49 protein-coding genes, 3 tRNA genes and 1 other RNA gene (2 of these 53 running past the window's edge) are annotated in these 57671 nt (G+C 56.9%); 22 read left to right on the plus strand and 31 right to left on the minus strand.

The genetic code is table 11. The annotated features are described in order from the left end of the window. The 4 genes from I6L48_RS15990 to hypA form a co-directional block, all read left to right on the plus strand. A protein-coding gene (locus I6L48_RS15990) for a HypC/HybG/HupF family hydrogenase formation chaperone (protein ID WP_042648489.1) crosses the window boundary here: on the plus strand, positions 1–19 show its 3' portion. Its footprint begins 233 nt before the window's first position; only the last 19 of its 252 coding nucleotides appear in the window; its start codon lies beyond the left edge, outside the window; the stop codon is at positions 17–19. Continuing rightward, entirely contained in the window at positions 13–1125 is a 1113-nt protein-coding gene (gene hypD, locus I6L48_RS15995) for a hydrogenase formation protein HypD (RefSeq protein ID WP_042882442.1), read from the plus strand. Before I6L48_RS15990 ends, hypD begins: the two co-directional genes overlap by 7 nt. An 85-nt stretch (positions 1126–1210) precedes the next feature. After that, positions 1211–2215: a hydrogenase expression/formation protein HypE gene (hypE, locus tag I6L48_RS16000; protein WP_042882443.1), complete on the plus strand. Its 1005-nt coding sequence runs from the start codon at positions 1211–1213 to the stop codon at positions 2213–2215. A gap of 69 nt (positions 2216–2284) precedes the next feature. Further along, the gene (hypA, locus tag I6L48_RS16005; RefSeq protein ID WP_042882444.1) at positions 2285–2626 is read left to right on the plus strand and encodes a hydrogenase maturation nickel metallochaperone HypA; all 342 of its coding nucleotides are present in this window, start codon (positions 2285–2287) and stop codon (positions 2624–2626) included. Here hypA and I6L48_RS20815 read toward each other — a convergent pair. After that, positions 2604–2966 carry a hypothetical protein gene (locus tag I6L48_RS20815; protein ID WP_225160037.1) on the minus strand — a complete coding sequence of 121 codons (363 nt, stop codon included), beginning with the start codon at positions 2964–2966 and terminating at the stop codon, positions 2604–2606. The two genes, hypA and I6L48_RS20815, sit on opposite strands and share 23 nt — an antisense overlap. On the opposite strand from I6L48_RS20815, the gene hypB reads away from it, so the two are divergent. Beyond that, on the plus strand, positions 2853–3695 hold the full coding sequence (gene hypB / locus I6L48_RS16010) for a hydrogenase nickel incorporation protein HypB (protein ID WP_197055495.1): 843 nt from the start codon (positions 2853–2855) through the stop codon (positions 3693–3695). The two genes, I6L48_RS20815 and hypB, sit on opposite strands and share 114 nt — an antisense overlap. Before the next feature lie 353 nt (positions 3696–4048). On the opposite strand, the gene I6L48_RS16015 is transcribed toward hypB, so the two are convergent. From I6L48_RS16015 to hybO, 11 genes are all read right to left on the minus strand, one after another. Next, positions 4049–4690 (minus strand): ATP-binding cassette domain-containing protein, encoded by a 642-nt coding sequence (locus tag I6L48_RS16015; protein ID WP_042882446.1) that lies wholly within the window; start codon positions 4688–4690, stop codon positions 4049–4051. After that, positions 4690–5478: an ATP-binding cassette domain-containing protein gene (locus I6L48_RS16020; RefSeq protein WP_042882447.1), complete on the minus strand. Its 789-nt coding sequence runs from the start codon at positions 5476–5478 to the stop codon at positions 4690–4692. Before I6L48_RS16020 ends, I6L48_RS16015 begins: the two co-directional genes overlap by 1 nt. After that, positions 5472–6287 (minus strand): ABC transporter permease, encoded by an 816-nt coding sequence (locus I6L48_RS16025; protein ID WP_042882448.1) that lies wholly within the window; start codon positions 6285–6287, stop codon positions 5472–5474. The genes I6L48_RS16020 and I6L48_RS16025 overlap by 7 nt, the downstream gene beginning before the upstream one ends. Next, entirely contained in the window at positions 6277–7254 is a 978-nt protein-coding gene (locus I6L48_RS16030; protein ID WP_113070422.1) for an ABC transporter permease, read from the minus strand. Before I6L48_RS16030 ends, I6L48_RS16025 begins: the two co-directional genes overlap by 11 nt. A 10-nt stretch (positions 7255–7264) precedes the next feature. Beyond that, entirely contained in the window at positions 7265–8884 is a 1620-nt protein-coding gene (locus I6L48_RS16035) for an ABC transporter substrate-binding protein (RefSeq protein ID WP_042882449.1), read from the minus strand. Positions 8885–9005: 121 nt separating this feature from the next. Next, the gene (gene hybE / locus I6L48_RS16040) at positions 9006–9530 is read right to left on the minus strand and encodes a hydrogenase-2 assembly chaperone (protein ID WP_042882450.1); all 525 of its coding nucleotides are present in this window, start codon (positions 9528–9530) and stop codon (positions 9006–9008) included. Further along, positions 9512–10042, minus strand: coding sequence for a HyaD/HybD family hydrogenase maturation endopeptidase (locus I6L48_RS16045; protein WP_042882451.1), 531 nt, complete (start codon positions 10040–10042; stop codon positions 9512–9514). The genes hybE and I6L48_RS16045 overlap by 19 nt, the downstream gene beginning before the upstream one ends. Further along, positions 10042–11745 carry a hydrogenase 2 large subunit gene (gene hybC, locus I6L48_RS16050; RefSeq protein ID WP_042882452.1) on the minus strand — a complete coding sequence of 568 codons (1704 nt, stop codon included), beginning with the start codon at positions 11743–11745 and terminating at the stop codon, positions 10042–10044. Before hybC ends, I6L48_RS16045 begins: the two co-directional genes overlap by 1 nt. Further along, a complete protein-coding gene (gene hybB, locus I6L48_RS16055; RefSeq protein ID WP_042882454.1) occupies positions 11742–12929 on the minus strand; it encodes a Ni/Fe-hydrogenase cytochrome b subunit in 1188 nt (395 codons plus the stop codon). The genes hybC and hybB overlap by 4 nt, the downstream gene beginning before the upstream one ends. Beyond that, positions 12922–13959 carry a hydrogenase 2 operon protein HybA gene (hybA, locus tag I6L48_RS16060; RefSeq protein ID WP_113070423.1) on the minus strand — a complete coding sequence of 346 codons (1038 nt, stop codon included), beginning with the start codon at positions 13957–13959 and terminating at the stop codon, positions 12922–12924. The genes hybB and hybA overlap by 8 nt, the downstream gene beginning before the upstream one ends. A 2-nt stretch (positions 13960–13961) precedes the next feature. After that, on the minus strand, positions 13962–15095 hold the full coding sequence (hybO, locus tag I6L48_RS16065; protein ID WP_011706350.1) for a hydrogenase 2 small subunit: 1134 nt from the start codon (positions 15093–15095) through the stop codon (positions 13962–13964). A 1063-nt stretch (positions 15096–16158) separates the two neighbouring features. Here hybO and alr point away from each other — a divergent pair. Continuing rightward, entirely contained in the window at positions 16159–17271 is a 1113-nt protein-coding gene (alr, locus tag I6L48_RS16070) for an alanine racemase (protein ID WP_171865750.1), read from the plus strand. A 91-nt stretch (positions 17272–17362) separates the two neighbouring features. Here the strand turns inward: alr and I6L48_RS16075 are convergent. From I6L48_RS16075 to dauA, 19 genes are all read right to left on the minus strand, one after another. After that, positions 17363–17491: non-coding RNA, RtT sRNA (locus I6L48_RS16075), on the minus strand. A 541-nt stretch (positions 17492–18032) separates the two neighbouring features. Continuing rightward, positions 18033–18944, minus strand: coding sequence for an FRG domain-containing protein (locus I6L48_RS16080; protein WP_216987441.1), 912 nt, complete (start codon positions 18942–18944; stop codon positions 18033–18035). Between the two features lie 936 nt (positions 18945–19880). After that, positions 19881–21236, minus strand: a complete 1356-nt coding sequence (locus I6L48_RS16085) for a virulence-associated E family protein (RefSeq protein ID WP_216987442.1) — start codon at positions 21234–21236, stop codon at positions 19881–19883. A gap of 175 nt (positions 21237–21411) precedes the next feature. Then, entirely contained in the window at positions 21412–21669 is a 258-nt protein-coding gene (locus I6L48_RS16090) for a hypothetical protein (protein WP_017783779.1), read from the minus strand. Between the two features lie 552 nt (positions 21670–22221). Further along, positions 22222–23187: a hypothetical protein gene (locus I6L48_RS16095; RefSeq protein ID WP_063625530.1), complete on the minus strand. Its 966-nt coding sequence runs from the start codon at positions 23185–23187 to the stop codon at positions 22222–22224. Positions 23188–23385: 198 nt separating this feature from the next. Next, positions 23386–24558: a tyrosine-type recombinase/integrase gene (locus tag I6L48_RS16100; RefSeq protein ID WP_199763661.1), complete on the minus strand. Its 1173-nt coding sequence runs from the start codon at positions 24556–24558 to the stop codon at positions 23386–23388. 245 nt (positions 24559–24803) lie between these two features. Beyond that, the gene (locus I6L48_RS16105) at positions 24804–26192 is read right to left on the minus strand and encodes a site-specific integrase (protein ID WP_063625531.1); all 1389 of its coding nucleotides are present in this window, start codon (positions 26190–26192) and stop codon (positions 24804–24806) included. A gap of 316 nt (positions 26193–26508) precedes the next feature. Continuing rightward, positions 26509–27075, minus strand: a complete 567-nt coding sequence (locus tag I6L48_RS16110) for a hypothetical protein (protein WP_201998291.1) — start codon at positions 27073–27075, stop codon at positions 26509–26511. A gap of 77 nt (positions 27076–27152) precedes the next feature. Beyond that, the gene (locus I6L48_RS16115; RefSeq protein ID WP_181497394.1) at positions 27153–28052 is read right to left on the minus strand and encodes a nucleotidyltransferase; all 900 of its coding nucleotides are present in this window, start codon (positions 28050–28052) and stop codon (positions 27153–27155) included. A 51-nt stretch (positions 28053–28103) separates the two neighbouring features. Next, on the minus strand, positions 28104–28553 hold the full coding sequence (locus I6L48_RS16120; RefSeq protein WP_181497393.1) for a hypothetical protein: 450 nt from the start codon (positions 28551–28553) through the stop codon (positions 28104–28106). After that, positions 28550–28951, minus strand: coding sequence for a hypothetical protein (locus tag I6L48_RS16125; RefSeq protein ID WP_181497392.1), 402 nt, complete (start codon positions 28949–28951; stop codon positions 28550–28552). The genes I6L48_RS16120 and I6L48_RS16125 overlap by 4 nt, the downstream gene beginning before the upstream one ends. 166 nt (positions 28952–29117) lie before the next feature. Then, on the minus strand, positions 29118–30026 hold the full coding sequence (locus tag I6L48_RS16130) for a hypothetical protein (RefSeq protein WP_181497391.1): 909 nt from the start codon (positions 30024–30026) through the stop codon (positions 29118–29120). A gap of 43 nt (positions 30027–30069) precedes the next feature. Then, entirely contained in the window at positions 30070–30705 is a 636-nt protein-coding gene (locus I6L48_RS16135; RefSeq protein WP_181497390.1) for a hypothetical protein, read from the minus strand. Between the two features lie 973 nt (positions 30706–31678). Beyond that, complete coding sequence (locus I6L48_RS16140; RefSeq protein WP_216987443.1) at positions 31679–33031, minus strand: virulence-associated E family protein; 1353 nt, start codon at positions 33029–33031, stop codon at positions 31679–31681. A gap of 569 nt (positions 33032–33600) precedes the next feature. Then, a complete protein-coding gene (locus I6L48_RS16145) occupies positions 33601–34569 on the minus strand; it encodes a site-specific integrase (RefSeq protein WP_216987444.1) in 969 nt (322 codons plus the stop codon). Between the two features lie 83 nt (positions 34570–34652). Further along, positions 34653–35804, minus strand: a complete 1152-nt coding sequence (locus I6L48_RS16150; RefSeq protein WP_216987445.1) for a site-specific integrase — start codon at positions 35802–35804, stop codon at positions 34653–34655. Between the two features lie 236 nt (positions 35805–36040). Continuing rightward, the gene (locus I6L48_RS16155; protein WP_234921177.1) at positions 36041–37345 is read right to left on the minus strand and encodes a site-specific integrase; all 1305 of its coding nucleotides are present in this window, start codon (positions 37343–37345) and stop codon (positions 36041–36043) included. An 83-nt stretch (positions 37346–37428) separates the two neighbouring features. Continuing rightward, positions 37429–37516: transfer RNA gene (locus I6L48_RS16160), tRNA-Ser, on the minus strand. A 270-nt stretch (positions 37517–37786) separates the two neighbouring features. Next, the gene (gene dauA / locus I6L48_RS16165; protein ID WP_216987446.1) at positions 37787–39523 is read right to left on the minus strand and encodes a C4-dicarboxylic acid transporter DauA; all 1737 of its coding nucleotides are present in this window, start codon (positions 39521–39523) and stop codon (positions 37787–37789) included. 467 nt (positions 39524–39990) lie between these two features. Here dauA and I6L48_RS16170 point away from each other — a divergent pair. From I6L48_RS16170 to I6L48_RS16245, 16 genes are all read left to right on the plus strand, one after another. Then, positions 39991–40066 (plus strand) — tRNA-Asn (locus tag I6L48_RS16170). Between the two features lie 2 nt (positions 40067–40068). Then, positions 40069–40144: transfer RNA gene (locus I6L48_RS16175), tRNA-Asn, on the plus strand. A 237-nt stretch (positions 40145–40381) separates the two neighbouring features. Further along, on the plus strand, positions 40382–42094 hold the full coding sequence (locus I6L48_RS16180; RefSeq protein ID WP_216987447.1) for a hypothetical protein: 1713 nt from the start codon (positions 40382–40384) through the stop codon (positions 42092–42094). Positions 42095–42452: 358 nt separating this feature from the next. Beyond that, positions 42453–43889, plus strand: a complete 1437-nt coding sequence (locus I6L48_RS16185; RefSeq protein WP_010674397.1) for a circularly permuted type 2 ATP-grasp protein — start codon at positions 42453–42455, stop codon at positions 43887–43889. Next, complete coding sequence (locus I6L48_RS16190; RefSeq protein WP_039038937.1) at positions 43883–44809, plus strand: alpha-E domain-containing protein; 927 nt, start codon at positions 43883–43885, stop codon at positions 44807–44809. The genes I6L48_RS16185 and I6L48_RS16190 overlap by 7 nt, the downstream gene beginning before the upstream one ends. Then, on the plus strand, positions 44806–45606 hold the full coding sequence (locus tag I6L48_RS16195; RefSeq protein WP_010674395.1) for a transglutaminase family protein: 801 nt from the start codon (positions 44806–44808) through the stop codon (positions 45604–45606). Before I6L48_RS16190 ends, I6L48_RS16195 begins: the two co-directional genes overlap by 4 nt. A gap of 31 nt (positions 45607–45637) precedes the next feature. Beyond that, a complete protein-coding gene (locus I6L48_RS16200) occupies positions 45638–46339 on the plus strand; it encodes a peptidase (RefSeq protein WP_010674394.1) in 702 nt (233 codons plus the stop codon). An 82-nt stretch (positions 46340–46421) separates the two neighbouring features. After that, positions 46422–46907 (plus strand): YqhA family protein, encoded by a 486-nt coding sequence (locus tag I6L48_RS16205; RefSeq protein ID WP_010674393.1) that lies wholly within the window; start codon positions 46422–46424, stop codon positions 46905–46907. Between the two features lie 118 nt (positions 46908–47025). Further along, the gene (locus tag I6L48_RS16210; RefSeq protein ID WP_201872401.1) at positions 47026–47475 is read left to right on the plus strand and encodes a hypothetical protein; all 450 of its coding nucleotides are present in this window, start codon (positions 47026–47028) and stop codon (positions 47473–47475) included. Positions 47476–47479: 4 nt separating this feature from the next. Then, a complete protein-coding gene (locus tag I6L48_RS16215) occupies positions 47480–50440 on the plus strand; it encodes a hypothetical protein (RefSeq protein WP_216987448.1) in 2961 nt (986 codons plus the stop codon). Beyond that, the gene (locus tag I6L48_RS16220) at positions 50440–51279 is read left to right on the plus strand and encodes an FTR1 family protein (RefSeq protein ID WP_042863684.1); all 840 of its coding nucleotides are present in this window, start codon (positions 50440–50442) and stop codon (positions 51277–51279) included. Before I6L48_RS16215 ends, I6L48_RS16220 begins: the two co-directional genes overlap by 1 nt. Positions 51280–51354: 75 nt before the next feature. After that, the gene (locus tag I6L48_RS16225) at positions 51355–52779 is read left to right on the plus strand and encodes an FAD-dependent oxidoreductase (protein WP_042881878.1); all 1425 of its coding nucleotides are present in this window, start codon (positions 51355–51357) and stop codon (positions 52777–52779) included. Between the two features lie 47 nt (positions 52780–52826). After that, a complete protein-coding gene (locus I6L48_RS16230; protein ID WP_042881876.1) occupies positions 52827–53387 on the plus strand; it encodes a hypothetical protein in 561 nt (186 codons plus the stop codon). Between the two features lie 200 nt (positions 53388–53587). Then, positions 53588–54850: a hypothetical protein gene (locus I6L48_RS16235; protein ID WP_113070663.1), complete on the plus strand. Its 1263-nt coding sequence runs from the start codon at positions 53588–53590 to the stop codon at positions 54848–54850. A gap of 69 nt (positions 54851–54919) precedes the next feature. Beyond that, positions 54920–56608: a hypothetical protein gene (locus I6L48_RS16240; protein ID WP_216987449.1), complete on the plus strand. Its 1689-nt coding sequence runs from the start codon at positions 54920–54922 to the stop codon at positions 56606–56608. 52 nt (positions 56609–56660) lie between these two features. Beyond that, positions 56661–57671 carry the 5' portion of a Bcr/CflA family multidrug efflux MFS transporter gene (locus I6L48_RS16245; protein ID WP_182976525.1) on the plus strand. The gene runs 186 nt beyond the window's last position, so 1011 of the gene's 1197 nt are visible here — the first part of the coding sequence; its start codon is at positions 56661–56663; the stop codon falls past the right edge of the window.

The raw sequence follows: 57671 nt of genomic DNA on the forward strand, positions 1-57671 counted from the left end.
GGATATCTTGCCATGCTGACCTTGAATGATCTCTTTCAGGGTTTTCGCCAGCCCGAGGTGATCCGCGCCCTCGCCGCCCAGATCACCGAGCTTGCCAAATTACTCCCCGAACCGCTGCGGGTGATGGAGGTATGCGGCGGCCATACCCACACCATCATGAAGTACGGCCTGCACCAGCTGCTGCCAGCCAGCATAGAGTTCGTCCACGGCCCCGGCTGCCCGGTCTGCATCATGCCCAAAGAGCGCATCGATCAGGCCATCGAGCTGGCGAGCCAGCCCAGCGTCATTCTGGTCACCCTGGGGGACATGATCCGGGTACCGGGCTCCAAAGGCACGTTGGCCCAGCAGCGGGCCAAGGGGAGCGATATCCGCCCGGTCTATGACCCCCTCGATGCCCTGCGCATCGCCAAGGAGAATCCGGAGAAAACCGTGGTCTTCTTCGCCATCGGCTTCGAGACCTCTACCCCCATGACGGCCGCCTTGCTGGCTGCTGCGGAAGAGCAAGGGATCGAGAACCTCCTGTTTCATATCAACCATGTGTTGGTGCCGCCCGCCATTCATGCGGTGATGGCCGACGGGGTGGCCAAGGTGAACGCTTTTATCGGCCCCTCTCACGTCAGCGTCATCACCGGCGCCGATATCTACCTGCCCATCGTCGATCGTTATCAGGTGCCTGTGGTGGTGAGCGGTTTCGAGCCGGTGGATGTGATGGAGGCGCTCTTGATGATGGTGCGCCAGAAGGTGGAGGGTCGCTACGCGCTGGAGGTGCAATACAGCCGCGCCGTCACCGCCAGCGGCAATAAAGCCGCCCAGCGGATGGTCGAGCGCTTTTTCGAGACCCGCGAGCACTTTCGCTGGCGAGGTCTGGGGGATATCAACGCCTCCGCCCTGCGCCTGCGCGATGCCTTTGCCAGGCGCGATGCGGAGCGTCGCTTTCAACTCAATGAAACCCCCATCGATGACCACAAGGCGTGCCAGTGCGCCGATATCCTGCGCGGCCTGGCCAAACCGAACCAGTGCAACGTCTTTGGCCGGGGCTGCACCCCGACCCAGCCCATGGGCAGCTGCATGGTCAGCTCCGAAGGGGCCTGCAATGCCTACTACCGATATATGGGGATCCAATGAGAGATATTCAGTCAAGCCACGGCGGTCGGGTGATGAGGAGAGATGAACCAGCCTGTTTCTGCAATCTTGTGGAGAACCAGACCCGATGAGAGAAATCCAGTTAAGCCACGGCGGCGGCGGCGTGGAAATGAACCAGCTGATAAGCCACCTCTTCTTTCGCCACTTTGGCAACGATATCCTGCTGCGCGGTGAAGATGCCGCCCTGCTGCCGGTAAGCGGCCCCGTTGCCTTCACCACCGACAGCTTTACCGTCTCGCCGCTCTTCTTCGAGGGGGGCGATATCGGCAAGCTGGCCATCGCCGGTACGGTCAACGATCTGGCCATGATGGGGGCCAAACCCGAGTATCTGAGCGCCAGCTTTATCATCGAGGAGGGCTTCCCCTACGCCGATCTCGCCCGCATCGTCGAGTCGATGGCAGCAGAGCTTGCCAAGAGCGGCGCCCATATCGTCTGCGGCGACACCAAGGTGGTGCCCAAGGGAGCGGCAGACAAGATCTTTATCAACACCAGCGGGGTCGGTAGCTTCCCGCTGCCTGAGCAGAGCCGGGGCATCTCGGTCCGCAACCTCAAGGCCGGTGACGCCATTCTGGTGTCGCGGGATATCGGCAGCCACGGCGCCTGCATCCTGATGGCCCGCGACGCCCTGCAACTGGGATCTGATCTCAAGAGCGACTGCACCACCCTCTGGCCGCAGGTCGAAGCGCTGCTGCAGGCGGGCATTACCCCTCACGCCCTGCGCGATGCCACTCGCGGTGGCCTTGCCGCTGTGCTCAACGAGTGGAGCTGCGCCTCCGGTGTTGCCATCGAGCTGGAGGAGTCTGCCATTCCGGTGTGCGATCCGGTGCGCGGCCTGTGCGAGCTCTACGGTTTCGAGCCCCATGATCTCGCCAACGAGGGGACCATGGTGCTGGCCCTGCCTGCCGAGCAGGCGCAGGACGCACTGGGCATCTTGCGGCAATTCAACCCCGCCGCCAGCCAGATCGGCGTGGTGCAGGCGAGCGATCGCCACAAGGTGATCCTGAGCAACCCCTGGGGCAGCCGCCGTTATCTGGAGCTGCCGCAGGGGGAGCTGCTGCCGCGGATCTGTTGAGCAACCATGCCGTTACGTCAATTACAGGAAGGAGTCACTGCTCCTCCCCCTATCGGTTAAGGAGCCACCATGCACGAAATGTCTCTGGCCATGGCTGCCATCGATCTGGTGGCCGAGCAGGCCACCCAGCGGGGCTTTAACAAGGTGACCGCCCTCTGGCTCGAGGTCGGCAGCTTCTCCTGCGTCGACCCGGACACCATCGCCTTCTGTTTCGAGGCGGCCGCCAAGGGCACCGTGGCCCAAGGCGCCCAACTGCACTTTCTGCATCAGGCGGCAGAGGCCTGGTGTTACGACTGCAACCAGACGGTCACCCTCACCGAGCGCGGGCAGGCCTGTCCCGAGTGTGGCGGGTACAAATTACGAGTCGCGCAGGGTGATAGCCTGCGCATCACCGACATCGAGGTAAGTTGATATGTGTAGCGTATGCGGATGCGGCCAGGCGCGGATCGCCGGCCATGAGCACGATCACGAGCATGAACATCACCATAAACATGGTCATGAGCACGACCATCATCATGCTTATGACGCCCATCACCACCATGACCACGAGCAGAGTGCGCCGCGCACCCTGATCATTCACCACCACTATCACCATCAGGGGGATGTCCATCACCACTACCACGGGGTACAGGCACCAATAGGAGCAGAGGGTCATGATCACCCTCATGAGCACCACCATGATCACCCCCACGACCATCATCATGATCATGCCCACTCTCATGACCACGGCCATTCCCACGTACATCCCCATGATCACAGCCATGACCATGACCATCAGCAGGGCTCCCTGCACTACGGCAAAGGGGAAGCGGGCTTGTCGGTACCCGGCATCGGGCAGCGCCAGCTGATCGCCATCGAGATGGATGTGCTGGCCAAGAACAACGCGCTGGCGGCCCACAACCGCGAACACTTCGACGAGGCGGCCCAGCTGGTGCTCAACCTGGTATCGAGCCCGGGTTCAGGCAAGACCACCCTGCTGTGTGAAACCCTGCGCCAGCTGGCCGACAAGCGCCCCTGCGCCGTGATCGAAGGGGATCAGCAGACCAGCGCCGATGCGGATCGCATTCGTGCCACCGGCGTCCCTGCCGTGCAGATCAACACCGGCAAGGGCTGCCATCTGGACGCCAAGATGGTCCACGACGCCTGCCACCAGCTGCCCGCCAATGAAGGGGGCATCCTCTTTATCGAAAACGTCGGCAATCTGGTCTGCCCCGCCAGCTTCGATCTCGGCGAGAAGTACAAAGTGGCGATCCTCTCCGTCACCGAGGGGGAAGAGAAGCCCCTCAAGTACCCGGACATGTTCGCCGCCGCCCAGCTGATGGTGATCAACAAGATTGATCTGCTGCCCTACGTCAGCTTTGACGTGGCACGCTGCATCGAGAACGCCAAACGGGTCAACCCCTATATTCAGGTGATCCAGGTCAGCGCCACTACCGGTGAAGGGATGGATGCCTGGCTGAACTGGCTGGCCACGGCCTGAAGCAGAACCGGTTAAATGCCGCTGATAACGGTAGAAAACAAAAGAGGGAGGCTGATGCCTCCCTCTCTTTTATCTGCGCGCTTTGCCAACGGTTCTCTCTGTACAGAATGGCCAGCGACTCATACTCGCGTCCCCTCACCCTGGCCCTCTCCCCAGGGAGAGGGAACCGGTTTGTGGATGCCGCGGCTATACGACGCCCTCAACCCCCTCAGGGAGCTTCGAGCATAACAACCAGCCATATTTTCAAACCCCGAGATTTTCCAAACCCTAAACCCTGAGCGTGGTGAGATGGCACCTTCAACTCCCTTCTCCCCTTGCGGGAGAAGGGCTGGGGATGAGGGGGAAGCCAATCCTCAGGCCACGCTACGGGCCATCGCCTCCTGTTCCGCAGGCACCTCACCAAAGCGCAGCACCCGATGACAGATCTGACGCAGAAGTGCCTGCTGGTGACTGAAGACAAGCATGCCAAGCCCGCGCTGCTCGCACTCACGCATTAACTCCTGCCAAATATGGCGCTGGATTTGCGGATCCAGCTGGGCAGTCACCTCGTCGGCGACAAGCAACCGGGTGCGGGGATCGAGGGCGCGCAGCAGCGCGATGCGGGCCAGCTCACCACCTGAGAGCTGGCCGGGTTTACGACCGAGCCACGCAGGCTTGACCATAAAGCGGGTAAGTATGGCCTCATCGGGGCGCCATACATCCCACAGCGCCTGCCCGGTGGTGCGATAGGGATTGAAGGTGAGTTCCGGGTGCTGGGGCACCAGCTGGATGGGGTTATAACCTTTTACCTGTTCAGGCACCGGCTGCCCATCCAGCAGGATCTGCCCGCCGGCCCCAACCGGTTGCCAACTCGCCAATACCCGCCCCAGCGTAGTCTTGCCATGGCCACTCGGCGCAGAGATGCCGAGCCGTTCGCCCGCTTTCACCGTCAGCGATAACCCCTGCCAGAGGGGACGTTCCCCCTGGGCGATAGTGAGATTTCGTACTTCAAACATCAGGAAACCTCCGACACAGAGAAGAGCGCATTGAATTCCGGCAGTGCCTGCCAGTGGGCGCGGAGCATCTCGCTCCCCTGCCCCTGGCGCAGATGGTGGCAGCTCAAGGTATCGCTCACCTGCCCCTGATGCAGCGCCACAATGCGATCGGCAAACCGGGCCGCCAGCGCCAGATCGTGGGTCACCCAGAGGATACCGCTGCCCTGATTGGCCACTTCACGCAACTGGCCGAGCAGCAGACAGGCCAGCCCCTCGTCGAGCCAGGCGGTGATCTCGTCTGCCAGAATGTAGCGGGCACCACCGAGCGCCGCAGTGCAGGCCAGAATGCGCTTGGCCATGCCGCCGGAGAGCTGGCGCGGGTACCTGTCCAGGGTGGTCGCGGGCAGCTGGTAGCGCAGCAACTGCTCGCCGAGCCGCTCGCGAGAACCGCTCTGACCGCAGAGACGCGCCGCCCGGCCCAGCTGGCGCTCCACCGTCAACAGTGGATTGAGGGCGCTCACCCCTTGCGGCACATAGCAGAGGGTATGGCCGCGCAGACGGGCGCGGCTGGCATCGCACAGAGGTGTGCCATCGAGGGAGATGCGGCCGCGCATCCTCAGGTTGTCCGGTAGCAGGGTCAGGGCGCTTTGCAGCAACAGGCTCTTGCCCTCGCCGCTCCCCCCCACCAGCGCCACTATCTCCCTTGGCGCCAGTTGCAGGCTGATATCGGTCAGCAAAGGCTGCCAGCTGCGCCGCCCCAGCCAGGAGTAGTGGGCCGCCTCTATGGTCACCTGATCAAAACTCAGCATGGTTCACTCCTGTGCCACAACAGCTGTTGCAAGGCGCGGGTAGCCTGATCAAACAGCAGAACCAGCAGCAGCAACATCAGTCCCGGAAAGAGGGCCAGCCACCAGCCACCACCGGCCAGATAACGCAGGGCATCGGCCAGCAGTAGACCCAACGAGGCCTCATGGGCCGCCAGCCCAAAGCCGAGAAAGCTCAAGGCCGCGCTGTGCAGCACCGCATGGGGAAACATCAGCAAGGTGCCGATAAACCACTGGGGCAGCAACCCCGGCAGCAAGTGGGTGCACCAGCGACGCAGCGCCCCCATCCCCTGACAGCGGGCCAGCACCACATAGTCGCTGCAGGCGATCCGCCGCGCTTCTGCGCAGAGAATAAGCGCCAGCTTGGGCCAGTGGGTCAGTGCCACCGCCAGGATCACCCCGCGCATACCGCCCCCCACGGTAAAGCAGATGAGGATCAGCAGCAGCATATGGGGCAGCGCCAGCATGGCGTCGATCACCATTCGCACCGCCGCATCACATCTGGGGTGAATGAGCGACACGCTTGCCGCCACCATGGCCAGCAGGCCACTGCAGAGCGCCGTGCTGATGCCAAGCTCCAGACTGGTGAGGGTGCCCTGAAAGGCCCGCAACCAGAGATCCCGTCCCATCTGATCGGTGCCGAACCAGTGGGTCAGCGAGGGAGGCTGCTGGCGCGCCAGCAGATCCATCGGCACATCCTGATGAGAGAGGTTCCAGCCGTAGGCGGCCAGAAGCGCCAATCCAATCAGGGCTACAGCGAGGCGCACTATGGAGGGAAGCGGATTAAACAGCATGCTCACCCTCCCAGCCTCGATTGATGCGGGCCAGCAGCAGACAGGCCACCGTGTTGCCAATAAAGACCAGCAGGGTGCAGAAGAGCACGATGCCCATCAGCAAGGGGATATCGCCCCGCAGCCCCGCATCCACAGTGGCCTGGCCGAGCCCCGGATAAGAGAAGACCTTCTCAGCCAAGAGCGACCCGCCAATCAGCTCGCCTAGAGAGGCAAACTGCAGGCAGAGCGCCGGGGTCAGGGCGTGGCGCAGCACATGAAAACGCAGCATAGGCCAGCCGCCATCCCCCTGAGCGCGGGCATAGCGGATAAAGTCGCTCTCCAGCACCTCGGCCACCCGCCCCCGGGTATGCAGGGCAATATTGCCCAACCCGAGCAGGGCGAGCGTGGTCACCGGCAGCAACAGATGGCGCGCTCGCAATGCCCAATCTGCTTCCTCGGCAGCGAGCCCCGGCGTCCAGGCGCAGCAGACCGGCAACAGCGGCCAGTGCACCGCAAACAGCGCCAGCAGCAACAGGCCGACCCAGAAGGTGGGCAGGGAGGCGAGCAGATAGGCAAACCGGCAAATCAGGCGATCGGGCCAGCGATTGAGATAGCGACCGGCGCAGAGGCCCAGCAAAATCCCGAAAAAGCCGGAGAGCAGCCAGGCGCCCGCCAGCAGCAGGAAAGAGGCAGCAAAGCGCTGGCCTATGACTTCACCCACAGGCGCGTTGTAGAGCATGGAGTAACCGAGATCCCCATGCAGCACTTGGCTAAACCAGTGCCAATAGCGCAGCCAGAGCGGCTGATCCAGCCCCCAGCGGGCGGCGATGCGGGCGTACTGCTCCGGCGGCACATGGAGCAGATCGTTGCCGATATAGGCCTTGATGGGGTCGATGGGGGAGTAACTCAGCAGCACAAAGGTGGCGACCGAGACCAGACAGAGCAGCCCTGCCAGACGCAGCAGGGCTTTTAGAGTGGCAGTCATCATAGTGGGGAACTTAACGGCACGTCCACCGCCAATCCTGCAGGTTGTTGAGCAGTGACCAGCTACCGTGGATTTCCGGCGCCCCCTTGCCAAGGTCGATGCAGCGATTGGCCAGATAAGTGTGCTGCACGTTGAGCAGCCAGGCCCAGGCCGCATCTCCCTGCACTCCGGCGCCGGTCTTGCCATCCCACTCCACCTGCTGCCAGAACGGCACGGCCGCCTGCCAGTTCGGGGCATCCAGCGCCTGCTTGAGGTGGCTATCCACCACAGGGTTGCTGTAATAACCCGGGTTGTAGAACTCCACGCCGGCGGAACCGCTCTGGTAGTGGTGATAGAGCTCCATGGGATCCAGACTCCCCCACCCCATCAGCACCGGATTGGCGTGCATCTCCCGCTCCACCTGCTCCCAGCTGCCGGACTTGAGGCTCACCTCAAGGCCGATGGGTTTGAGCATGGCGCGCACCGCTTCCGCCAAATCCCGGCGGGTGCTGTCGCCACTGGTGTACCAGAGGGTAAAGGCGGCTCTCAGGTCGCCCTTGTGGCGAATACCGTCACTGCCCATCTTCCAGCCAGCCTCATCGAGCAGGGCGTTGGCATGGGCGGCATCGCCATCCTTAAAGGCGGTGGCTTTATTCAGCCATGGCAAGCCTTCTACCGCGCTGTAAGCGGGGATGGCGTGCCTTTCCAGCAGCTGGTCGGCCAGCAACTTGCGGTCGATGGCGTAGTTGATAGCGCGGCGCACCGCCACGTCCGAGGTCACGTCGTTGCCGATGGGATAACCCTTGGCATCCTTGCCACCCGCAGGCGGAATAGGGAAGACGATGCCACGGTTCTCCACGCTCGGCCGCACCCAGAGTTTGAGGGAAGCAGGCACGGTAGGCGCCAGCGACGGAGCAATGCGCACCACATCAAGCTGGCTGCTCTGGGCGGCAGCGTAGGCGCTCTCTTCGTCGATAAAGACAAACACCAGCCGCTTGAAGTCATTGCTGCCACCGGCGTAATAGGGGTTGGCCTCCACCACCAGCTGTTGACCGGGCAGGAAGCTCACCAGCCGGTAAGGGCCGGCGCCGACCGGATGGCGAGCGTAAGCTTTTGCGTCGTAATCCCGCTTCGACACTATCCCGAGCGATCCCAGCACGTTGACGAAGGTGCTCTGGGGGGCGCTAAGAGTCATGGCAACCTCGGTAGGCGAGAGCACTTTGGCCGAGACAAAGTTGCCCATATCGATCTTGCCGCCACCCTTGGCTGCGCTGTTGTAGGTGAAGGCCACGTCTTCGGCGGTGAGGGGCGCGCCGTTGGAGAATGTCAGGTTCGGCTTGAGGCGGATAAGCCACCCCTTGCCATCCTTGCTCGGGGTCACCGATTGGGTGAGCACGTTTTGCCAGCTGAGATCGGCGTTCTGTTTGAGCAGCGGACTGTGCAGCAACAGGTAGCTGCCGTGACTCCAGCCAAGCAGAGGGTCAAACCCTTCGGTGGGCTCACTGCCAATGGCGAGCTTGAGTTCGGCGGGGACGGGCTGGGCAGCCAGCGCCATGGTAGAGAAACCGCCCGAGAGCAGGGCCAGCAGGGGCAGTGCCCGCACCAGGACTGGCGCACCAAGCAGGCCATCGACGCGGCCATGTTCAATCTTCATCATGATCCTTGTTCCCAGGATTCACTCGCAGAGATGCAACGCCACCTCAATGAGGCGAGTGAGGGGCCCATGCCGGCCCCTGTGTCAAACTGACGCGCCCGGTTGTCGGCACGCCTTGGTCTCAGGACTTTCGTCCCCCGAACAGTCGTCGGCGCCCCAGATCCACGCCGCCCTCCCCCTGCTGCACCGGAAGCGAAAGCAACATCTTGAGGGTGCTGCTCACCAGCGCCCGCCCCTCGTCGGCCCCCAGATGCGGGTCGATGGGGGACATGAGCGAGCAGGCCAGCAACTGCCCCGTCTCGGGCAAGGTCCCCACCATAAAGGTCAGGTTGCCGCAGGGGAGCTGCAGGGCGAGCCGATCGCGGCTGCCACGCACCGGCCAAAGCTGATCCGGCCCCGGCAGCACTACCACGCTCAGCATCCAGGGGGTGAGCACGCAGCCGAGCCACTGACCTTCAAACAGGGTGCACTGCGCCACTATCGGCATGGCCGGGTGGTAGAACGGCAGGGCCTGCATCTCTTCTCTGGCGATCCGTTCGTACTGGGCCACCAAGCGCGGTGCGGGATTGGTGGCAAAACCGGCAAACTCCTGCGCCGACTCTGTCGCGACTTCGTTCACTGCCTCATTCACAATGGATTGCGCCATAGGCCCTCCCGCGCTCGCTCGGCTTTCTCCTGCTCAGAGAGCGGGATGGCCGGTGCTCCCAGACTGGCCAGCAGGGTCAGGATCCGATCCGTCGCCTCCCCCAGCGCAGCCGCCACCACGGGAGTGAGGCCGATGCGGGGCTCGAGGGATGCGGGCTCGACCCCGATCAGGGTGAGCCGCCTGGGGGATTCCCCCGTCATGTGCAGCGCCGAGAGCACGTCCGCCAGCCCCAGCTGGTGCGGGGAGATCTTGCGACCGAACAGGGTCGGGATCGCCTTATCTTTCAGGGTCACCACGGTACCCGGCGGATTGCCGCTGCGCACCGCGTCCGCCAGTATGATGTGGTCGCGACTGGCCATCGCTTCGAGCAACTCCATGCCGGCGGTACCGCCGTCGAGCAGCTCGATGCCGGGGGCGAAGCGGTAGTTGCGCTCCAGCCCCTCGACGATCCGCACGCCGACGGCCTCGTCGCTCAAGAGCAAGTTGCCCACGCCCAGGATCAGGGTGTTCATCACAGCACCTTCACCTGAGTCACGTCGCCGCTCTGGGTATCCACCACGTGCACCGCGCAGGACATGCAGGGATCGAACGAGTGGATGGTGCGCACCACCTCCAGCGGCTTGGCAGGATCCGCCACCGGGGTGCCTACCAGGGATTGCTCGTAGGGGCCGGGCTCGTCGTTGAAGTTGCGCGGACCCGAGTTCCAGGTCGACGGCACCACCGCCTGATAGTTCTCTATCTTGCCGCCCTTGATGACTACCCAGTGGGAGAGCATGCCGCGTGGCGCCTCTTCAAAGCCCACCCCGCGAAACTCCTTGTCCGCCGGGATCTCGGTCTTGATGTAGGCGCTGACATCCCCCTTGCCGATATTGTCCACCAGCGCCTGCCACTGGTGAGACAGGGTGTCTTTGAGCACGCAACAGCGCACCGCCCGGCCGATGATGCGGCCCAGGGTGGAGTGCAGCTGTTCGGTCTTGATGGCCGAGCCGGTGAGCGTCTTGTAGAGACCGTTCAGCTGATCGAAATGCGCCACCGTCTCCGGGTGCTTGGCGGCGAGCTTGACCAAGAGGTCTGCGAGCGGCCCCACCTCCACCACCTTGCCGTAGAAGGTGGGGGATTTGACCCAGGAGTACTTGCCATCATCCTGCCAGCCGGTGTAGTTGGGCTCGGTCTTGCCCTCCCAGGGTTTGAGGGGGGCGTCATCCTTGTACCAGGCGTGCTTGTTGCTCTCGGCGATGCCATCCATCAGCCAGGCATCCTGATGGCTCTCGATGGGGCGATAGCCGGCCAGATCGCCGTTCTCGATGTAGCCCCCCGGCATCAGGAAGCTGCCGCCGTCACCGTCGGTGGGCAGCTCCGGCACGCTCAGGTAGTGCCTGGCCCCCTGCCCCAGGTTCAGCCACTCGGGGTAGTGGGCGGCGATGATGGCGGCATCCACCTTGTAGACCTGCTCGATGAACTCGCCGAGCCGGTCGATAAAGCTCTTCACATAGAGCAACCGCTCGAGGTTCAGCACGCTCGGCGCATCCAGGTTGATGGGGTTGGCCACCCCGCCCACCGCCAGGTTCTGGATGTGGGGGGTCTTGCCACCGAGGATGGCGACGATGCGGTTGGCATCGCGCTGGCACTCCAGCGCCTGCAGGTAGTGGGCCACGGCGATGAGGTTCACCTCCGGGCTCAGCTTCATCGCCTTGTGGCCCCAGTAGCCGTTGGCGAAGATGCCGAGCTGGCCACTCGCCACCAGGGCGCGGATCTTCTCCTGCACCTTGGTCAGCTCATCGGCGCTGTTGAGGGACCAGGTCGATACCCCCTTGAGCAGGTCGGCCGCCTTCTGCGGGTTGGCCTCAAGGGCCGCCGTGATGTCCACCCAGTCCAGCGCGGAGAGCTGATAGAAGTGGACGATGTGATCGTGGATGTTGTGGGCCGCGATGATGAGGTTGCGGATAAACTGGGCATTGACCGGCACCTTGGCGCCGATGGCGTTCTCCACCGCCCGCACCGAGGCGATGGCGTGAATGGAGGTGCACACCCCGCAGATGCGCTGCACTATCATCCAGGCATCGCGCGGGTCGTTGTCCTTGACGATCTCCTCCATCCCGCGCCACATGGTGCCAGACGACCAGGCCTTGGTGACGACGCCGCCTTCGATTTCACAGTCGATACGCAGGTGACCCTCGATGCGGGTGATGGGGTCTATGGTGATACGTTGGCTCATACGTTGGCTTTCCCTCGGGCCTGATAATCTTGGTGAACACGTTCAAGTGATGGCAGTACCGGCAGCAGCCGGATCAGCAGCAAATAGGCACACACCTCGATGGCGACGAAGCCCAGGGAGATCAGCACTTCCGCCGCGGAGGGGAAGTAGTGGTAGCCATTGCCGGGGTTGAAGGCGAGCAGGGAGTAGTCCAGTCGCCAGAGGGCGGCGCCCAGCAGCATGCTGAGGGCCCCCAGGAACAACATGCGCGAATCGCGGCGGCTCTTATCCCAGTGGAACACCAGCAGCGGGAAGATCATCAGCACGATCTCGCTCCAGAACATCAAGGCGTAGCGATTCCACTGGGAGAGGTACTCCGACTTGTCGTTGATGACGATCTCGGCAAAGCGCAGCGCCACGAACAGGATCAGGAAGATGTCGATCACCTGGGTCAGCTTGTAGAAGAGCGACTTCTCGTTGGGGCCGCGCCCCGCCAGCCCCGCCTGCACCAAAGATCCTTCAAACACGACTATGGAGAAGCCCATGATGAAGGCGGTGAGAAGCGAAAAGACCGGCAGCAGCTCGTAGCTTTGCCAGAGCGGATGGATCTTCTCCCCCGCCACTATCATCAAAGAGCCCATCGAGGATTGGTGCATGGTGGGCAGCAGGGCCCCCAGCGCCAGGATGAAGAACATGATCTTGTTGAGCCGCGCCATGGAGGCCTTCCAGCCGAACTTCTCCAGGAGCACGGGCGCAAACTCCAGCGCCATCACCCCGATGTAGATGGTCATGCAGACCGCCGTCTCGAACAGCACCGAGGAGGTGTTGAAGAAACCCGGAATGTAGAAGTAGGGCAGGTTCCAGTAACGCCCCACGTCGATGGTGATGGAGAGGCCCCCCAACGAATAGCCAAACAGACTTGCCAGCAGGGCCGGCCTTACCAGGGGGTGATACTCGCCCCGGTTGAAGACGTAAACCGCCCAGGCCAGTGCCCAGCCACCGCAGGCGAAACCGGTGCCAATCAAAAGGTCAAAGGAGATCCAGAGCCCCCAGGGGTAGCCGCCGTTCAAGTCGGTGACCGAGCCCAGCCCGAAGATGAGGCGCTTGAGAATAAGCATGCCGCACAGGATGACGAACGGCGCCAGCACCATGACCGGCCAACTGACCAGCCGGCCCCCCAGCGGATGTGCCTTGTGATTACTCATGGTCCTTGCCTCCCGTATTCTGGTCATGACCCTTGCTCTGACCATGGCTGGCATCATCCCCCTCTCCCCCGCCATGCTGCTTGGCATTGCGGCGAATAAGCACCGAGAGCCCGGTCAGCACCACCAGCGGCAGCACCATCCCCTTGTAGAGGGTGTGCTGGATGTGCTCGGAGCGGGCACCGGAGGAGAGCTCCGGCAAGTCAGGCATGTCGAGCTTGGTGTAGGGCACCCCGGCCAGCACCAGCACCTGGGTGCCGCCCCCCTCCTTCTCGCCATAGACGTAAGGCTGGTAGTTGGGCACTTCATGCAGGTAGGGATCGTTGGCGCTGAAGGTCTGGCGCGGGTAGGCATATTCGCTACCCGGGGTGGCCAGCAGCCGGCGCTTGGCCTCGGCCATCAGCGCCTCGCGGGTGCCGAAGATGACGGCGCCGGTGGGGCACACCTCGACACAGCCGGGCAATTTGCCCTGATCGATGCGCTCAAGCCCCTTCTGGTTGCAGAGCTCGCACTTGTGGATCGCCCCGAACGGGTTGTCGTAGTCATATTTGGGCACGTCGAACGGGCAGCCCACCATGCAGTAACGGCAACCGGTACAGACGCTCGGGTCGTAGTGAACGATACCGGTCTTGGGATCCTTGGTCAGCGCCTGCACCGGGCAGACGGAGACGCAGTTGGGATCGACACAGTGCATGCACTGCTTCTTGATGTAGGCATAGCCATCCACCAGCTGATCCTTGTGCTCACCCGCGCCGCTCTTCCACACCTGAATGATGTTGTTGGTGTAGGGGCTCAGTTTGTCGTTGTTGGACCAGGTCGCTTCCCCGGCCGGATTGGCCGGGTTGCCGTTGAGGCGCTGGCACTCCGCCACGCAGGCCTGGCAGCCGATGCAGAGGGTGGAGTCGTAGAGCATGCCGAGCGCACCGGGAATGGGCGGCTTGTTCTCGGCCGCCGCCAGCGCGGTGCCGGAAACGGTGGTGCCCGCCGCCAGCGCACCGACGGAGGCGAATTTGAGGAAGTTGCGTCTGTTCACGGTCACTCCTCCCGTGAGGTGTGCTGCCCGGCTTCATGGCGCTTCTGCTGGCGACCGAGCTCGCGCACCGTCATCAGACTCACCCCGACCAGCACCCCGAGCGCCCCACCGATAAGGCCGGTGGCGGTGGGCGACATGTGTCCTCCCTCCTGGATAGCCACGTCGGGCTTGTTCACCCGCGGGGTGGGATTCTCCACCTTGGCGAGCTGGAAGATCCCCTTGCTGAAACCCACTCCCTGCTCGTTGCAGCCGTAGCAGGGGTGGCCTATGCCCACCGGCCAGATGCCACCGCCCACGTCGCAGAACTCCAGGGTCGAGCAGTTGCCGTAGGTCTCCGGCCCCTTGCAGCCCAGGTGATAGAGACACCAGCCCTGACGGTGGCCCTCATCGCCAAACTCCTTGGCGAAACGGCCGGCATCGAAGTGCGGACGGCGCTCGCAGTTTTCGTGGATGAGCCGCTCATAGGCAAACAGCGGCCGCTTCTTGGCATCGAGCGCCGGCAGCTTGCCGTAGGTGATGTAGTAAGCGACCGTGGTGAGGAAATTGTGGGGGTTGGGCGGGCAGCCCGGGATATTGATAATCGGCGTGCCGAGGTTGCCGAGGGCCTCTTCCAGGCTGACGGCGCCGGTCGGGTTGCCACCGCTGGCGGGCACCCCGCCCCAGGCGGCGCAGGAGCCGATGGCGATGACGGCAGCCGCATCGGCAGCCGCGCGGCGAATATGGTCGACGATGGGTTCCCCCGCCACCATGCAGTAGATGCCGCCATCTTTAAGCGGGATGGAGCCATCCACCACCAGCACATACTTGCCCTTGTAGCGTTCGATGGCATTGTGCTTGTTCTCTTCGGCCTGATGACCGAAGGCCGCCGAGAGCACCTCGTGATACTCCAGCGAAATGGTGTTGAGGATCAGGTTCTCGATGGTAGGGTGGGTGGCGCGCAGCAGCGATTCGGTGCAACCAGTACACTCCTGCGCCCCTATCCAGATCACCGGTGGCCGCTCGGGGCTGGTGAGCGCGGTGGCCATCTTGGCCACGGCATGCTGGCTTAATCCAAGGGTTGCGGCCATCCCGGCGCAAAGCTTCATAAAGTCACGGCGATTAATTCCATGAGCCGATAAAAAAGTATCCTCGACCATTTTTCTTATTCCCGTCAGTGAGCATTGTTTGACAAATGCTTAATTGCGGGAATGCTATGCCTCCCCCTCCCCCTTTATGTTGATCTCCATCAAGTGACGGAACATTATTCAAATAGAAAACTCATCATCATGGATTTAAAAACTCCATATATAGCATAGACTTAGAAAGCATGGTGTGGGCTACTAAAATACCCACTAGGGGGTGTTTTTGCGTGTTATTGAATTTAATTCATTTAAATTACCCGTTAGTTCGTGATGTTAAATAATCAGAATGAAAGCGTTGTCACACTATTTGATCCAATATTTATGCTACCAGTTACAGGCTTTTTTCCGCGTCAAAAGTAGCTAAAAATATATACCTTTAAATTTTATTTAATTATATGTCGCCAACCAAAATGAACGCGCAAACGATATTTATTATCAGCTTTTAAGAAATAACCCGCCCTGCTGTTCAAGGCTGATCTTCGCCGCTTGATTAATTAACCGGCCCACATCCATGCTTCACCATCCCTGGCCACGGATGACCTGTCTCTCCGGCCGCGTGCGCCACCAAGCCGGCCACAAGCTTTCTTGGTGGCGTACACCACTCGCCGGTTCGACGAGATGCCCTCTTTAATCCGGCAGTTCCACCTTCACCCCCCATGGAGCTGGTAGCCTGCTTTTCTCCTCTGCCATGCACCTGCCCCTCCCCGCACCTTGGCCAGGGGTCGGCAACCCCACCTGCACGCAGCCGGCGCGAAAAACCGCCAACAATGTGCGAAAACGGCTCGATCCCCCTCCCGTTTTAAGGGGAAAAACCAGTGATAAATATTGCCCGATAGGGAGCCAGAGAAAGCGTTGGCAGGGAAATTTATACCGAGGAATATTCCGTATTTTGCGCATTTACGCATTCCTATTCGCCACATAATTTACCAACAAAAAAACAACTGATAACATCTTTTTACATTTTAAAGCATATAAAAAACATGATTCAGTGACCCCCGTTTGCTCGTCCCGGCAGCCAGGATCACCGGATCGGGATTGAAACCATCAGCCAACTACTCATCGAGCAGACACCCGACCCATGATGAACACAGTTACGGCCAGCATCGATATCGATGCACTCCAGCACAATTTCACCGTGGTGCGCCGCCATGCCCCCCACAGCAAGATCATCGCGGTACTCAAGGCCAATGCCTATGGCCATGGGCTGCTGCAGGTGGCCCACGCCCTCGCCCAGGCCGATGCCTATGCGGTGGCAAGGGTCGAGGAGGCGCTGGTGCTGCGTGCCAACGCCATCACCAAGCCCATTCTGGTGCTGGGAGGCTTCTTCAGTGCCGAGGCGCTGCCGCTGCTGGCGAAACACGAACTGCAAACCACCTTGCATACCTGGGAGCAGCTGGCACTGCTCGAGCAGGCCAGTCTGCCCGCCCCCATCAAGGTGTGGCTCAAGCTCGATACCGGAATGAACCGGCTCGGGCTGCGCACCCTGGAGCTGCCCGCCTTCATCGAGCGGCTGAGCCATTGTCGCAACGTGGTGCAGCCGTTCCATCTGATGACGCACTTCAGCCAGTCCGATGAGCAGGATACCCAGGCCACCCGGCTGCAGATCGAGGAATTCAACCGCCTCTCTGCTCATCTGCCGGGCGAGCGGGCCATGGCCAACTCCGCCGGCATCCTCGCCTGGCCGGCATCGCGCAGCGACTGGATCCGACCCGGCCTCATGCTCTACGGCGCCTCCCCGTTTACCGGTCAGCTTGCCGCCGACCATGACCTGCGCCCGGTCATGAATCTCAAGAGCCAGCTCATCGCCACCCGCGCCTGCCAGCAGGGCGAGGCGGTCGGCTATGGAGGACACTGGGTGGCGGATCGAAATACTACCCTCGGCGTGGTGGCCGCGGGATATGGCGATGGTTACCCCCGCATGGCGCCCGAAGGTACCCCCATGCTGATCAATGGCCGCCGGGTGCCCATCGTGGGTCGGGTTTCCATGGACATGATCACCGTCGATCTGGGGCCGGCGGCCAGCGACAAGGTGGGAGACGAGGTGACGCTGTGGGGGGAAGGGTTGCCGGTGGAACAGGTGGCCGAAAAGATAGGCACCATCCCCTACGAGCTGCTGACCCGCCTGACCAGCCGGGTCCATCTGACGCACTGTGACAAACGCGAACAGATGCCGATGTTGAAGCTGGCCTGAGCAAGCGGTCTGAGACCGGCCACAGAGAAGTGTCAAACCAGCCCTTGATAAACAAAAGGCCCCGTCTTTTGACGGGGCCTTTTGTTTTATTTGGCGGTGAGGGAGGGATGATTCGCCACTGCGTGGCTCACCCCTTCGGGGCGGCCTGCGGCCGTTCATCGCAGCAAGCTGCTCTGCTCGAACCCGGCGAGGATTCTCACCCCCCCTCTTCGAGATGAGCTGATGACGCTTCCCCAAAGCAAAAAACCGACCATGAGGTCGGTTTTAACATCTGAGGATGGGTCGGGATTGACTCGCGCCGTCCCTGGCGCTCGCCCTGCGGGCGGCCTCTGGCCGTCCATACGGGCTATCCTGCCCGCCTGTCGAACCAGGGCCCGAACCAAGCCGCCCGTCACCGGATAAAACAAAAAGCCCCGTCTTTCGACGGGGCTTTTTGTTTTATTTGGCGGTGAGGGAGGGATTCGAACCCTCGATTCTGCTCACTAACACCATGTGAATCAACCAGTTATGGTTAAAAACAAGCAAGATCGTGTCACAATCATGTGACACTGTCAATTACCTTACAGGACTTAGGGAAGGTGCGAATAAGTACCCTATGTGCCAAAACTAAAAAGTTTAGCCATTTAATATCAATAATTTAGAATGGTGTGTTTTTGTGCCAAGTGACTTGTTAGCACCTTCCCTAAAGCGTTGCACCCTTCTAATCAATTCAATAGACATAGATAGACTCCTTAGTTAAAAACATAGCGTTCAACTCAGCTTTAATATGATACTTTAATGCTGAACGGTACGTATTCTTTAGTGCTTGAAGAAAATTCAACATTATCCAAACCATAATCATTTTTAATAAACTGTGAAACCATGTCCATTTCAGGAAATAGTTTTGCTTTAGAAATTCCTACCCCAGATAACTGTTTCAAAATGCTCAACTTATCTGATGACTTGATAATATATCGCTTATGTTTCGGCCTAAAAATCCACTCATCGGGAAGAGTAGCTGGAGTGTGTTTATTTTGCCCGATACCAAACAATAAAAACGCACCATCTTGCCGGACGACTCTAGGGTTATCCATTTTGGGCTTTACACAAACTACACTTTTTACATGACTCGGGTTTATTCTTTCCAAAAAATGTGGTTTTTCTTGTTTAATATCATGCATTAGCTTTAAAGCATGATGATTTTCTTTATGATGAAATTTATTATAATCTCCATCAAATCGTTCAGCCACTTCAAAATCAGCTTTAGCCCATGCAACGTTAGACACAACGCTGACAGTATCGCTATCGAAATATTTAACCTCTGACTTGGGGATTTTAAAGAAAATAATTTCCCCATCCCTTTCATATTCGCCAACGCAAGCAAAATAAAGCGCAACTAATGGATTCTCTGTAATGTCAAGCAACCTTGTAGGTAAATCATAGTGCTGCATTTTTACTAGCTTTTCAAAACTGCTCTTCATAGAGATGAATTCGTTAGGGCAGCGCATGATAATCTCTCGAATGATCTTGTCTTCATTTGACAACCAACGCTTATTTCGATATATCGAAGGCAGCAGCGAGAATTCTTTATTAGCATGTCCACGAAAGAAAAATAAACTATCTCTATCTTCCAGCTCTGGCATAATCCCAAGTAGAGTTCTCAGGCTCCCTAGCTGTGTTTCTTTTATTTCCAATGTCACTCCTTATTTTTATTTAAATGCTATCTACTGGCTTAGGAGGCCAATATTTTTACTAGGGCGAGAGAATAGATTCCAGTAGGGTATAATGGGGTACGCAGCCCTCTGTCCGGCTTGTTCGTCCCGCTCCTTAACGCGATGGCTACCGCACCCGAAAGACGGCTCTTTGAGGGTATCAATATCGTCGTAGTCATTTGGGCGCCTTTTCATTATTTTTTCAATATTACCATGGTGTTACCACCATGAATATGAGCCATATCACGACTAAAGCTAAGGAAGGTGCGAATAAGTCATATGGTACGAGAGCATTTACTGGTAACCCATTGATATTAAATGACTAAAATTTTCATTTTTTGTTCGTGGGATACTTGTTCGCACTTTCCCTAATATTGTCAATGAGTCGATTCTGCTGCTTGCCATGGATCGTGCTGGCTGATAATCACATCAAGGGCACTGAGGGGTTGATATGGCTAATCTGCCGTTGAGCATTCAACGGCAATAAGAAAATCAGAGTCTCCCCAGTTCGCGTTTTACAGCCTCTAGGTCCTAATTCGCCTGCCGAGTTGTGATGGTGATCGGTAATCTAATCCGGTGTAATTGCTGTTGTGGTTAGGTACTGGTTAAGTGAGTCAATCTCCTCCTAATCACCCTCAAACCCTTGCCATGACTGCGTTTGATGTAATGGTGGTTAAGCGGTTAGGTGAAGTTGCTATAAAGTGCTGTGCGTGCTGGAGGGGCCCTTATCAAGGCTTACTCAGTGACTTTATATATAAATCACTTAATCAATTAACCAAAACCCACTGTAAGCCAGTAATGGCGCGGATTTGAGGCTGGTTAAGCAAGCGACATTGCACTTAACCCGTACTTAACCACTTAATCACCTGCCCAACAGACAGGCAAAAAAAGCCCCGCCTTATCGGCAGGGCTTTAGAATCACGCCTTGTCGGCTTTGCTCTTCTCTTTGGGGCTATCGACTGGAAGCTGGTACTCAGTCCGATTAGAACGCTCCCTACGGCTCTGGATCTTGCCCTCGCTCGCGAGCAGCCTGAGCGCCTTACCCCAGTTGCTCGCCATGCTCAGCTTCTCTCCATGGCGGGCACAAAGCTCGCTTGCAGTGAACCACTCAGTTGAGGGCAGCGGGCACGATAAGTGGCGATGGTAAATAACCTCATAGTACGCCCCCTTATCGGTGTGGGCATCGTTTACAGAGGCGGCCAGTGCAGCAGTCGCATCATCCAGAAACCACGTCGAACCAGACTCATAATGGACCATAACTTCCAGCCAGAACTGGCGCAGTTGCTCAGGATCATCCAAGGATAGTCGGCCTGCATTCCAGCTCCAGCCTAGGATCGCATTCAGGCGATCAACATCAGCCGCAGCGGCTAGCTCGATAACCGCAAATCGAGCGTTACCTGTCGTGTCTCTGAGAAAATCCGAGCCGTTAACCGTGGCGATAAATGCGGTCTGGCGCTTTTTAGTGGTCATGCTACGGGCATAGGGCAGGCGGAAACAGTCACTCTCCCTTGTCAGAAAAGCTTTGAGCGAGCCAGCCTCATGCTTCGTCGTACTTTCCAACTCAGCCAGTTCCACAATCCACGCTGACACAGCGCGACGAACATCATCAGGTCTGTCTGGATTGATGGAGCAATCCAGGGTTGAACCTGGCACCACGGCAGCCAGACGGCTAATCCATGCGGATTTACGGAGGGACTGCCCGCCCGCCAGCACAGGCACCAGTTTTGAATGCCAGCGTGGGTGATACAGCGCAGCAACACACCCAACCAGCCATGCATGCAACACGGCACCAGCATAGGCGGGATTAGCGGTATTGAGGGTAGCAATCACCGAATCGATGCGCGGTTTCCCATCCCACGGTGCCCCACGTTCGAGCCACTGACGCACAGGGTGATAACTGTGGCGCTCACAAATTGCGATCAGGTGCTCCTCAATCACGGCATCCGGCACACCTGCCAGCTGGCAGGCATCAACCAGCGCAGATCGCTGGCCCGCCTCAGAGCCCCCCAGGCGCTCACCATCAGCACCCGCCAGTTCCGGCTCACCCGTCATCAGGTTGTAGCGCGGCAACCATGCCTGAAATCGAATGAGGGCGCACAGATTTGCACTGGTTTTGATAGGGCGGCCAGTAGGACCCATGTCCGGCAGAGTCAGCAGTTCACCCTGCATCACCGACCTGACAGCTTGTTGAACCTGTTGTGTGGCAATGCCGTCGTTCTGACCATCATTTGACGGAATATCATGCCCCGCTGTAGTATTTTCATTATTATTCATTTTTATAGTCCTCGGCTTTATCGCCTGATTGTTGTTATATAGAAGCCCTTGTCATTTTCTACTTTTTAATTTCGTGAGCAGCAAACATATTAACCACACACTCAATTAAATCTAGCGGTTTTTATGAATGGTATTGTGCAACCAATAATGGCGGTATTAGCCCGTCTGTCCTCGATCAGCAAATGAGCCCGAGCGCCCGCAGGCGTTGGAGCGCCTGATCCTGTGCGTCGTTCGAATAATCGGGTTCCTGAGTGATCCGAGCAAGACGCGCAACCAGCCGCATGCTATTTTCATCAAGCCTCGCAGACACATCGAGCAATGACACTGCGTAGTGAGTGTTACATGCCGATGCCAACGCAGCAGCCAGCACCCTGCTAGATCCGGTGCGCGGGTGCTCTACAATGAGAGCCAAAATTTCGTTCAGAATTTTCATCTTTTTTCTCTATTTCCTCTATTTAGTTAAAAAATATTGTGCCTTTTCGGTTGTCATAAATTCTGCTGGTTAGATATTGGTTGTTATCTAAACGCCCTCGATTGATCAGCATCAAGCGATGTCATGACTGCGTTTTGTGTAAAAATAAATAATCATCTTAACAGTTTTTATAAATGGCATTGCGCAATAAATATGGATGCCCCGTCACCAATATATGTATCAAGGTTGTTCCTCCTTCGTCAGACTCCACCTGGACACATATATCAGGTTCCTAAGTCATTCCACATTTCCCGCTCCATGCCATCCATAAAAAGGGATTCTCCACCCCACTGCGTTCGCAAGCTCACTACGGGGGTTACGGGTTCGCTACTCTCACCACATCCCCATACTTACGCACTTTTGTGCGCGTAAGTATGGTTTTAAAACGCGTTCTTACGTGGTATCACGCCTCGTACTTACGTGTGTGGCAGTCGGCATTACCATGTTGTGTATTGTCAACTTCCTCCCATTTTAAAATGATTGCATTTAGATAATTAGCCCTGAGTTTTTTGACTATGATAAATCATTCCCACTGGATTCATTTTTCCCTCTGCGTATGAATGCGGCCAATCCTCTATTCCCCACAGAATTATTATTGACCTGATTTATTACTGGAGACTCAGGCTTGATATAATGTGTATTATCCGCTGATAGCTGACTGTGAGTCATACGAATTCCGCTTAAATCGGCATCAGCAGGGCAGCTAGGCAGTCGCCCACCTTTAGCCAATTTCCTATTGCCATAACGGTCAACAGAGCCAGTGGCCTGATGGCCCATCAAATATGCAATACGTTGGCGGTCCATTCCGGAACCTTTGAGCTCAGAGCCGAGCTGGTGACGCCAGCTATAAAATGTGGGTAGAGCCCTACGCCTAGGCCATAGTTTTTTACCAGCAGCCCGCAGCCTGTCCTGCATCACACCAATGTCTACTCGTTGCGCCTGCATGACACAATATCTGAGCAGGCCAGAATCGATGCCATCCAACAGTAAAGTGCGGTCTGCCCCCCGTTGTCCGCTATGGCTTTTTTTAGCGCCCGTCACAATAAGCCGATTTCCATCCACTCTCAGACCTGAAAGCTCTGCGGGTCTAATACCTGCGTTTTTAAAAATGAGGATGGCAGAAACCATACTAATGTCACCACGCTGGTTAAAATATGATTTCAGAGCATCCTCATCTGCCTGATTGATCGCCCTCGCGCGGGGCTGTCTGGATTTTTTTGATAAATTACTACCATGTGCAGTCACAGGGTTTTTCGCCCTCCGAATACGCTCGGCAGCATCAACATAGCCCAGCATATTCTGGTGATATGCCAGAGCACATCGCAGTCTCCGCCAATACCCTGGTCGGTAATCTGGTGCACAGGCTAGCAATTCATTAGAAATGTTTTTTGCCGTGAGTGGTATCGCCCTATTTTCAAGGCGTTGGTAAAAAAATTCAGCCAGCTTCGTATACTCAAACTCCGTCTTTTTGGTAGTCATATATCTCCTAGGGCTCTTTTCGGCCCCTATTTAAAATCTATTATCTTAACGCAACAGTTATGAGCGCCAGCCATATAGGATAACACCTCACGTAACGTTTATCGTAAAATGATAGTGAACGGTATCACTACAATAATTGAATTATTGCATACAGTATTATATCGTGGATTTGTTGTTAGTTAAATAAAACCACTTGACCTATAAGAATATATTGTTTTTGTCTACTCCCCATCGCTGGCTCAATTTATGTATAGCTGCCATCCGCCTATCATCCATATGTAATGTAGATGAGCTATTAACGGAAATATCGTGTATTCTCGAATCACTATCGTCTATAGACGCAGTGTCTGAACCATAACACTGATGAGACTCGTCGGATTTAGCTATCGTAGCTGGTTCCAGTTTCGTAAAACCATTAAAACAGCGGTCCAGCACAGTATCCTCAACGGCATCATAATCAGGTGCATCCTCTACAATCCATTTCCCGTAGTGCCTATATATCATGGCGGTACTGGTTAGCCCCATTTTACGGGCAATCCGCTCTACAGAGACGCCCGCAGTGAGCATCTGACTCGCATAGGTGTGGCGGAATTGGCTAGGCCCTCGATAGCGTACAGCTACTCGTTCACAATAGGGCCTAAAAAATGCCTCCCGAAAATCGTCAACAGAGACATAGGGCCGATCTTCTTCCTGCGAATACGCCAATAAGGTTCTATACATCTGTAAAGATTTTTTATTGTCCGCTTGTAATACAGTAATTAACTGAGGTTGTCTTTGATGGGCATACTCAACCAGTGTTTTGGCTGCGCTCAGAGTCCAGCCACACAGTTCAATGACCCGTTTTGACTCCCTGGTTTTTGGGATTTTAAATTCCTTATCCACCAGCGCTAAATCGATAAACAGCTGCTGCTTATTCAGATCAATTGACTCGACAGTAAGAGCCATGAGTTCGCTAATTCGCAGCCCAGTACCGATTCCCAGGGTGATTAATGCCACCTCAATCGGGTAATGCTCCTCGCAACTCCTCAGAGCCTGGATCTCATGCTGTAAAAATGGATCGGGATCGTTGGAAGATGTTTTACACGTTTTTATATTTTGTATCGGACTCATGGCAATCAGCCTATCGTCCACAGCCCGAGTGAATATCTGCCGCAAGATTGAGAGATAGTGATTTACAGTTTTGTTACTATATTCCTGATGCAACCTAGCCAAAAAGAGGCCCATGTCGGTTGCGGTCACATCAGAGATAATCTGCCTACCAATCCATTTATTCAGCTGTTCAGATTTGCGACGAAAAGCCTTAAATGTAGCTGGCGCATATGCCGGCTTCATAATAAGAACATTATTTTTTAGTGCCACTTCAATCGTCATTGCCATCCTGTTTTTTCTATACGCCATTAACTCCATCCTCATGTCATTTGCAGTGAGACTAACCGCATCAAAACGACATGTCAACATGCAAAATCACATTTTTTCAGGCTTGTCAATATCCGTTTTTACTAATATTTCAGTGGAATTTAAGACAGGTTATTAGATATTCCTAATGTGCGTCATTCATCACCAGAAAAAAACAATATAAATAGTCCAGATGAAATTATTTATATTATTTAATAATCTTATTCTGGACGGTGAGGGAGAACAAATTTAAGCGCATCAGAAAAATCTAATTGTTCTACTACAGCCTGCAAACGCTGCACTGTGGATTTTTTTCCATAATGGCGATAGGTAAAACCAATTTTGCTATGTCCTGCCAGGTCTGCGACCGCATGTTCGGGTGTATCACGCTGTTGCAGCTCATCAATAACGGTGTGACGGAACCCATAGGCGGTAGGTCGTTGCCCCGCCACAAATCCCAGTTTCCCCAGGTAGCGGGAGAAGCGGCACTCGAAATTTTTGGTCCATTCGCCAAACTCCCCTGTAGCCGTACAACTGAATAGCTGCACATGGCCCTGCCTACGTCGTAATTCGACATAATGCAGGAATCCCAGCGCAATCAACCTGCTGTGGATGGGTACGAGTCGCCTGCTGTTGCCGTTTTTGATCGACTGCGCCTCTCCCTCGTCGGTAATGTTGAGGCAAGCGATATTATTCTGGGTCATCACATCACTGACACGTAGCTGACAGATCTCCGCAGGCCGTGCGCCAGTGTGTAGTAGTACCAAGGGTATCCAATAGTCATCGACGTTGCTGTAAGCGTGCTGGGTGAAGTTTACCGAGCTGAACAATGCCCTGAGCTGGGTGGGCTCCCAGCGCTGTCGTGGGGTCGGCTGCGCACATTTTATTTTGACCTGATCAAATGGATTTTTGGCCGTATATTCCATCTGCACAGCAAAATTCAGCATCTGGGTACAGGCCGCCTTGTATTCACGCACAGTCTTCAGTCCCTTACTGGTCGCCAGCTCCTGAACAAACTGATCTACATGCCTGAATTTCAAAGCCTGTACGAAGAAGCCACCACCCACAGCGTTGATAAGTGCTGTTGTACGAGTCTGGAGCTGCTGGAGCGAACGTGATGAGATTTTTTCATTCGATTTGCGCTCCAGAAACTCAGCCTGCAACTGGCCCATTGCCTTGGGCACTGTAACCGGATCAAGGTGCTGCATCGGCTCAAGAGACGGCTGTAACTGCGATGCCCTCATTGGAGAGTCGCAGCAGGATGCTGCTGACACGTCATCGGGCTGACTATAAGGAAGTGGGGACGACTGAATAAGCCCGTTAGCAGAGGAAAGCAGTTGTTGGCGTAAGCGAGCCAGATCCGGCGCGATAAGGTCTCGAAAACGGGTCGTCGGCTGATGGCTGTCAGTCCTCAAGAGAGCGGGTAATCTGCCCATCATTATCTTGATGCCATGTGCTGCAACCAGATTGCGTAGCGTGGCTTCACTGCGATCCTTGGTGAGCAGGGAGACTCGGATCTCTAGGGGGCAGCCTAACAGGCGGAGGGATTGGGGAAACGGAATGCGGGTGTAGTAGTTTCCGTTTCGGTTTTTCAGCAGGTAGCTCGGCATGATCGTGACACCTCATAGTGACACTGGCCTTTTCGCTCCTCCAGAAACGAAAAAACCCCATGAAATTCATGGGGTTGATTCACACTCAATTTGGCGGTGAGGGAGGGATTCGAACCCTCACTTTTGTATATCACAGCACAAATATAACCTTTATATTCAATGACTTACGCCTTTAACATCGACCATAAAAACAGCGCGATTGACTCAAGCTATTGCCATGGGTTTTCTACGCCTTTTATATAGAGAAACTCTTGAATGTCAAGAAAATGAGCAGTCTTTCAGACTATCGGAATATTGTTGTCCTTTCCTATACAACTCACATTTTCGCGAAGCTGCCGATCTCACGCTCCGCCTGCTCATATGTGTTATATAATTTCTCAACACGCCCAACCATTTTCATTCCGCCTTTAGTTGCCCTATCTGTCCAATAATGCCCCTCCAGCTCTTCAACTGGAGAACCGTGAATTTCTAGGGAAAAAGAACCATGATGAATTTCACTTCTAACACCTTGCAATTCAATTTTCGGTTCATTTCGGTAAACGCCAACAAGCTTATAAAGATCTTCATCTTCTTGCTGTTCTATACTATGGGCGACCAATACAGATCTAGACTCCTTTGTCATCAACCTCAAACTAAGAAATGTTAAAGACTGTCTAATGACTGCATATCCATATATTGGTGCTATCTCTTCACCTGTGTCAGGGTTGACCCAGCTACTTTTCAATTCAACTTTCCACGTCCCTCTTAAATCTGGTCTTTTAACATACCAGCCTTTAAATATTTTCCATGACCAAATATATTTATTAAACAAGGTGATAAGCAAAGTTATGACACCAACAACTGTACCAAATGGTTTCACAAAGTCTGATCTGAGTACAGGCATACCTTGAAACCAGAGAGCGAGTAACCAAACTGCGATAGTGAGACCAATAAACGACGAAATATGAAGTCTAGTTAGCATTATTTGTAGCCTATGTAGTCCCAAGCATCACTTATGAACTGGTGAGCACTCTCACGAGTCCACGGCTGTGATCTCCTGAAGAGATACTTAAGTTCACTCACTTCCCCCCACTCAGAGCATTTTTCATATGACAAGGTATTATTGAAAATATCTGCGAGCACATGCCTTACCATCGGTTTGAAAGATAGATATTCAAAGCATGGACTTGATGCGTTGAACACTAAGCACTCAATGAGGAAACTCGGTGCATCTTTTGCTGACTGAATACCGTTTGATGCCATCTCGTTCGATAGTTTCTTTAGTACACGAACAACTCTCTTGTATCTTCTTGATGTGGCATTATTCTTAAAAACACCATTTTGATAATGCTGCTCAGGCCAATTTTTCACTCTAGGTGGGTCGTAATCATCCGGTATCATTTCGACTCCAGAATGATAACGTGTGGAGGTAATATATCTACGATGCTCAAAAAACGCAGCCACATCTGACTCTACGCGATGTGTGTTCGCTTTTATATCAAAAGCTTTACTACCACGTGTAACCGCCGTTCTTCCAAATCTAGCTATAAGAGCCTCTTCTAGCTCACTTTTAAATTGAGCGTATTCATATGTAGCTGGAGCAAAACTTTTTGAAAGCTCCATTTTTACATTATCATCAGGATATTCAGGAAAATAGGTATCAAAACAGAGAACACCTACATCTACATCACTATCCTGCCTTACATTAACCCTGTTCCTGTAAGAGCCTTGTGTAAAAACTATGATATTTCTATTTTTTAACTTATCACTTGCCTGAATTGCTTGCTTTATTTGTCGTTCAGCATTCTCAGCTCTCTCTTGCTCAGTTGCACTTGGTCCTTGAGACCACCTTTCAAATACAGACTCCCAATCCCTACTCATAAATTGCTCCTTACTTTGAAAGGAAAGTAACGCCTAAATAATCTAATTAATTTACTTGGCTGACTGCATATTCTTGTTAGCCGCTCGTTCCAGAAATATATAGCCTTGTGTTATATGGCCACCTTGGCCTGCGGTCATATACTGTCCTTCGGCACTAAGACCTCCAGTTTTTAAAAGCAGCATTAAATTTCCAGAAATTCCATCAGGAGAACCATACACACATTGAATCATGCCATGTCTATTAATTGTTCCTTTGAAAGTAGTGATGCTGGTTTCGGTTTCAATTACACCATGTAATTCTCCAAGAAACTGCCTTTTAATAATCATCTTCCCTTTTATTACATCATAAGCACATGAAGGCCCCACACTTAAAGATAGAGTCCAAGTGCCGGTTACATCTGGATAACCCCGCTTTGATGTAAATGTTGAATATGCAAATACAAACATCGAAATAATTGCTGTTACCAATGATGCGTATATAACTAAACTATCGAATGTCATTCCGTAACCTCCGATAGTGCTACGCACAACCCACTAACAACAAGAGTTATTAAAAACATAGTTACTGACCCAGATGCAATTACGTTTAAATCATATGCCACTTGACCATTAGCAACACTTGAAACATCTGCATACCAAAGAGAGTTCAATGCTAACAAAAATATACAAGCACCACATATAATTAGTTTTATATTTCTTTTATAAGCATTACCGATAACTAATTCACCTATAGCTGCGGCCGAAATTGCGGCACCGATTAGTAGTAGCTCACCACTACCAAAAACACTTTCAATAGACAAGGCCTTCCCGGCACTTGCAATCTTTAACACATGAAAACAAATAGGAAGTAGTGCAAACATTACGCTAAAAACGCCCCACCGAATTAATTTTTCAGACATATAGAACCAGCTCTCCTACTTCCTAGTTTACTAGCAATCCACCTAACGATCATTTGGTGTTTTATCGATATTCTAGAATTATATTTTTGCTTCATAGTTTAATTGATAAAGTATTCTCTGGGGAAAGCATTTTCCTATTTAAACTAGAGTTAGCTTGTTAGAAGCTCTATTCGTACCAACTTGATGTATCGACATTTAGGCTGTCAACTTCCATCACACTGCCTAATGGGGCTTCGAACTTAACATCTATTGTTCCGAAAAATGGAAATGATGTTGCAATTATGCCCCCATCACCTCTACGAATGTCTGATCCAGAACCATATTGAAGCTCACAATCAAGATGCCCTGTTACTTTAAGTGTTAGTGATTTAGGGCCAATTCTATCAACATAAGCACCATCATGATATATGTCTTCAATATACTGGTGCGTCGATAGCTCTATAATTTCAGTAACAGATTCTGAAATTATACGTTCTAATAGATTTCTATCTATTTCATCGATTAACATACCTAGTATTTCATTTCGTGTTTCAGATATTTTTTCCACAAATCTCAAAGTGACTTCTAAGCACTCTGTAGACAATTTTTCTACTTCTGATTCACTGATGTCGAATGTGTGTGACTCAATATGAGTATAGCCACTGAGTAGCTTTATAATAGAAAGAAGCTCTCTAATCACATCATCTATTTCATCAATTTTAAGCTTTTTGGTCACGTAAAAATCGGATAGTCCACCTTGGATCGCATATTTTAACCGATGCTGTCTGGTATATCCTGTTGAAGAAGTGGGATCAGGTTTAAACCAGTCGCATTGAGATATATCTCCATCAGGAGATAATCGGTGTAAAACATGACGCAACAGCTCTCTCAATGAATATGCAAAATTATTGAATCTTAATGGATTTGGAACGTTTAAATTACTGAATGCGGCGTTAAGTAATGCTTTCTCGAAACCATCCGTGAAAAGACCAGAAATGCGTTCTTTATAATTGACTTCTAAATTATTCAAATTTTTCTCCCTAACATTACCATAAGCCACAATCACCAACGCGTTTGCGACTTTGCTGATGCCCACTCCAAACCTAAAAATTACAACAGAAAGGTAGCTTTACTATGAATTATTTTAACTGTGGCACACCATTTATATTTTTAAACCACTTATTTATGGATGATATTTGCTTGTCATAAACTTTCCCTTTTGAGAGAATGGTCTTTCTGACACCTTTTAGAAAATCAGTTTTTTCTGGCGGCAGCTTCTCGATGGCTACATCAATCCAAAACAAACAATTATATGTTCGTTGGAGTGAGTGTGGACTGAGGTTATCAGGGGCTCTAGCTGCAATATTATTTACATGACGCACGTCGGCTTCTGAAAGCTCTGTGGAGCAATATTTTTCATAATAATTTTTCAATACTGAGTATGAGCAGTTAAGTTCAGAAACAAGCTTCAGCTCTCTTAACAAAAGGTATTCTATTGCATTTTTTTCTGGGTTAACTTCGGACGTTCCACCTTGTCCACCGGAACCACTACATTCTCTATCATTTGCTGATAATGTAAATTTGGTTAAGTCAGGAACTCCAACCGTTGAGCCTTCCCCTGCTTTATTTTTAGCGCATGTAGGTCCTGCATAAAATAACTTCCCAGTCTCTAAATCTTTTAAGACATAGGCCTTAAGAGAACTTAAATACTGTGGGCAGAAATCACACTTCCGAGTGGTATCTGTCAGATCTCGTCTCATCACTTGATACGGCACACTACCTCCTTAAGGGCATAACACTTACTAAAGGGCGACCGCTGTACAGTATGATAAACTATCACACGACTCCTTTGTTAACCATCAGCTGGCAAGAGGTGCTGGGCTCCGCTCCGAGAACTGTGCAAGAACAACGAGACCATTCGGACATACGCAGCACATTATCCACCTTTAGGTAAAGCTACCGCACACTGGCTCACCACCCCAGTCTGCGGTATTGCAATCGATTCTCTGTGCCCATGCTTCCTTTGGGCAGAGTGTGTTTGACCTGCACCACGGCTCAATCGACGATACCACTAGCCGGTTGAGACAATGAAACGAGTAATCTATAACGCTGAGCTCACTTGGGCCTTACCCATGATTTATTCAACACTATCATGCTTTTACAACCATGAACATGAGCTATATCACGACTAAAACCAATATTATCAATGAAACGGCTTGGTTGCTTGGCATGACTCGTGCGGACTGATAATCACCAACAAGGGCGCAGAAGGGGTGATATGGCTAATCTGCCGTTGAGCACTCAACGGCAATAAGAAAATCAGATTCTACCCAGTTTACGTTTTATAGCCTCTACGACCTAATTCACCAGCCGAGTTGTGGTAGTGATCAGCATTCTTTATTGGATGTCATGGGTTATTTTGGTTAGATGCAGGTTAAGCGAGTGAATCCCCTCTTAATCAGCCTCAAACCCTTGCCATGACTGCGTTTGAGGTAATGATGGTTAAGCTGAGTAAGTGAAGTTGCTATGAAGCGTGGTGAGTGCTGGATGGGCTCTTATCAAGGTTTACTCCGTGTTTATATATAAATCACCTTAATCAATTAACCAAAAACCACTGTAGGTCAGTAATGGCGAGGGTTTGAGGCTGGTTAAGAAGCTAGAAAAACCACTTAACATGCACTTAACCAATTAATCATTTGCCCAATAGACGGGCAGAAAAAGCCCCGCCTTATCGGCAGGGCTTAAGAGTCACTTGTCGGCTTTGCCCTTCTCTTTGGGGCTATCGACGGGCAGCAGGTACTCGGTCCTATTAGAACGCACCCTGCGGCTCTGGAGCTTGCCCTCGCTCGCGAGCAACCGGAGTGCCTTACCCCAACTACTCGCCATGCTCAGCCTCTCACCGTGGCGGGCGCACAGCTCGCTCGCCGTGAGCCATTCAGATGAGGCCAGTGGACGCGATAGATGGTGGTGGTAAATAACCTCATAATATGGACCCTTGTCTGTGTGAGCATCGTTTTCCGATGCAGCTAGTGCAGCTGTTGCATCATCCAGAAACCACGTTGCTCCTGACTCATAGCGCTCCCTTACCTCCAGCCAAAACTGGCGCAGTTGCTCAGGGTCTGTCTGGGACAAACGGCCTGCACTCCAGCTCCAGCCCAGGACCGTATTGAGGCGCTCAACATCAGCTGCCGCAGCCAACTCGATAACAGCAAATCTGGAGTTACCGGTTGTATCCTTGAGAAAATCCGTCCCGTTGACCGTGGCAATATAGGAAGTCTGGCGCTTTTTGGTGGTCATGCTGCGGGCATAGGGTAGGCGATAGCTGTCGTTCTCTCGGGTCAAAAAAGCCTTGAGGCTACCCGCCTCATGTCGGGTCGTACTCTCAAGCTCAGCCAGCTCCACAACCCATGCAGACACTGCGCGACGAACATCATCAGGCTTGTCTGGATTGATGGCACAATCAAGGGTCGAACCTTGCACCACAGTAGCCAGACGGCTCACCCAGGCGCTTTTTCGATAGGACTGTGCCCCCACCAACACAGGCACCAATTTCGAGTACCAGCGCGGTTGATAGAGTGCAGCGACACACCCAACCAGCCATTCATGTAACACCGCACTCGCATAGACGGGATTAGCAGGATTGAGGGTAGCAATCACCGCATCGATGCGCGGTTTCCCATCCCACGGTGCCCCACGTTCGAGCCACTGACGCACAGGGTGATAACTGTGGCGCTCACAAATTGCGATCAGGTGCTCCTCAATCACGGCATCCGGCACACCTGCCAACTGGCAGGCATCAACCAGCGCGGATCGCTGACCCGCCTCAGAGCCTCCCAGACGCTCACCATCCGCATCAGCCAGTTCTGCCTCACCCGTCATCAGGTTGTAGCGTGGCTCCCAACCGTTGAATGTGATAAGAGCAAACAAATTCGAGCTGGTTTTGATGGGGCGGCCAGTAGGGCTCATATCCGGCAGAGTCAGCAGTTTACCCTGCATCACCGACCTGACAGCCTGCTGCACCTGTTGTGTGGCAGCACCGTCCTTCTGACCGTCATATGACGGAATATCATACCCCGCTGTTTTGTTTTTATTATTTTTCATTTTTATTATCCTCGGTGTTATCACCTGATTGTTGTTATATATAACCTCTGCCATTTTCTACTTTTTAATTGAGTGGGGTAGTTAAAACATACATGGCTCCACTCAATTAAATTCAAACCGTTTTTATGAATGGTATTGCGCCATCAATATGGGATGACCGTCACCGAGATATAGGCGTCAAGGTTGTTCCTCCTCGTCCCGAGTCAGACTCCACCTTGACCCCTATACCCGCCTCCTTCGTCATCCCATATTGACCGCTTCATACCATCCATAAAAAAGGGTTCTCCACCCCACTCCGGTCGCTGCGCAACCTACGGGGGTTCCGGTCTCGTAACCTCGACACACCCCCATACTTACGTGCGTAAGTATGGTTTTCAACAGCCGTGCTTACGGTGTGTTTTAAATCATACTTACGGTTGTATTCTTTGCGTACTTTCGACTCTTTTCATGGCGCACTTACGTGCGCATCCGTAAGCGCTACATGTTATATTTTTCACGCCAATGAAGACCATCATTAGGTGTTTATATGTCCGAGCATGACTATTTTTGATGAGTGAAGATTGAGAATATTACCGCGAGAAACCATCATCTTTTGATTTGTCTCTATTTATAAATGCAGCCATTCCTTTCCGCTTAACATTTGATTCCTCACTTGGCTCGACCACCATTATTGGTGTATTTGGCTGGATATAGCTTTTATTATCCGCAGACGGCACGCTGTGAGTCACTCTAATGTGGCTCAGGTCAGCATCAGCAGGACAACTCGGTAAACGTCCTCCTCTTGCTGATTTTCGATTTCCGTAACGATTAACTGAGGCTGTGGCCTGATGTCCCATCAAATAGGCAATTTGTACACGGTCCATTCCGGAGGCTTTGAGCTCTGAACCCAATTGATGACGCCAACTATAAAATGTAGGGAGATGATTGCGCTTCGGCCATAAATTTTTTCCTGCAATGCGAAGTTTATCTTGCAACGATTTAATATTGGCGAACTGTGCTTCTCTGACTATTGAGCTTAACCAGCGAGGGTCAACGCCTTCAAATTGCAGAGTCCTGTCTGCACCACGAATACCATCATGGCTCTTTTTTGCCCCAACAATACGTACTTTATCGCCATTTACTGTAATGTCAGCAAGTTCAGCGGGCCTGATGCCCATGTAGGAAAATAGTATTATCGCAGCAACCATTCTTATATCATCCCGCGCTTTGAAATAATCGATCAGCGCGGTTTGGTCAGCAGGATTGATGCTCTTAACCCTGTTCTGCTTTTTCTTAACTGGAGTATTGCCACCTTGAGCCGTGACTGGATTACGTAATCCCATAATGCGCTCAGCGGCCTCGACATAACCCAGATTTTTTTGATGATAGACAAGTGCTCCACGCAGGCGACGCCAGTAGTCAGGACGATATTCAGGCGCGCAGGCCAACAGCTCATCTGAAATGTTTTTAGCTGTAACCTTGATGTTTTTTCTTTCAAGGCGAAGATAGAAATGTTTTGCCAACCTTTCGTATTCTAGTTTTGTTTTTTCTGTAGCCATTTTTATTCCTTAGGCTCTTAACGGCCCTTATTTAACGTATTATCGAATCAATAATATATCGATATGAATCACAGTAGTTATCGCTAATCTGATTGAGAATGCGGTTCACCAACATGTATGTTTTTCATTGATTGAGCAACCAGCCCTAATAAATATTGCTGAATTTGTGGGTCGGCAATTAATTTAGTCATGTCCAGTTTTGAGTTGTTGGCCGGAACCAAAGCCTGCATCTCATTAAGGCGGAAACAACGAGCAAGAGCGTTTTCGGCTAATGTTTTGAAATCCGCAGCATCCTCAACTAACCATTTTCCATAATGACGCCTGATCATTGCGGTACTTGTATGCCCCATCTGTTTGGCAATCCATTCGATATTAACACCTGCGGACAACAGTTGACTGGCATAGGTATGTCTAAATTGTGATGGCCCTCGGTAGGCAACCCCCGCTGTGGCACAAAACGGCTCAAAAAAATCCTCTCTGAATTCATCGACGCTGGTGTATTGACGTCGCTTATCCGGATAATAGGCTAATAAAGTCCGGCGCAGTTTGATCCGTGTACGATTGTCAGCACACATGACCGAAATCGCTTTCTCTTTGCGATGCCTAGCATGCTCCAGAAGAGTGCGTAGTGCCTGCACTGCGGGGACAGTCAACTCGACTGTTCGGCAGGAGCTTTTGGTTTTAGGCGTTTTATAGCAACCATCTACCAAGGCCAGATCAACACGCAGTGTGCGTTTATCCAGGTCGATAGCCTCACGGCTAATTGCCAACAATTCGCTGATCCGCAGTCCAGTGGAAATACCAACCTGAATTATTGCTGCACCAATAGGGTTGATATGTTGATGTGCAATAAATAACTGGATCTCTGATTGCAAGAATGGCTGAGGCTCGACCACCTCAAATCGACAATTTTTAACATGACACATCGGATTGATTTTTATAATGCCATCTCGATAGGCCCTGTTAAATACCTGTCGCATAATGTCAATATACTGATTGACCGTGTTGCCTTTGAGGCGTTTTAGCAGTTTGGCAATATAGATTTCGATGTCAGTTGCATTAATGTCAATCAGCTTCTTTTTTCCCCATTTACGGATAAGCTGCATGGACTTTCTACACAAAATATCATGGGTTGCGTCTGATACCTGTCGGTATTTTATGTTCAGGTGTTCCTCTACTGCGGTTTTGAACGTTTTTTCACGAGGATCTGATTTTAGATTTTTGTTGTTTTTCATGTGCGCCCTGTTTTTATTATTATAATTTCGCGCAGGATTACACTCAGTAAAAACCAAGTCAAATAAAAAGTGAAACCTAACAAAAACTAATTTAATGTCAACCTTCAATATATTTGAAATAAATAAATTGTCAAATTAATGACCAGTAACATCAGAAGCCAGTCACGCTATTTTAATGATGAAAATCAACATGTTACCTTGCCAGGTGAGCACGTGAGTGGGTATACCTCACCCACTCAAATGCCTATTTCGCCTGATATTCGAAAATCGACTAAATCGCTGGGGATTAACTCGATTTTTTCTCGCAGCAACGCAATACCTAGTCGCTTGCCGTAGCGCCCAAACGTCAGGCCATTTTTACTGTGTCCCGCAAGTTCGGCCACAATATGCTCAGCAACGTCCGCCTGTTGCAGCTCATCGATAAACGAGTGTCTCATCCCGTAAATGGTGGGGCGGCCCTGACCTACGATGCCAGCATCATTGAGGTGGCGTTGGAAGCGACAGGTGATGTTATGCGCCCAGTCATCGTCTTTGCCTGATGGTTTGTCGTCGAACAAAAATACCTGCCCCTGACCGCGACGACTCTCCACATAGTCCAGGAATTGATGTCCGATCAACGCACTATGTAGCGGCACGGTACGGTACGCATTGGCACTCTTGAGCTGCTGATCCACCTCTCCCGCATCAACCATCAGACACCAAATCCCCTCGACCTGTTTTACGTTCAGAGTTTTGAGCTGACAGGCCTCAGAGGGACGCAGCCCTGCGTACAGGCACAAAAGCGGTACCCACCAGTCTTGCATTTTCAATTTTTGGCCTTTCTGGGATTGTTTGCTGCGCAGGCTGGCAAACAGTTGGGCCAGTTGAGGGCGATGCCAGCGCACTCGCTCTTCATCCGCCCGTTTGTTCGGTCTTTTACCTGCCGTCAGCCCATCGAAAGGGTTACGACTGCAATAGTCCAGTGCCACGCACCAACGGAAGAACTGTTTCAGGGCGGCGAGGTAATCCCCTTTGGTTTTGAAACTGAGGTTGGTCTTGCGCAGCAAGATGTTGCGGTACTCCTGCGCCAAGGTTGGGGTCACCTGATCGGCTTTGACCCCTTTGGCCCAGGTGACGAAGGCGTTGATCCGAAGTTGGAGCTGGCCCACCGACCTATGCTGGATCCCCTCACTGGTTTTAGTCTCGATGAATTTCGCCAATGCGTGGGTGAGCATGATCCCACTGCTGGGGCAAGCTGAGGCATCAACAGAAGGTTCACGAGGTGTGGAAGGTGTTTGAGGAGGGATGAACCCAGCAGCTTTGAAAGCGTCAAGATCGGCGCGGATCCAGCGATAGAAACTGCGAGGGGAAGTATCAGCAGGGGTAGCCGCGATAAGTGCGCGAGTACGAGCTGCCACAGCCAGGTTTCGGTCTACAGCGAGCTGACGATCTTTGGTGCAAAGGGAAGTACGGATAGCGAAGGGCAAGCCACGGTCACGTAGTGACTTAGGCAGCGGGAGACGAGTGTAGTAGGTGCCGGAGGCATTTTTACTCAGATACATGATTGTTCCACCCAGTTGATCCAGGAAAAAAATCACGTAAGTCTAGAAATGAAAAAACCCGTTGAAATTCAACGGGTTATATTTGGCGGTGAGGGAGGGATTCGAACCCTCGATACGTTGCCGTATACACACTTTCCAGGCGTGCTCCTTCAGCCACTCGGACACCTCACCAAATTTTTACTTCTTTGAAGTGGCTTTCGGAGCACGTAAACGTGCATCTTGCCGACTTCGTCGGTGGGCAGCCACTCGGACACCGCACCCAATTTTGGTCTGTGCTTTAACGTGTTCAGCCAACACGAATTCGCTGCGCCGTTGCGCTGGAACGGGGCGTAATGTAAGGGATAGGCGCGAGGCGGTCAATGCAATTTTTTATCTTTTGCCACTGTTTGCTCAATAAGCGAACCAAGTGACTAAAAATATGCCATTTCCTATCCCTTTCCATCAATTTTCAACCTCTTCGTGCAAATGTTCTCCTCGAATCGCCTCTTCCAGCGAACCGTAGAACTCCAGCTCTCCCGGCACCGGACGTACCTTGGCCCGCGCCAGGGTCTTGAGGGGCTGGAATTGCAATTCAGCCACCTTGAGACGGACCCCCGCCTTGGCCATGCGTTTTGCGAACTGCTGGAAGGCGGTGAGACCGCCAGCATCCAGGATGGAGACCGCCTCCATTTGCAGGATCAACTCCTTGTGGTCCTTCACCTGGGCAAGCAACTCGTCAAAGACCCGCTCGGCGGCGGCAAAGAACAGTGGCCCGTTGATCTTGTAGACAAGGGTCGAGGGGGACACCTCGCTGGCATAGCGTTTGTGATCCGCCAGGTTGTGCAGCCTGGTCATCTTGGCTATCTCGCGCATGAACAGCAAAGAGGCCAGGATCACCCCGAAGGTGATGGCGATGACCATGTCGAAGATGACGGTCAGCGACAGGCAGACCAGCAGCACCAGTACATCGGATTTGGGCGCCCGGCGCACCAGATCCACCACCTTGTGGGCCTCGCTCATGTTCCAGGCCACCAGCAGCAACAGGGCGGCCATGGCAGAGAGCGGCAACCAGGAGAGCCAGGGAGCCAGCACCAGGATGGCCGCCAGCACCACCAGCGCATGGACAATACCGGAAATGGGAGAAGTGGCACCGGCCCGCACGTTGGCGGCGGAGCGCGCGATGGCGGCCGTCGCCGTGATGCCACCGAAGAAGGGGGCCAGGATGTTGCCAATGCCCTGCCCCACCAGCTCGCCGTTGGAGCTGTGCTTGCGACCCGTCATGCCATCGAGCACCACGGCGCAGAGCAGGGATTCGATGGCCCCCAGCATGGCCATGGAGAAGGCGGCGGGCAGCAGCCGCTCGATGGCGGCGAGGTTCCACTCCACCGGCGCCCCGTCCGGCCCCGGCAGCGCCCAGGGCATCACCAGGGTCGGCGCGATGGGGGGAATACCCATGCCCTGACTGCCGTCGGCCAGGGTATAGCTGAACTTGCTGCCGATGGTGGCGACGTCCACCCCGAACTGGTGCAGACCAAACCCGAGCCCCACCCCCACCAGCACGGCGGGCAGATGGCCGGGTACCGGCAGGCGCAATCTCGGCCAGAGCAGCAACACCGCCAGGGTTGCCACACCCACCAGGGTGTCTCCCCATTGCCAGCTTGGCAAGGCATGGGCCAGCGCCTGTACCTTGCCCAGATAGGTTTCCGGCATCTCCAGGGCCTGCAGGCCGAAGAAATCCTTGATCTGCAGGGTGGCGATGACGATGGCGATACCACCGGTGAACCCCAGGGTCACCGAGGGGGGAATGTACTCGATGAGGCGCCCGAGACGCGCCATGCCCATGGCCACCAGGAAACAGCCCGAGATGAGGGTCGCCATCAAGAGACCCCCCACGCCAAATTGCTGGGCCACCGGGTAGAGGATCACCACGAAGGCGGCAGTGGGGCCCGAAATGGAGAAGCGGGATCCCCCGGTCACGGCGATGACGATGCCGGCGATGATGGCGGTATAAAGCCCGTGCTGGGGCGGCACCCCACTGGCGATGGCCAGCGCCATGGCAAGGGGAATGGCGATGATGCCGACCGTGATGCCGGCGATGAGGTCGCGGCCAAAGCGCGCCACGCTGTAGGGTTCGTCAATGCAGGATTGGCGCAATGCGATGGCCAGCTTCACGCCTTGTAAGGAAGCTTGATTGTGCATGTCTAGGGTAATACCAGAAGAGGGAGACAAAGGCCGGGGTGAACCGGCACCCGATCATCATCAAGGGCCGGCAGAGCTGTCGACGCGGCGATGGTATCGAAGGCAACCATACCCGACCCGGCCAGATAATTCGATGGGCAGGATCAAGAAATGGCCATGAGCGCGCAATATTGTCGGTGACACCCCGAATATCAACGCCGTTTCCCGCCACGGCAGGTTTCCCCGGGCACGGTACTCTGCGGATGAACGACACCACGCCTCCTCCTGGCAGTATGCGGGAATCAGGATACCAAGCAGGCACAACCCGACCGAAGGCGCGATCTCAAGCTCCTGATTGTGCTGAAAATAGTCCGCGTTGCCCAAGTTTTGGGCAAACGGGCCAAAAAGCCATTTTTTACGCCGACAGGCGGGTTGACACCCGGGAGATGGGCCATTAATATCCGCCCCGTCTCGACGAGACAGGCTATTCCTCCTTAGTTCAGTCGGTAGAACGGCGGACTGTTAATCCGTATGTCACTGGTTCAAGTCCAGTAGGAGGAGCCAATTCCCTCGTAGTTCAGTCGGTAGAACGGCGGACTGTTAATCCGTATGTCACAGGTTCAAGTCCTGTCGAGGGAGCCACATTTTAAAGCCCAGCCTTTTGGCTGGGCTTTTTCATATCTGCTCTTCCGGGCCTGTCCACGGCCCCCCTGCCCGATGGCGCGCCAAACCGCCACCTGCTTGCTTTCCTGATTCCCCATGGCCTTCGATGACGACCCTTACTCGTCCCTAGGCGCGTCACCAGGGTGTCACAGAGATCCCAAAGACTATGATTGATTCGAAAAGGACCATTTGGATCTACCCAGTCAAGGAGCCATCATGTCACACCCTGCTTCACTGGCCAGTCGCCTGCATGCCCTGGCACTCAATGACACCCTGTTCCCCGATCTCCATCATCTCGAGAAGGCACAACGGACCCGGGCCATCTACCGGATTTTCCACACTGTCGCCAGCACGGCTGCACTCGGGCAAGAGGATATCGTTGACGACCTGGCCCCCCTCCTCACCCTGATGGAGTCTCCCTGCCTGACCCGGCAAGGGGGGCTCTGCCCCTTGCTGGCCAGTCATTACAATCTCTATCTCGGCACGCTGCTGGAGCTGGGGGATCGGCACCATCCGGAGATCATCGGTCAGATTGAGGAGGCTCTGGCCCTGCGCACTCACGGGCTCTATCTGGTCACCGAGCTCGGTTGTGGCAACAATGCCATGAGCATGGCAACCGAAGTCCGCTACGACTGTGCCACTGACGGTTTTATCCTCCATACCCCCCATCGGCATGCCGCCAAGTTCATGCCCTACATCGCCCTGGAAGGGCAACCCAAGAGCAGCGTGGTGATGGCCAGATTGTGGGTCGGCGAGCAAGACTGCGGCATTCATCCCTTTCTGGTGCCCTGCCGGGACGCCCGTGGCGCACTGTGTCAGGGGGTCAGCGTCTCCAGCCCGGACGTGCTCGACCTCCCCTACTTCGACGTGGTGGATCACGCCATCATCACCTTCGAGCAGGTGGCGCTCCCCCGCAGGGCATGGCTCAGGGGTCATGAGCACGACATCAGTGCTGGGGGCATCTTTCACTCTCGTCTTGCCAGCCAACGCGACATTTTCTTCAGCTCCCTGCGCCGTGTTGAATGGGGAAAACTGGTGCTGACCGCCACCCTGATCCCCGGCTTGAAACTGAGCCTCGCACTGGCCATTCACTACGCGCAGCATCGACCGCTGCACGCCCACAACGGGCGGGTCATACCGCTGGCGCACCATGCCCTGCACCGCCGGATACTGACTCGTGCCTATGTGACGGGGCTGGCCGCCATGGCGCTGTATGAAGGGATAAAACAGCGACATTTGCCGGATGGACGGCACTCCTCCCGCTTTCAGACCGACGCAGGCCTGGTCAAGGCCGTCGCCGTCGAACTGATGCGAACCTCCCTGCAACATTGCATGCAGCGGTGTGGTGCCCAGGGAAAATTCCTGCGAAATCGCATCGCTCCTACCCTGCAACTGTGCGATCTGGTCGGCACCGCCGAGGGAGACAGCATGCCCGTCCTGATGAAGGTGGCGAAGGATATTCTGGCCTGGCCTGATGAATCCCTGGATGACGGCACACCCCTGGGCCAACTGCTGCTGCGGATGCGCCGACAGATGAATCAGCAACTGGCCGACGCGACGGACAAACTGGCCGCCTGGCACGACCTCGGCTGCGAGGCGGCCCGCCTCGGCTGGCTTGCTGGCAACCTGGAAGCCTTGCGTCACCTGGGGAGCAGGGACGACATCCGCACGGCCTGCCGGGAGCAGCTCATGCTCGATTATGCTCCCCAGCTCCTGCATCACGGGCTTTGCAGCCCCGCCGAGATTGCCGCCCTGCCCGCACGGCAGGAAGCCACGCTGGATCATGTCTGGGAACATCACGCCGCCCGCGTGCCGGACGAGTTTGACGTTCGTGACCTCATGGCCGCGACGCCGCTGGGCAGCCCGGACCTGGCTTCGGCCTGGTTTGCCCTGGCCCCGTCCCTGCATGATCCCCATCCAGAAGGTTGAACGTTGGGGCCAGCAGGCCGCCCCTCCACTCCCGGTGCCTGAATCACCCCAAGCCCGGCCATCGGTCGGGTTCTTTCTTATCCCCCTGCCCCACCTCGGGGCAAGGGCGCTCGCCTTCCGCCCCCGCATCCCGATGCGCCCGTCCCTTGCCCTCATGGCCTGTTGCCACAAGATGGCGCAGGCTTACCCTCTATGGGGTACCACTCTGGTGCGCCCTGCCTTGCCCCTTGATGACATAAAAGTCATCCATATGATTTTTCAATAAAAAATTACTGACACTGGCCTCGATAGCGACTCAATTGGCTGGCACAGCCCTTGCACTTTGTGATGTACGCAGGGACGTCACAAGGAGTTGCCTATGCTGCCTATCAAGCCCCCCGGACCCGGTTGTTACGACGAGATGCTGCTCACCGACAACCAGTTTCGCGATCATTACCACGCCTACCTCTCGTGGCTGCACCAGACCGACGAGAAGAGCATAGAGCGCAAGCGTGAAGAGGCCGACCTGCTGTTTCGCCGGGTCGGCATCACCTTCAACGTCTACGGGGATGGGGACGGCGCCGAGCGCCTCATCCCGTTCGACAGCATTCCCCGCATCATTCCCGCCCGGGAGTGGCAACATCTGGACAAGGGGATCCGCCAGCGCGTCACCGCCCTCAATGCCTTTCTGCACGACATCTATCACGATCAGCGCATCCTGAAGGCGGGGGTGATCCCGGCCGCCCAGATCCTCACCAATGCCCAGTACCAGCCCTGCATGCAGGGGGTCGACCTGCACCGGGACACCTATGTCCACATCACCGGGGTCGACATCATCCGCAACCACGACGGTGAGTACTATGTGCTGGAGGACAACCTGCGCACCCCCTCCGGGGTCTCCTACATGCTGGAGAACCGCAAGATGATGATGCGCCTCTTCCCGGAGCTGTTTCACAACCAGCCCATCGCCCCGGTGGAGCGCTACCCGGCCCTGTTGCTGCAGACCCTGCGCGAGAGCAGCCCGGTGGACAACCCCTGCGTGGTGGTGATGACCCCGGGACGCTTCAACAGCGCCTACTTCGAGCACAGCTTCCTCGCCCAGCAGATGGGGGTGGAGCTGGTGGAGAGCGCGGATCTGGTGGTCAAGGATGGCCAGGTGCTGATGCGCACCACCACGGGGCTGAAAAGGGTAGATGTCATCTATCGCCGCATCGACGACGACTTCCTCGATCCCCTCGCCTTCAACCCGGACTCCCTCATCGGCGTGCCCGGGCTGCTCTCGGTCTACCGCGCCGGCGGCGTGGTGCTGGCCAATGCCATCGGCACCGGGGTGGCGGATGACAAGTCCATCTACCCCTATGTGCCGGAGATGATCCGCTTCTATCTGGGGGAAGATCCCATTCTCAACAACGTGCCCACCTGGCAGTGCCGCGAGCCGGCTGCCCTCTCCCACGTGCTGGCCAATCTGGAGGAGCTGGTGGTCAAGGAGGTCCATGGCGCCGGCGGATACGGCATGCTAATCGGCCCCTGCGCCAGTCGCGAGGAGCTGGCCCGTTTTCGCGAGCTGCTCAAGGCGCGGCCGGACAACTACATCGCCCAGCCGACCCTCTCCCTCTCCACCTGCCCGACCTTCGTCGACGCCGGCATCGCCCCTCGCCACATCGATCTGCGCCCCTTCGTTCTCACGGGGCAGGAGCTGCGCCTGGTACCGGGCGGCCTGACCCGGGTCGCCCTCACCGAAGGCTCCCTGGTGGTCAACTCCTCCCAGGGTGGTGGCACCAAGGACACCTGGGTCATGGAGGGCAGCCCATGCTGAGCCGCACCGCAAGCGAACTTTACTGGATGTCCCGCCACCTGGAGCGGGCGGAGAACACGGCGCGCATGCTGGACGTCACCCAGACCATGTCGCTGATGCCCTCCATCGACGCCGATCACAGCGAGCTGGTGGCGCCTCTCACCATCAGCGGCACCCATGAGCCCTTCCTGGCCCGCTACGGCCAGGTGAACATGGAGAACCTGCTGCAATTTTTCTGCTTCGATGAGGAGAACCCGAGCAGCATCTTCAGCTGTCTGCGCATGGCCAGGGACAACGCCCACGCCGTGCGGGGCAAGATCCCCGGTGAGGTGTGGGAGAGCATCAACGCCGCCTGGATAGAGATCCGCCGGCGCCGCCAGGCGGGGCTCTCCAGCGGCCAGGCCCAGGAGTTCTTCGACTGGATCAAGGAACGCTCCCACCAGTTTCGCGGCGCCACCTATGGCACCATCATGCGCGGTGACGTGCTCTGGTTCCTGCGCCTTGGCACCTTCATCGAGCGGGCCGACAACACGGCACGCATCCTGACCGTGAAGTATCAGGTGATCCGGGAGGACGAGGACAGCGTTCGCGAGTTCTACCGCTGGAACGCCCTGTTGCGGTCAGTGGGTGCTTACGAGGCCCACCAGACCCTCTACAAGACGCTCTCCCATGCCTCCATCGCCGAGCTGCTGATCCTGCGCAATGAAGTGCCGCGCTCCCTGCGGGCCTGTCTCGACGAGATGGAGCTGATCCTGGCCCAGATCGAGGGCAACGCCGGTCAGACGCCCCGGCGCCTGACCACCATACTCAACGCCCATCTGACCTATGGCGCCATCGACGATGTCTTTGCCCTCGGCATGCAGGCGTACCTGAGTGATTTCCTCAGCGACATCGGCGCCATAGGCCAGAGCATCCACGCCGCCTACCTGGAGGTATTATGAGACTCATCATCGATCACCAGACCCGCTACCACTATGCCGACGTGGTGCGCCGCAGCACCCAGTACCTGCGCCTGACCCCCCACAGCACGGCCCGCCAGCAGATCCTCTCCTGGGAGCTGGAGCTGCCGGGGGAGGCCACCTGCACCACGGACGGTTACGGCAACATACTGCACGTGCTGAGCCTGGAGTCCCCCCACGAGGGGATCCTGATCCGCGCCCACGGGGAGGTGGAGATCTGCGACGACGCCCCGGAAGATGAGGAGTCCTCCCTCATCTCTCCCCTGAGCTACCTGAGGCCCACCCCCCTCACCCGCCCGACCCCGGCCCTGCAGGATCTCGCGAAGGCCTGCCTGCCAGAGGAGCCGACCCTGGCCGACTTGCAGAGCCTGATGGCACGCATCCTGGTGCTGATGCCCTATCAGCCCGGCAGCACGGATGCCACCTTCAGCGCCGACGAGGCCCTTGCTTCGGGCAGCGGCGTCTGTCAGGACCACACCCATGTCTTCCTGACCTGCTGCCGCCACGCCGGCCTGCCGGCCCGGTACGTGAGCGGTTACCTCTACAGCCAGGACAACAGCCACGTGGCGATGCACGCCTGGGCCGAGGTGTGGATCGAGGAGCGCTGGCACACGTTCGACGTCACCAACCTCACCAGCTCCACCAGCGAGCACCTCAAGCTCGCGGTCGGCATGGATTATCTGGATGCCTGTCCGGTGCGCGGCGTGCGCTATGGCGGCGGGTGCGAACAGTTGCAGAGCCAGGCGCAGGTGACCCGCCTGGATGGACAGCAGCAATGAAGACCGGGAGAGTCCTGGCGGGAGTGCGGTCATGACCTATTGCGTCGCCATGTGCCTGCAAGACGGCATGGTGTTTGCGTCCGATTCGCGCACCAATGCGGGGGTGGATCACATCGCCACCTTCCGCAAATTGCACCTCTTCACCCGGGAGGACAGGGTGATAGTGCTGCAAAGCGCGGGCAATCTGGCCACCACCCAGAGCGTCATCAGCCTGCTGACGGAGGGGCAGGAGCTCCTTGCCCTCCCCAGCCTCTACGAGGCTGCCGCCCTCATCGGCCAGACCATACGCACCGTCATCAGCCGGGATGGGGGTCAGCAGCAGGGCCATATCAACTTCGGCTGCAACATCCTGCTGGGGGGGCAGATCCGGGGGGAGCGCCACCGCCTGTTCCACATCTATCCGGAGGGCAACTTCATCGAGGCGAGCGCCGACACCCCCTACTTCCAGATTGGTGAGAGCAAGTACGGCAAACCCATCATCGATCGCATCATTCACCATGAGACGCCGCTTCAGACCGCATTGCAGTGCGCCCTCATCTCCATCGACTCGACCCTGCGCAGCAATCTGTCGGTGGGCTTGCCCCTGGATGCCCTGGTCTATCACGAGGGCAGCTTCTCGGCGACGAACCAGCACCGCATCACCGAACAGAATCCCCATTTCGTGGCGCTGCGAAAGGCCTGGGGCGAGGGGTTGCAGCAGTTGTTCCAGGGCCTTCCCACCTTCCCCCTCTAGGCCGGGCGGGAGGCGCCAAGGCGCTTTTCCGCTCCTTTCTTTCCGGATATTCTGGCTGCCTTCCTTTTCGATGGAGTTTCCCATGCGCCGCTTCAACGTCATGCTCAACGGCAGCCGGTTGATGATGTTCCCCTTCTATGTCTGCATCCTTATCTGTGTCGCCCTCCTGATGGTGAAGTTCGCCATGCAGCTCTATGTGCTGTGCCGCGACATCATCGACATCCACTATCTGGATCTCATCACGGGGGTACTCACCCTGGTGGACTTCGTGCTGGTCGCCCAGATGCTGATCCTGGTGGCCATCTGCGGCTACGTGCAGTTCATCAAGACTCCGGAGCAGCGAGCAGCCCTTGGCGACAACTGGCTCAGCAAGATCAACTTCGCGTCCCTCAAACTCATCGTCATCAACTCCCTGGTGACCATCGCCGGCATCGAGGTACTCAAAGCCTTCCTCGACGACGGCACCGGCAACGAGATCGAGATGAAGTGGTCGGTCATCGTCTTCCTCGCCTTCTCGACCGCGGCACTTATCTATGCGGTGACCGAGCGGCTGGCGGAGCACAAATAGGGCCCGGCGCCATTCAGGGTCTATTCATCAAGAGCCGAATTGATAACTCTTTTCATTACCCTTACTGCATTGTAAACTTGCTCGCCCCGGGCTGAACCGCCCGGGAGCTGGAGCACCCATGACGAGTCTTTCCCTCTCACCACGACAATGCTGGCAATGGCTGGCCTATCACCATCAGGCGGCCGAGGGTGCCCTTTATCTGATGTTTTTCTCCGGTCTGCTGCTGTGGGAACCCCTGACACCGACCTGGTCCCTGGCGCGCTGGAACCTGTTTTTGCACGTCGCCCTCTCGCTCACCCTGTTCCCCTTGCTGTTTGGCGCCTTCTGGCTCTCCCATCGCAGCCTGCTGCGCAAGAGCCGCAAGCCTTTTCTGCGCACCACCGGGCGCATCATCGAAGCCTTGCTGCTGGTCTGTCTGGCAAGCGGAGTGGTGCTGGTGCTGCACGGCACCCCGGGGGACAGCCTCGGCAACCTTGCCAGCTGGGCCCACTGGCTGAGCGCCCTCGCGTTGACGCCCCTGGTGCTGCGCCACGCCTGGCGCTGGACCATCTTGAAATGGCGCACCTGATCTTATGTTGAAGTTGTTGTTATCCCTGATGTTGGCCGCCCTGTTGCTGGGGACCGCCTCGGCCCGGGAGATGGGCGCCGCCATGATTGCCTATGACGAGGGGAGCGCCCCGCGCCTCGTCACCGCCAACCAGAGTGCCGGCTCGGTCACCCTGCTTGAGCGCGATAGCGGCAAGCGCCTCAACGAGGTGCAGTTAGGGGGCGATCTGCGCCAGCTGGCCCGCGCAGACGACGGCACCCTGCTGGTAAGCGATTATCGCGGCGATCGCCTGCTGCTGCTGGATGATGATCTCACCCTGGACAAGGCGATCCCCACCGGCCATAGACCCTACGGGGTCATTTTCGATGCCAAGCGGCAGTGGTTCTGGGTCACGCTGTTCGAGGGAGGGCGCCTTCAGGCTTATGACAGCACGGGCAACCTCCAGCTGGATGCAAAAACCGCCGAGACTCCCCGCGGGCTGGCATTGACCAACGACGATCGCCTGCTGCTCACCCACGCCATGACAGGCCAGCTCGCCATCTATGATCTCGCCAAACTTGAGAAGGGCGCTACCCTCCCCAAGCCCAAGCTCATCACCCTGGCGGAAACCCACAGCGACACCCCGAGCGACTCCCAGGGATTGCCGCGCCTGCTGGACGGCATCGCCCTCTCCCCCGATGGCAGCGAAGCCTGGCTGCCCCACGTGCTCTGGAGTTTCGACCACCCCTTCCAGTTTCAGAGCACCGTCTTCCCGGCGGTTTCCATCATCGATCTCGATGAAGAGAAGGAGCGGGTCGATGAAAGAAAACAGCTCTTCTTGCAGATCAACCTGCCCAGCGTCGGCAACCGCAGCCAGATCGTCTCCAACCCGTTCGCGGCGCGCTTCGCCGCCGATGGCAAGCGGGTCTACCTGACCCTGGCGGGTTCCGAAGACTTGCTGGTGTTCGACCTGTCGCGCAGCGGCAAGCAGAACAGCAACCGCCACCGCCGCAAGAAGTTTCAGGGGGGCGCCAAGGCGACCCAGCTCTTGCGTCACCTGCCGGGCCAGAATCCGCGCGATCTGCTGATCGATGGCGACCACATCCTGGTCCACAACGTCATGGGGCAGGATCTCACCCGCCTCAATAGCGGCGGCAGCGGCCCGTTTGCCCGGGTCACCGTGGATGTGCCCCACTTCGCCAAGCTGGTAGAGACCGATCCCCGCCCCAAAGCCCTCAAGCGCGGTGAGCGGTTGTTCAACCTGGGTAATACTGCCGCCAATAGCCGCTTCCCCATGGCGGGGGACAACTGGATGAGCTGCAACTCCTGCCATCTGGACGGGTTCAACTTCACCAACCGCTATCTGATGGCGGCCCATCGCCAGCAGAGCGGTGACAACGCCATCAACGGCCACGCTAACCTCGCCAACATGGTGGCGGGGGACTTTATTGGCGAATACCTGCGCATGACCCAGCAGACCCAGGGCGGCATGGGTCATGACACCCGCGATGGGGCCGAGGCAGTTGACCCCGCCAAGCTCCAGCCCGAGGTGCAGGCGATGATGGAGGATCTGCACGCTTTCGTGACCAGTGACGGCAACCTCCCCTATCTGGCCAACTGGCTCAGGCTCGATGCCCCGCGCAGGGATCCTGCCAAGGCGCCGACCACCCACCCGAAAGAGTGGCTCAACTCCGCCTCCTGCCAGAACTGCCACCAACAGGCGTTCAAGGACTGGAGCGAGAGCAACCACCGGCTGATGGGCAACTCCCACCCCTACTACAAGGTGGTGCAGGCGCTGGCCCGCGAAACCGAAGGGGAGGCCTTCGGCCAGTGGTGCCAGGGCTGTCACATGCCCCAGCAGGTGATGAACGGTCAGACTGATCTGCCCAAGGGCTCTCACATGTTCGAGCAGGGCGGTGCTTCGCTCATTGCGGCCCACCAGAAAGGCGAGCCCGTGGTGGAAGAAGGGACCGGCTGTGTGCTCTGTCATCGCATCACCAAGCTCGAGGATGCCGGCGGCAACAGCGCCTTTACCGTGAATCTGAAAGACCGCGAGAGCTATGTGTTCGAGGATGCCCCGGGGGGCAGCCTCCAGCACTGGCTGGCCGAGCGGCAGATCAACGCCCGCCCCGCCATGCACAAGGCCTCTTACCAGAAGGATTTCTACCGGGACGCGTCCCTGTGCAAGTCGTGCCACAACGAGTTTGCCCCGGGCACCGGCGCCAATATCGTCAACACCTGGGACGAGTGGGAAAAATCCAGCTTCGCCAAAGCCGAAGATCCCGCCAAACGGCGCACCTGCATCGACTGCCATATGAACCCCGAGCCGGGCAATGGCGGCGCGCCGGTGGCGGGCCAGTCCACCGAAAACGGCACCGTGAAAGAGCGGCTCTATCGCCACAACTTTACCGGTGCCCAGCACCAGCTGGTGGGGCTGCGCAATCCCGCGCTCGAGCAGGAGAGCCTGGCGCTCTTGCGCTCCAGCGCCACCCTCTCGGCCCGCATTGAAAACCAGAGTGGCCAACCCGCACTGGTAGTGAGAGTCGCCAACACCGGCGCCGGCCACGCCCTGCCCACCGGGGTCGCCGATTTCCGTGAACTCTGGCTGGAGCTGACCGTTACCGACGCCAGCGGCAAGCGGGTGCTTGAAAGCGGCCAGCCGGTGAACGGCGCCGTCCCTGAGGATGCGCGGCTATTTAGAAAAGTGTTCGGCGATGCCGAGGGCAAGCCGGTGGGGCTCAAGTTCTGGCGCTATGCCAAGCTCCTTGAAGACACCCGCATCCCGGCCGATGGCTGGCGCGATGAAGCCTGGCCGCTGCCGGCTGATGCCCAGGGGCCCTTCAAGGCCGATATCAGACTCAATTTCCGCACCTACCCCAAGTGGGTCAATGATGCGGTGCGCGCCGCCGAGCCGAGCTTGCCGGAGCCACCCATAGTGCAACTCAATCGGCTGCAACTGACCCTGCAGCCCCTCCCCCTCACGCCCGATACGGAGCCTCAATCCTGATGTTCGCAAGTTTTCTCATTACCCTGCGCGAGGGGCTGGAAGCCTTCCTGCTGGTCGGCATCTGCCTCTCCTACCTCGCCAAGCTGGGGGCAAGCCGCTACAACAAGTTCATCTATCTGGGGGTGGGCCTAGGTCTCGTCGCCTCCCTTGTCGTCGCCTTCCTGTTCCAGGTGGTGGTGAGCCAGTTCGAGAGCGAACGTTACAACCACCTCTTGATGGCGGGGATCCTGATCTTCGCCACCCTGGTGCTCACTTATATGGCTATCTGGATGCAAAAACAGGCCAAATCCCAGGTGGGGGCCATGACGGCGCGCATCGATGCCGCCATCGACGGTGGCAACCTGTTTGGTCTGGTGCTGCTCGCCTTCCTGGCGGTGATGCGCGAAGGCTTTGAAACCGTGCTCTTCTTCTCGGCCCTGGTTTACTCCGGGCAAGGGGTGGATCTGCACCAGGGGCTGATGGGCGCGCTGGCGGGGCTGCTGGTCTCTGTGGTGCTGGTGTGGGGGCTGCTGCGCTCCACCCGCAAGGTGGCGCTGGCCCCCTTCTTCCGCTGGACCGGCCTGCTTATCATCATCATCGCCGCAGGCTTGCTCTCGTCCGCCGTCAACATGTTGCAGGCAGCGGACGTCATCACCTTCTGGACCACGCCTGTCTTCAACATCAGCCACATCCTCGACGATCAGGGGGTATTCGGCACCTTCCTGCGCGCCCTGTTTGGCTACAACGCCTCACCGGCGGGCCTGCAATTGCTGACCTGGGCCTGCTACCTCATCATCTTTGTCACCCTCTGGCATCGCAGCTATCGCCCCCAGGGGAGCGCCGCTCCGACCAGGGGCTGAGCCCGGGGATCACACTCTGTTCGGGAGCCGCGCACAGGCGCGCTCCCCCAGCTATCACGCCGTTTCGGAACACTCATGAACGACAACAACAAGAAGCACATTGCGGTGCTGGGCGCCGGCCCTGCCGGTCTGATGGCCGCCTGGCGCCTGCGCCAGGCCGGTTTTGCTGTCACCCTGTTCGAGCAGGAGCCGGTCGTGGGCGGCATGTGTGCCACCCAGACCTTCAAGGGGCGCGACGGGGAGTATCGCTTCGACTACGGCGGCCACCGCTTCATCACCAAGAACCCCGAGCTGCTCGCCTTTATCGACGAACTGATGGGGGACGACCTGCTCCACGCCGAGCGAAAGAGCGTGATCCGCTTTGGCGGGCGTACCTATGACTACCCCTTGAACCTGCCGAACCTCCTCAAGACGGCGCCGCTGGCCCTGATGGCCGGTGCGGTGAAAGACTTGCTGCTGTTACCCTTTGCCAAGAAGCCCACCGATTTTGCCAAGGCGAGCTTTGCCGAGTGGATCCAGAGCCACTTCGGTCGCACCCTCTACCGCCAGTTCTTCGAGGGCTACACCGGCAAGTTGTGGGGCATCAACCCGGACCAGCTCTCCGCCGACTGGGCTGGCCAGCGCATCAGCCTGATCGATCTCAAAGACGTGGCGCGCCGCCTGCTGCCAAGGCGCAACGGCAGCATGTCGGTGCGCACCTATGCCCGCAAATACCGCTATCCCAAGTACGGCTTCGGCCAGATTTTCACCATCCTGGGGGAGCGGCTGGTGACAGAGGGCGTCACACTCAAGACCGGCGCCACCATCACCCGCCTCGAGCAGGCCGATGGCCGCATCGAACGGGTGTATTGGAAACAAGATGACGTGGAGCAAAGCGAGCGCTTTGATCAGGTGATCTCCACCCTGCCGCTGCCGCTTACCTGCCAGCATCTGGGCTTGCCGTGCGATCTCCACTACCGGTCGCTTCGCTTCGTCAATATGCCCCTCAAACAGGAGAACCTGTCGGACAACACCTGGCAGTACCTCTCCGACCCCCATATTCTGGCGACCCGTCTGCAGGAGCCGCGCCGGCGCAGCCCCTTTATGGCACCAATGGGGCAAACATCCGTGATGCTGGAGATCCCCTGCAACCCGGGGGATGCCACCTGGCAGGCACCGCTCTCTGATCTGCGCGGTCGGGTCACCGCTGATCTCGACAGCCTCGGCGTCGATACCCAGAAGCTCGGCGATGAGACATTCGAAGCGCGCAGTGAATACGCCTATCCGCTGATGGATCTGGGTTATCAGGCCCGCCGCAACGAAGCCATCAAGGCGCTGATGCCGATAGGCAACCTCATCATGACCGGCCGTCAGGGGACATTCCGCTACATCTTCACCGACACCGCCATGGAGATGGGGATGATGGCCGCAGACATGATGATCGACGGGGTGGACAGACGTCACGCCATCTTCAATCATCGCAACGAAAATACCGTGATCGAGACCCAGAGCGTGGCCTGAGTGCCGCGCCATGGGCATAACCTCTTGGCAAATGTAAGGAGAACAGGATGACCATCCGCCCGGGTTTACTTGCCCTCACCCTGCTGCTGGCCCTGAGCGGTCAGGCGCAGGCTTACTCCTACGCCGCCGCCGGCAAGGAGCCGCTGATCGATGCCCGCGAGGCACTGCTGGGCGCCGCCACTGACGGCAAGGATGCCAGTGCCACCTTGAGCGAGATTGCCGAGGAGCTGACCTATCTGGAACAGCACCACAAGGTGGAGCTGCAAGCACCGCTGGCCGCCGCCATCAAGGCCAAAGACGCTGCAACCACCGCCGCCCTGCTCAACCGGGCCTACAAGGCGGAGATCGAGCGCCGCCTCGAGGGGGCCAGCCAGAACCTTGGCGACTACCAGACCGCCAAGGTGCTGGTGGTCAAGAGCAAGCGCTTCCTCGATTTGATCCTCCCCTCCCTCGATGAAGGGGATCGCAAGGCCGCCGAACAGGCGCTGGCCAAGGTGCTCGATGCCATCGGCAACCCGGGAGTGTTCGGGGTGGGAGCCAAGCCCGCCGACGCCGCCGCTTTCACCGAGGCCGAAAAAGCGCTGATGGCCGTGCTGGCACCGCTTTGATGGCAACCTGCCAATCATTGCGCCGCCTCGCTGTGACAAACGGTGGGTTTCGCTGCGCTCTACCCACCCTACGCACGGCCTACCGATAAATGCACCCGGACGCCGGTTTGCCCCCTTCTCCCCTTGCGGGAGAAGGGCTGGGGATGAGGGGTAAGGTAATGGCCCGGCGTTGGCCTTCCCCCTGCTCCACCACCATTTGGCTGCTCATTCTGCTGCAACTGGCCTGGCTTGGCTGGCTACTGACCTTCCCCGTGGCGCTCGATTCCGACGATGCCCTGAACTTCGCCCACGGGGTGACTCGCTTTAGCGTGCTGGAGTTCTCCCCCCACTTTCCGGGCTACCCCGCCTTTATCTGGCTGGCGCGACTGATCAATCTTGCGGTGGACGATCCGGCCCGCGCGGTGCAGTGGGCCAGCCTCTTGGGGAGCAGCTTGCTGGCGCCGCTAGCCGCCTTCCTCGCAGTCAGATTGTGGCAGCGGCCCAGCCTGCTGGCGCCGGTCTGGCTGCTGGTGCTGGCCCTGCCGCTCACCCCGACCCTAGCGCTCTCCGGCCTGTCCGACGGGCCGGCGCTGGCCGCCTGGCTGGCCGCGCTGCTGGCCTTGCAACAGCGCAAGATAGCGCTGGCGGGTCTGCTGTTGGGCCTCATGCTGGCGCTGCGCCCCTCCTACTTCGTGCTGGCCCTGCTGCCCCTGTGGCTCGTGATGGCGCAGCAGGGCAACCGCGTCAGATTTGTGCTCCCCATCGCGCTGGTGGGGCTAGCCTGCCTGCTGTTTGTCTGGCAGGCCGATGGCTGGGCCTATTTTGCCGAGGGGCGCCGCTTTACCGACGGCCACTTTACCCTCTGGGGCAACACGGCGGCGGCCCACGGGGATCGGCTGCTGAGCTGGGCAAATACCTTCAACGATCAGTTCACCCCGCTCTGGCCCCTGTTGATGGGGGCCTTGCTGATACTGCCACTCTGGCAACGGTCCAAGGATCACAATGCGACCCCCTCCGTGCTCTGGACGCTCTACTGGCTCGTTCTGCTGCTCTGGACCCTGTTTGGCCAGAATCCGGACAATCCCCGCCATCTGGCCCCCATCACCCTGCTCGGTATCGTGCTACTGGCAGGCTGGCTGCCACGCCGGGGCGAGCTGACAGCCATGCTGGGAGCCCTGTTGCTGCTGCTCTGCACCCTCACCCCACCGGTGGCACCAGCCATGACCCGGGCCGCCAGACTGGCAGAACAAACGTGCCCGGCGCTGGTGACCCAGTGGGGAGTGAGGCTGCTTAGGGAGACCACAACCCTGCCCGTCACCGACGGCTGGTACCGGGGGGATGCCGCCCTTGCGCTCACCCAGGGGGCCTGCCGCCTCAGCCGCCGCCCCCTGGGGGCAGAGGCGCTACCAGGCCCTTATGACACCCTCTGGTTTTCCCCCCGCTTTCACGCCGAACCCGGCCTCTGGCTCGCCCTGCCCCGCTGAACCGGGCGCTTGCGAGGGCATCGCACGACTCGTCTACACTCACAGCCGGGTCTGTCAGGAACCAGTGCAATGGAAAGAAACACGAGCGGAACCGGGGAGGGGATCCGGGTCGCGCTGGCCCTGTTGCTGGCCTGCGCCCTGCTGATGCTGCCGCTCTGGTGGCAGGGGGGCAGCCAGGGACACGATCTGTTTCATCACCTGCTCTCCGGCCACTACTTTGCCCGCCAGCACTGGCAGGGGGAACTCTATCCCCGCGGGCTGATGGCCATGAACGGCGGCTTCGGCAGCCCCACCTTCTTCTTCTATCCCCCGCTCCCCTACTACGTCAGCGCCCTCTTTGCCGGGCCCGGTGCCCACCCCCAGCAGGCCATCTACCCTTTGCTTGGCAGCGCCACCCTGGCCCTGCTGCTCTCCGGGGTGTTTGCCTATCTGTGGCTGCGTGCCACCACGCCCCCTGGCCGGGCCCTGGCCGCCAGCCTGCTCTATCTGGCGCTGCCCTATCATGTCGCCATGGATCTCTATGCCCGCTTCGCCCTGGCGGAGTTCTGGGCCTTCGCCTGGGCTCCCCTTATCCTGCTGGGGCAGGATCTCGCCCACCGCGGACGACCTCAGGGGTTGCCCCTGTTGATCCTGGGGCTGGCGCTGCTGGCCTTCTCCCACCTCCCCAGCCTCTTGCTCATGATGGGGCTGGTCACCTTGCGCGCCTTCTGGTTCGCCAGACGCACCCGCACTCTGACGCCCTGCTGGCAAGCCCTCGGCGCCCAGGGTGTGGGGCTTTGCATGGCAGCCGCCCTGCTGCTGCCCGCCCTGGCGGATCAGGGGGCCATCTCCATGGAGCTGATGCGCGGCGGCATGTTCGACTACAGGCGCAACTTTCTCGACCGCCTGCCCAGCGCCTGGGAGGACTGGCGTTTTCGCGGTCACCTGGCGTGGCAGAGCATGCTGACTCTGGCCCTGCTGCTCATCGCCTGGGCCGCCGCCCGGGAGCCGCGCCACCCCGAGCTGCTGTGCTGGGGGGCGATCGGCGTCGTCGCCTTCCTGATGATGCTGCCCCCGAGCCAGCCTCTCTGGAGCCTGCTTCCCCCCTTGCAGCGGGTGCAGTTTCCCTGGCGGCTCAACCTGGTGCTCGCCCTTGCCACGGTCGCCGTGGTGGCGCTCGGCACCCAGCCCCATCGTCTCTGGCAGGGGCTCTGGTGGGGAGTATTCCTGCTGACCCTCCTCTCCACCCTGGCCTATGTGCGTCACGCCCCCCTCACCCAGGCCCCCGAACGGGAGGCCATGGCATTCGAGTTCGACAGCAAGCGCAGTGCCCGGGAATACAGGCCAAGGCAGGTGCCGGGGGGCATGTTCGCCCCGACCCTGCTCGCCTGGAAGGAGGAGTTCCAGCCGCCTGTCAGCGCCGAACCGCCAGGCGCGAGCTGGAGCCTGACCCGCTGGCAACCCCGCGCCCTGGCGCTGGAGGTCAAGGCCCGGGTGCCGACCCGGCTGGTCCTGCACCAATACCATTACCCCGGCTGGGAGGCCCGCCTCGACGGGCACCTGGCGCTGACGGTGAGCGCCAATCGCCAGGGGTTGATGCAACTCTGGGTTCCGGCGGGCCACCACAGCCTCACCCTGACCCTGGCGGCACGCTGGCCGGAGCGCACCGGCAATGCCCTCTCCCTGCTCGGATGGCTTGCCTGGCTCTGGCTGCTCTGGCGCCACACCCGACAAAAGGGTATCGGGCAGGATGCACCTGATCGCGCCCGCCAAAACTGATAGACTCAACACCTGCCTCTTAACCCGGCCCAGCCCACGACTCGGATACCCTATGCCCCAAGCCAGCTCCCTCTCACCCCGTTTCCTCTTCATCCTGCTCGGTGCCCTGGCGGGCCTGACTCCCCTCGCGGTGGACATGTATCTGCCCGCCATTCCCGCCATCGCCCGGGATCTGGCTACCAGCATCGACGGCGCCCAGCTCACCATCAGCGCCTTCCTGGGGGGCTTTGCCATCGGCCAGCTCTTTTACGGGCCGCTCGCCGACAGCTTCGGCAGAAAGCCGGTGATCCTGGCGGGCCTGACGATGTTTGCCGTGGCCTCCGTGGGCTGCGCCATGGCGGACTCCCTGCCTGAGCTCCTCGCCTGGCGCATGTTGCAGGCCGCAGGGGGCGCCGCGGGTTCCGTGGTGGTCAATGCGCTGCTGCGCGACCTGTTCGAGAAGGATGCGTTTTCCCGCGCCATGTCCTTCGTCATCCTGGTGATGACCCTCGCCCCCCTGGTGGCCCCCGTGGTAGGGGGGTATATCAGCGCTCACAGCGACTGGCGGGTCATCTTCTGGCTGCTGGTGGCCATCAGCCTGCTCATCTGCCTGGTGATGCAGTGGAAGATTGAGGAAACCCTCAAACCCGAGCACAAGCAGCCCCTGCGACTCGGGCAGGTGCTTCGCAACTACTGGGGGGTGCTCTCCCACCGTGGTGCCATGGGCTATGTGCTGTGCGGCGCCCTGTCGAGCTCCGGCATGTTTGCCTTCCTGAGCGCCTCCCCCTATGTCTACATCGAGTATTTCAAGGTGCCGACCGAGCACTACGGCTGGCTCTTTGGCCTCAATATCCTGCTGATGATGGTGGTCACCTTCGCCAACAGCCGGCTGGTGAAAGGGGTGGGTGCCGAGCGCATGCTGCGATACGGCCTGACCGTGCTGCCGCTCGCCGGGGCCCTGCTCATCTACAACGCCTGGAGCCAGACTGGCGGCCTGTGGGGCATCGTCATCCCCGTCGTGCTCTTCGTCGGCCACATCAGCCTGGTGGGGGCCAACGCCATGACCGGCCTGATGGGCCACTTC

This window comes from Aeromonas sp. FDAARGOS 1418, from assembly GCF_019048585.1.
In the GTDB taxonomy this organism is placed as follows: domain Bacteria; phylum Pseudomonadota; class Gammaproteobacteria; order Enterobacterales; family Aeromonadaceae; genus Aeromonas; species Aeromonas caviae.

What these genes read in the sequence shown, in the direction of transcription:
- I6L48_RS16155 (WP_234921177.1), bottom strand. Translation starts at nt 37,345, where the DNA reads ATGTATCTGAGTAAAAATGCCTCCGGCACCTACTACACTCGTCTCCCG.
- I6L48_RS16140 (WP_216987443.1), bottom strand. Translation starts at nt 33,031, where the DNA reads ATGAAAAATAATAAAAACAAAACAGCGGGGTATGATATTCCGTCATAT.
- hybC (WP_042882452.1), bottom strand. Translation starts at nt 11,745, where the DNA reads ATGAGCCAACGTATCACCATAGACCCCATCACCCGCATCGAGGGTCAC.
- I6L48_RS16095 (WP_063625530.1), bottom strand. Translation starts at nt 23,187, where the DNA reads ATGACTACCAAAAAGACGGAGTTTGAGTATACGAAGCTGGCTGAATTT.
- I6L48_RS16220 (WP_042863684.1), top strand. Translation starts at nt 50,440, where the DNA reads ATGTTCGCAAGTTTTCTCATTACCCTGCGCGAGGGGCTGGAAGCCTTC.
- dauA (WP_216987446.1), bottom strand. Translation starts at nt 39,523, where the DNA reads ATGCACAATCAAGCTTCCTTACAAGGCGTGAAGCTGGCCATCGCATTG.
- I6L48_RS16085 (WP_216987442.1), bottom strand. Translation starts at nt 21,236, where the DNA reads ATGAATAATAATGAAAATACTACAGCGGGGCATGATATTCCGTCAAAT.
- I6L48_RS16205 (WP_010674393.1), top strand. Translation starts at nt 46,422, where the DNA reads ATGCGCCGCTTCAACGTCATGCTCAACGGCAGCCGGTTGATGATGTTC.
- I6L48_RS16195 (WP_010674395.1), top strand. Translation starts at nt 44,806, where the DNA reads ATGAGACTCATCATCGATCACCAGACCCGCTACCACTATGCCGACGTG.
- I6L48_RS16045 (WP_042882451.1), bottom strand. Translation starts at nt 10,042, where the DNA reads ATGAACACCCTGATCCTGGGCGTGGGCAACTTGCTCTTGAGCGACGAG.
- I6L48_RS16110 (WP_201998291.1), bottom strand. Translation starts at nt 27,075, where the DNA reads ATGCCTGTACTCAGATCAGACTTTGTGAAACCATTTGGTACAGTTGTT.
- I6L48_RS16185 (WP_010674397.1), top strand. Translation starts at nt 42,453, where the DNA reads ATGCTGCCTATCAAGCCCCCCGGACCCGGTTGTTACGACGAGATGCTG.
- hypE (WP_042882443.1), top strand. Translation starts at nt 1,211, where the DNA reads ATGAGAGAAATCCAGTTAAGCCACGGCGGCGGCGGCGTGGAAATGAAC.
- I6L48_RS16120 (WP_181497393.1), bottom strand. Translation starts at nt 28,553, where the DNA reads ATGACATTCGATAGTTTAGTTATATACGCATCATTGGTAACAGCAATT.
- hybB (WP_042882454.1), bottom strand. Translation starts at nt 12,929, where the DNA reads ATGAGTAATCACAAGGCACATCCGCTGGGGGGCCGGCTGGTCAGTTGG.
- I6L48_RS16030 (WP_113070422.1), bottom strand. Translation starts at nt 7,254, where the DNA reads ATGATGACTGCCACTCTAAAAGCCCTGCTGCGTCTGGCAGGGCTGCTC.
- I6L48_RS16035 (WP_042882449.1), bottom strand. Translation starts at nt 8,884, where the DNA reads ATGAAGATTGAACATGGCCGCGTCGATGGCCTGCTTGGTGCGCCAGTC.
- I6L48_RS16020 (WP_042882447.1), bottom strand. Translation starts at nt 5,478, where the DNA reads ATGCTGAGTTTTGATCAGGTGACCATAGAGGCGGCCCACTACTCCTGG.
- I6L48_RS16100 (WP_199763661.1), bottom strand. Translation starts at nt 24,558, where the DNA reads ATGACGATTGAAGTGGCACTAAAAAATAATGTTCTTATTATGAAGCCG.
- hybE (WP_042882450.1), bottom strand. Translation starts at nt 9,530, where the DNA reads ATGGCGCAATCCATTGTGAATGAGGCAGTGAACGAAGTCGCGACAGAG.
- I6L48_RS16150 (WP_216987445.1), bottom strand. Translation starts at nt 35,804, where the DNA reads ATGAAAAACAACAAAAATCTAAAATCAGATCCTCGTGAAAAAACGTTC.
- I6L48_RS16210 (WP_201872401.1), top strand. Translation starts at nt 47,026, where the DNA reads ATGACGAGTCTTTCCCTCTCACCACGACAATGCTGGCAATGGCTGGCC.
- alr (WP_171865750.1), top strand. Translation starts at nt 16,159, where the DNA reads ATGATGAACACAGTTACGGCCAGCATCGATATCGATGCACTCCAGCAC.
- I6L48_RS16125 (WP_181497392.1), bottom strand. Translation starts at nt 28,951, where the DNA reads ATGTCTGAAAAATTAATTCGGTGGGGCGTTTTTAGCGTAATGTTTGCA.
- I6L48_RS16145 (WP_216987444.1), bottom strand. Translation starts at nt 34,569, where the DNA reads ATGGCTACAGAAAAAACAAAACTAGAATACGAAAGGTTGGCAAAACAT.
- I6L48_RS16215 (WP_216987448.1), top strand. Translation starts at nt 47,480, where the DNA reads ATGTTGAAGTTGTTGTTATCCCTGATGTTGGCCGCCCTGTTGCTGGGG.
- I6L48_RS16225 (WP_042881878.1), top strand. Translation starts at nt 51,355, where the DNA reads ATGAACGACAACAACAAGAAGCACATTGCGGTGCTGGGCGCCGGCCCT.
- I6L48_RS16180 (WP_216987447.1), top strand. Translation starts at nt 40,382, where the DNA reads ATGTCACACCCTGCTTCACTGGCCAGTCGCCTGCATGCCCTGGCACTC.
- I6L48_RS16190 (WP_039038937.1), top strand. Translation starts at nt 43,883, where the DNA reads ATGCTGAGCCGCACCGCAAGCGAACTTTACTGGATGTCCCGCCACCTG.
- I6L48_RS16200 (WP_010674394.1), top strand. Translation starts at nt 45,638, where the DNA reads ATGACCTATTGCGTCGCCATGTGCCTGCAAGACGGCATGGTGTTTGCG.
- I6L48_RS20815 (WP_225160037.1), bottom strand. Translation starts at nt 2,966, where the DNA reads ATGGGGATGTACGTGGGAATGGCCGTGGTCATGAGAGTGGGCATGATC.
- I6L48_RS16230 (WP_042881876.1), top strand. Translation starts at nt 52,827, where the DNA reads ATGACCATCCGCCCGGGTTTACTTGCCCTCACCCTGCTGCTGGCCCTG.
- hypD (WP_042882442.1), top strand. Translation starts at nt 13, where the DNA reads ATGCTGACCTTGAATGATCTCTTTCAGGGTTTTCGCCAGCCCGAGGTG.
- I6L48_RS16105 (WP_063625531.1), bottom strand. Translation starts at nt 26,192, where the DNA reads ATGCCGAGCTACCTGCTGAAAAACCGAAACGGAAACTACTACACCCGC.
- I6L48_RS16015 (WP_042882446.1), bottom strand. Translation starts at nt 4,690, where the DNA reads ATGTTTGAAGTACGAAATCTCACTATCGCCCAGGGGGAACGTCCCCTC.
- hybO (WP_011706350.1), bottom strand. Translation starts at nt 15,095, where the DNA reads ATGGTCGAGGATACTTTTTTATCGGCTCATGGAATTAATCGCCGTGAC.
- I6L48_RS16240 (WP_216987449.1), top strand. Translation starts at nt 54,920, where the DNA reads ATGGAAAGAAACACGAGCGGAACCGGGGAGGGGATCCGGGTCGCGCTG.
- I6L48_RS16115 (WP_181497394.1), bottom strand. Translation starts at nt 28,052, where the DNA reads ATGAGTAGGGATTGGGAGTCTGTATTTGAAAGGTGGTCTCAAGGACCA.
- I6L48_RS16025 (WP_042882448.1), bottom strand. Translation starts at nt 6,287, where the DNA reads ATGCTGTTTAATCCGCTTCCCTCCATAGTGCGCCTCGCTGTAGCCCTG.
- hypA (WP_042882444.1), top strand. Translation starts at nt 2,285, where the DNA reads ATGCACGAAATGTCTCTGGCCATGGCTGCCATCGATCTGGTGGCCGAG.
- I6L48_RS16090 (WP_017783779.1), bottom strand. Translation starts at nt 21,669, where the DNA reads ATGAAAATTCTGAACGAAATTTTGGCTCTCATTGTAGAGCACCCGCGC.